The 54370-nt window shown below is 46.1% G+C and carries 54 protein-coding genes; 35 read left to right on the top strand and 19 right to left on the bottom strand.

What is annotated here, in order from left to right; all coding sequences use genetic code 11:
- Positions 1 to 98: 98 nt before the first annotated feature.
- The gene (locus A2X74_RS09540) at positions 99 to 449 is read right to left on the bottom strand and encodes a hypothetical protein (protein ID WP_293624577.1); all 351 of its coding nucleotides are present in this window, start codon (positions 447 to 449) and stop codon (positions 99 to 101) included.
- 114 nt (positions 450 to 563) lie between these two features.
- Here A2X74_RS09540 and A2X74_RS09545 point away from each other — a divergent pair, with 114 nt between their 5' ends.
- Positions 564 to 1118: a hypothetical protein gene (locus A2X74_RS09545; protein WP_293624575.1), complete on the top strand. Its 555-nt coding sequence runs from the start codon at positions 564 to 566 to the stop codon at positions 1116 to 1118.
- Here A2X74_RS09545 and trpC read toward each other — a convergent pair.
- The 5 genes from trpC to rpe are packed head-to-tail and all read right to left on the bottom strand — an operon-like array spanning position 1115 to position 5757.
- Complete coding sequence (gene trpC / locus A2X74_RS09550; RefSeq protein ID WP_293624573.1) at positions 1115 to 1918, bottom strand: indole-3-glycerol phosphate synthase TrpC; 804 nt, start codon at positions 1916 to 1918, stop codon at positions 1115 to 1117. The genes A2X74_RS09545 and trpC overlap by 4 nt on opposite strands.
- 11 nt (positions 1919 to 1929) lie before the next feature.
- Positions 1930 to 2952: an anthranilate phosphoribosyltransferase gene (trpD, locus tag A2X74_RS09555; protein ID WP_293624571.1), complete on the bottom strand. Its 1023-nt coding sequence runs from the start codon at positions 2950 to 2952 to the stop codon at positions 1930 to 1932.
- Positions 2953 to 2976: 24 nt separating this feature from the next.
- On the bottom strand, positions 2977 to 3543 hold the full coding sequence (locus tag A2X74_RS09560) for an aminodeoxychorismate/anthranilate synthase component II (RefSeq protein ID WP_293624570.1): 567 nt from the start codon (positions 3541 to 3543) through the stop codon (positions 2977 to 2979).
- On the bottom strand, positions 3527 to 5032 hold the full coding sequence (gene trpE, locus A2X74_RS09565; RefSeq protein ID WP_293624568.1) for an anthranilate synthase component I: 1506 nt from the start codon (positions 5030 to 5032) through the stop codon (positions 3527 to 3529). Before trpE ends, A2X74_RS09560 begins: the two co-directional genes overlap by 17 nt.
- Complete coding sequence (gene rpe / locus A2X74_RS09570) at positions 5032 to 5757, bottom strand: ribulose-phosphate 3-epimerase (protein WP_293624566.1); 726 nt, start codon at positions 5755 to 5757, stop codon at positions 5032 to 5034. Before rpe ends, trpE begins: the two co-directional genes overlap by 1 nt.
- Positions 5758 to 5806: 49 nt before the next feature.
- Here rpe and apaG point away from each other — a divergent pair, with 49 nt between their 5' ends.
- The 3 genes from apaG (at position 5807) to A2X74_RS09585 (ending at position 8263) form a co-directional block, all read left to right on the top strand.
- The gene (apaG, locus tag A2X74_RS09575) at positions 5807 to 6181 is read left to right on the top strand and encodes a Co2+/Mg2+ efflux protein ApaG (protein ID WP_293624564.1); all 375 of its coding nucleotides are present in this window, start codon (positions 5807 to 5809) and stop codon (positions 6179 to 6181) included.
- Between the two features lie 126 nt (positions 6182 to 6307).
- Positions 6308 to 7462: an MltA domain-containing protein gene (locus A2X74_RS09580; RefSeq protein ID WP_293624562.1), complete on the top strand. Its 1155-nt coding sequence runs from the start codon at positions 6308 to 6310 to the stop codon at positions 7460 to 7462.
- Positions 7463 to 7486: 24 nt separating this feature from the next.
- Complete coding sequence (locus tag A2X74_RS09585) at positions 7487 to 8263, top strand: enoyl-CoA hydratase (RefSeq protein ID WP_293624560.1); 777 nt, start codon at positions 7487 to 7489, stop codon at positions 8261 to 8263.
- A 21-nt stretch (positions 8264 to 8284) separates the two neighbouring features.
- Here the strand turns inward: A2X74_RS09585 and A2X74_RS09590 are convergent, their stop codons facing one another.
- From A2X74_RS09590 to bioA, 4 genes are read right to left on the bottom strand one after another with little or no spacing between them, the layout of a single operon-like run.
- On the bottom strand, positions 8285 to 9478 hold the full coding sequence (locus A2X74_RS09590) for a M20 aminoacylase family protein (protein ID WP_293624558.1): 1194 nt from the start codon (positions 9476 to 9478) through the stop codon (positions 8285 to 8287).
- A 19-nt stretch (positions 9479 to 9497) separates the two neighbouring features.
- Complete coding sequence (gene bioD / locus A2X74_RS09595) at positions 9498 to 10220, bottom strand: dethiobiotin synthase (RefSeq protein ID WP_293624556.1); 723 nt, start codon at positions 10218 to 10220, stop codon at positions 9498 to 9500.
- Positions 10217 to 11446, bottom strand: coding sequence for an 8-amino-7-oxononanoate synthase (locus tag A2X74_RS09600; RefSeq protein WP_293624554.1), 1230 nt, complete (start codon positions 11444 to 11446; stop codon positions 10217 to 10219). Before A2X74_RS09600 ends, bioD begins: the two co-directional genes overlap by 4 nt.
- The gene (bioA, locus tag A2X74_RS09605) at positions 11443 to 12789 is read right to left on the bottom strand and encodes an adenosylmethionine--8-amino-7-oxononanoate transaminase (RefSeq protein ID WP_293624552.1); all 1347 of its coding nucleotides are present in this window, start codon (positions 12787 to 12789) and stop codon (positions 11443 to 11445) included. The genes A2X74_RS09600 and bioA overlap by 4 nt, the downstream gene beginning before the upstream one ends.
- A gap of 89 nt (positions 12790 to 12878) precedes the next feature.
- On the opposite strand from bioA, the gene bioB reads away from it, so the two are divergent.
- From bioB to lpxC, 19 genes are all read left to right on the top strand, one after another.
- The gene (gene bioB / locus A2X74_RS09610; protein WP_215334232.1) at positions 12879 to 13916 is read left to right on the top strand and encodes a biotin synthase BioB; all 1038 of its coding nucleotides are present in this window, start codon (positions 12879 to 12881) and stop codon (positions 13914 to 13916) included.
- A gap of 13 nt (positions 13917 to 13929) precedes the next feature.
- A complete protein-coding gene (coq7, locus tag A2X74_RS09615) occupies positions 13930 to 14559 on the top strand; it encodes a 2-polyprenyl-3-methyl-6-methoxy-1,4-benzoquinone monooxygenase (RefSeq protein ID WP_293624545.1) in 630 nt (209 codons plus the stop codon).
- Between the two features lie 274 nt (positions 14560 to 14833).
- Positions 14834 to 15262 (top strand): division/cell wall cluster transcriptional repressor MraZ, encoded by a 429-nt coding sequence (gene mraZ, locus A2X74_RS09620; protein ID WP_041484992.1) that lies wholly within the window; start codon positions 14834 to 14836, stop codon positions 15260 to 15262.
- A gap of 12 nt (positions 15263 to 15274) precedes the next feature.
- Positions 15275 to 16225, top strand: coding sequence for a 16S rRNA (cytosine(1402)-N(4))-methyltransferase RsmH (gene rsmH / locus A2X74_RS09625; RefSeq protein ID WP_293624543.1), 951 nt, complete (start codon positions 15275 to 15277; stop codon positions 16223 to 16225).
- On the top strand, positions 16222 to 16488 hold the full coding sequence (gene ftsL / locus A2X74_RS09630) for a cell division protein FtsL (protein ID WP_293624541.1): 267 nt from the start codon (positions 16222 to 16224) through the stop codon (positions 16486 to 16488). The genes rsmH and ftsL overlap by 4 nt, the downstream gene beginning before the upstream one ends.
- A complete protein-coding gene (locus tag A2X74_RS09635; protein WP_293624539.1) occupies positions 16485 to 18257 on the top strand; it encodes a penicillin-binding protein 2 in 1773 nt (590 codons plus the stop codon). The genes ftsL and A2X74_RS09635 overlap by 4 nt, the downstream gene beginning before the upstream one ends.
- Positions 18258 to 18262: 5 nt before the next feature.
- A complete protein-coding gene (locus tag A2X74_RS09640; RefSeq protein ID WP_363925352.1) occupies positions 18263 to 19807 on the top strand; it encodes a UDP-N-acetylmuramoyl-L-alanyl-D-glutamate--2,6-diaminopimelate ligase in 1545 nt (514 codons plus the stop codon).
- The gene (murF, locus tag A2X74_RS09645) at positions 19804 to 21252 is read left to right on the top strand and encodes a UDP-N-acetylmuramoyl-tripeptide--D-alanyl-D-alanine ligase (protein ID WP_293624535.1); all 1449 of its coding nucleotides are present in this window, start codon (positions 19804 to 19806) and stop codon (positions 21250 to 21252) included. Before A2X74_RS09640 ends, murF begins: the two co-directional genes overlap by 4 nt.
- On the top strand, positions 21243 to 22412 hold the full coding sequence (gene mraY, locus A2X74_RS09650; RefSeq protein ID WP_215302422.1) for a phospho-N-acetylmuramoyl-pentapeptide-transferase: 1170 nt from the start codon (positions 21243 to 21245) through the stop codon (positions 22410 to 22412). Before murF ends, mraY begins: the two co-directional genes overlap by 10 nt.
- 10 nt (positions 22413 to 22422) lie before the next feature.
- Positions 22423 to 24042, top strand: coding sequence for a UDP-N-acetylmuramoyl-L-alanine--D-glutamate ligase (gene murD / locus A2X74_RS09655; protein ID WP_293624533.1), 1620 nt, complete (start codon positions 22423 to 22425; stop codon positions 24040 to 24042).
- Positions 24039 to 25310, top strand: a complete 1272-nt coding sequence (gene ftsW / locus A2X74_RS09660; RefSeq protein ID WP_293624531.1) for a putative lipid II flippase FtsW — start codon at positions 24039 to 24041, stop codon at positions 25308 to 25310. Before murD ends, ftsW begins: the two co-directional genes overlap by 4 nt.
- Complete coding sequence (gene murG / locus A2X74_RS09665) at positions 25307 to 26380, top strand: undecaprenyldiphospho-muramoylpentapeptide beta-N-acetylglucosaminyltransferase (protein ID WP_293624529.1); 1074 nt, start codon at positions 25307 to 25309, stop codon at positions 26378 to 26380. The genes ftsW and murG overlap by 4 nt, the downstream gene beginning before the upstream one ends.
- A complete protein-coding gene (gene murC / locus A2X74_RS09670) occupies positions 26377 to 27813 on the top strand; it encodes a UDP-N-acetylmuramate--L-alanine ligase (RefSeq protein ID WP_293624527.1) in 1437 nt (478 codons plus the stop codon). Before murG ends, murC begins: the two co-directional genes overlap by 4 nt.
- A complete protein-coding gene (locus tag A2X74_RS09675) occupies positions 27806 to 28819 on the top strand; it encodes a D-alanine--D-alanine ligase (protein WP_293624525.1) in 1014 nt (337 codons plus the stop codon). The genes murC and A2X74_RS09675 overlap by 8 nt, the downstream gene beginning before the upstream one ends.
- Positions 28816 to 29682 carry a cell division protein FtsQ/DivIB gene (locus A2X74_RS09680; RefSeq protein ID WP_293624523.1) on the top strand — a complete coding sequence of 289 codons (867 nt, stop codon included), beginning with the start codon at positions 28816 to 28818 and terminating at the stop codon, positions 29680 to 29682. The genes A2X74_RS09675 and A2X74_RS09680 overlap by 4 nt, the downstream gene beginning before the upstream one ends.
- Before the next feature lie 9 nt (positions 29683 to 29691).
- Entirely contained in the window at positions 29692 to 30921 is a 1230-nt protein-coding gene (gene ftsA / locus A2X74_RS09685; protein ID WP_015420351.1) for a cell division protein FtsA, read from the top strand.
- Positions 30922 to 30966: 45 nt separating this feature from the next.
- A complete protein-coding gene (ftsZ, locus tag A2X74_RS09690) occupies positions 30967 to 32307 on the top strand; it encodes a cell division protein FtsZ (protein WP_293624521.1) in 1341 nt (446 codons plus the stop codon).
- A 112-nt stretch (positions 32308 to 32419) separates the two neighbouring features.
- Positions 32420 to 32920, top strand: coding sequence for a peroxiredoxin (locus A2X74_RS09695; protein WP_293624519.1), 501 nt, complete (start codon positions 32420 to 32422; stop codon positions 32918 to 32920).
- A 29-nt stretch (positions 32921 to 32949) separates the two neighbouring features.
- The gene (lpxC, locus tag A2X74_RS09700) at positions 32950 to 33864 is read left to right on the top strand and encodes a UDP-3-O-acyl-N-acetylglucosamine deacetylase (protein ID WP_293624517.1); all 915 of its coding nucleotides are present in this window, start codon (positions 32950 to 32952) and stop codon (positions 33862 to 33864) included.
- A gap of 2 nt (positions 33865 to 33866) precedes the next feature.
- On the opposite strand, the gene A2X74_RS09705 is transcribed toward lpxC, so the two are convergent.
- The gene (locus A2X74_RS09705) at positions 33867 to 34370 is read right to left on the bottom strand and encodes a hypothetical protein (protein ID WP_299765516.1); all 504 of its coding nucleotides are present in this window, start codon (positions 34368 to 34370) and stop codon (positions 33867 to 33869) included.
- 54 nt (positions 34371 to 34424) lie between these two features.
- On the opposite strand from A2X74_RS09705, the gene secA reads away from it, so the two are divergent.
- The 9 genes from secA (at position 34425) to A2X74_RS09750 (ending at position 44114) form a co-directional block, all read left to right on the top strand.
- Entirely contained in the window at positions 34425 to 37190 is a 2766-nt protein-coding gene (secA, locus tag A2X74_RS09710; protein WP_293624513.1) for a preprotein translocase subunit SecA, read from the top strand.
- A 162-nt stretch (positions 37191 to 37352) separates the two neighbouring features.
- On the top strand, positions 37353 to 37829 hold the full coding sequence (locus tag A2X74_RS09715; RefSeq protein WP_293624511.1) for a 4Fe-4S dicluster domain-containing protein: 477 nt from the start codon (positions 37353 to 37355) through the stop codon (positions 37827 to 37829).
- A gap of 19 nt (positions 37830 to 37848) precedes the next feature.
- On the top strand, positions 37849 to 39696 hold the full coding sequence (locus A2X74_RS09720; protein WP_293624509.1) for an aldehyde ferredoxin oxidoreductase family protein: 1848 nt from the start codon (positions 37849 to 37851) through the stop codon (positions 39694 to 39696).
- A 10-nt stretch (positions 39697 to 39706) separates the two neighbouring features.
- Positions 39707 to 40963, top strand: coding sequence for an FAD-dependent oxidoreductase (locus tag A2X74_RS09725; RefSeq protein WP_293624507.1), 1257 nt, complete (start codon positions 39707 to 39709; stop codon positions 40961 to 40963).
- Between the two features lie 9 nt (positions 40964 to 40972).
- Positions 40973 to 41227, top strand: a complete 255-nt coding sequence (locus A2X74_RS09730; protein ID WP_293624505.1) for a MoaD/ThiS family protein — start codon at positions 40973 to 40975, stop codon at positions 41225 to 41227.
- A gap of 40 nt (positions 41228 to 41267) precedes the next feature.
- Positions 41268 to 41543: a hypothetical protein gene (locus A2X74_RS09735; protein ID WP_293624503.1), complete on the top strand. Its 276-nt coding sequence runs from the start codon at positions 41268 to 41270 to the stop codon at positions 41541 to 41543.
- 37 nt (positions 41544 to 41580) lie between these two features.
- The gene (gene argJ / locus A2X74_RS09740; protein WP_293624501.1) at positions 41581 to 42816 is read left to right on the top strand and encodes a bifunctional glutamate N-acetyltransferase/amino-acid acetyltransferase ArgJ; all 1236 of its coding nucleotides are present in this window, start codon (positions 41581 to 41583) and stop codon (positions 42814 to 42816) included.
- 11 nt (positions 42817 to 42827) lie between these two features.
- Positions 42828 to 43688: an ATP-binding protein gene (locus tag A2X74_RS09745; RefSeq protein WP_293624499.1), complete on the top strand. Its 861-nt coding sequence runs from the start codon at positions 42828 to 42830 to the stop codon at positions 43686 to 43688.
- Positions 43689 to 43697: 9 nt separating this feature from the next.
- Entirely contained in the window at positions 43698 to 44114 is a 417-nt protein-coding gene (locus A2X74_RS09750) for an NUDIX domain-containing protein (protein WP_293624497.1), read from the top strand.
- Here A2X74_RS09750 and zapD read toward each other — a convergent pair.
- From zapD to A2X74_RS09780, 6 genes are read right to left on the bottom strand one after another with little or no spacing between them, the layout of a single operon-like run.
- Positions 44111 to 44863 (bottom strand): cell division protein ZapD, encoded by a 753-nt coding sequence (zapD, locus tag A2X74_RS09755; RefSeq protein WP_293624495.1) that lies wholly within the window; start codon positions 44861 to 44863, stop codon positions 44111 to 44113. The genes A2X74_RS09750 and zapD overlap by 4 nt on opposite strands.
- Before the next feature lie 35 nt (positions 44864 to 44898).
- On the bottom strand, positions 44899 to 45498 hold the full coding sequence (gene coaE, locus A2X74_RS09760) for a dephospho-CoA kinase (RefSeq protein ID WP_293624579.1): 600 nt from the start codon (positions 45496 to 45498) through the stop codon (positions 44899 to 44901).
- Positions 45499 to 45515: 17 nt separating this feature from the next.
- On the bottom strand, positions 45516 to 46007 hold the full coding sequence (locus A2X74_RS09765) for an A24 family peptidase (protein ID WP_293624493.1): 492 nt from the start codon (positions 46005 to 46007) through the stop codon (positions 45516 to 45518).
- A gap of 8 nt (positions 46008 to 46015) precedes the next feature.
- A complete protein-coding gene (locus A2X74_RS09770) occupies positions 46016 to 47089 on the bottom strand; it encodes a type II secretion system F family protein (RefSeq protein ID WP_293624491.1) in 1074 nt (357 codons plus the stop codon).
- Positions 47080 to 48150, bottom strand: a complete 1071-nt coding sequence (locus A2X74_RS09775) for a GspE/PulE family protein (RefSeq protein ID WP_293624489.1) — start codon at positions 48148 to 48150, stop codon at positions 47080 to 47082. Before A2X74_RS09775 ends, A2X74_RS09770 begins: the two co-directional genes overlap by 10 nt.
- Positions 48147 to 49436: a CNNM domain-containing protein gene (locus tag A2X74_RS09780; RefSeq protein WP_293624487.1), complete on the bottom strand. Its 1290-nt coding sequence runs from the start codon at positions 49434 to 49436 to the stop codon at positions 48147 to 48149. Before A2X74_RS09780 ends, A2X74_RS09775 begins: the two co-directional genes overlap by 4 nt.
- 117 nt (positions 49437 to 49553) lie before the next feature.
- On the opposite strand from A2X74_RS09780, the gene A2X74_RS09785 reads away from it, so the two are divergent.
- A complete protein-coding gene (locus A2X74_RS09785; protein ID WP_293624485.1) occupies positions 49554 to 50048 on the top strand; it encodes a methylated-DNA--[protein]-cysteine S-methyltransferase in 495 nt (164 codons plus the stop codon).
- On the opposite strand, the gene A2X74_RS09790 is transcribed toward A2X74_RS09785, so the two are convergent.
- Positions 50045 to 51034 carry a squalene/phytoene synthase family protein gene (locus A2X74_RS09790; protein WP_293624483.1) on the bottom strand — a complete coding sequence of 330 codons (990 nt, stop codon included), beginning with the start codon at positions 51032 to 51034 and terminating at the stop codon, positions 50045 to 50047. The genes A2X74_RS09785 and A2X74_RS09790 overlap by 4 nt on opposite strands.
- A gap of 107 nt (positions 51035 to 51141) precedes the next feature.
- Here A2X74_RS09790 and A2X74_RS09795 point away from each other — a divergent pair, with 107 nt between their 5' ends.
- Entirely contained in the window at positions 51142 to 52557 is a 1416-nt protein-coding gene (locus A2X74_RS09795; protein ID WP_293624481.1) for a sodium:solute symporter family protein, read from the top strand.
- Positions 52558 to 52658: 101 nt separating this feature from the next.
- A complete protein-coding gene (locus A2X74_RS09800; protein WP_293624479.1) occupies positions 52659 to 53678 on the top strand; it encodes a 2-dehydropantoate 2-reductase in 1020 nt (339 codons plus the stop codon).
- A 98-nt stretch (positions 53679 to 53776) separates the two neighbouring features.
- Here A2X74_RS09800 and A2X74_RS09805 read toward each other — a convergent pair.
- Positions 53777 to 54370: IS3 family transposase (locus A2X74_RS09805; RefSeq protein ID WP_299765524.1), on the bottom strand; the 594-nt coding region annotated here is incomplete at its 5' end.

Below are 54370 nucleotides of genomic sequence, written 5' to 3' on the forward strand. Positions count from 1 at the left end.
TGTATTTGCTCATGAAGCTGACCCCTTTGAGTTGGATTGGATGTCCAACTTTTGTGGGTCAGTTCACGATAAGGGCTTTTTTATTTTCTTGGGCTTAATTAGCTTTCTTTAACAGCCTTTGCAAGGCACTTAGAAATTTCTTCATAGCGCTTGATGGCCATCTTGCTAGGAACTACCTCTTTTTTGCGCCCATCTTCATTCGCAGCCATCTTGATATAGCCCATGGCGCTGAGATTCTTGAGTCGCCCATGAAGCGTTGCTTGGGAGCCTAGCTCAGATAGGGAAATCAGGTCTCCCACCAAAATAGGCTTCTTGGCATCAAAGCTCAAAATAATTTTGTCGAGTAGACCTTCTTCAATTGAGTCGAGCTTCTTCCCAGGGTTGATGCGGTCAAGCACATCAATCAAATTAAGAAAGCGAATATAACAAGTGGATTTAGTGGTCGACATAAGCGATTGAGATTTTGAGGCTATTAGCCTTAGGGTTAGCCTTATCAGTATATACCTGCATAAATTTGATTGCTAGCATGACATAGTATTTGGTAAACAAATATGTCGGCAATCATGAAAAAAATACTCTCAGAGTGGTTTTTAGGCTTTTTAATTAGCGCGGTAACGTACACGATTTTGTTCTATATCAATGCATGGTTGACGAATAATTTGGCCTATGGCTTGGGAGTCAATTGGATTTATCTGCCTGCTGGATTACGTTTATTTCTGACGCTCATCTATGGTTTACCAGGCGCCATTGGAATTGCGCTCGCATCTTTCATGATTTGTTATTTTGGGCAATCTCCACCAGAGCTCATCACCTGCATCGGCATTGGATTGATATCCGGATTTGCACCTTATTTAGCAAGAGCTTTTGTATTAAGGAATATCAATATCTTGCCTGACTTAAGTAACCTGACCTTACAGAACTTAGTGGCCTGCATCTTGATTTTCGCAGCTCTCAGTGCAGGTCTTCATCAATGGTGGTTTGCGCTGAGAGGGCTTGATGGGGCCGGAAGCTTTAATCACTTCTTGGTGATGATGATTGGGGATGTTTTGGGAACAGTGCTGCTAATTGGCCTTATTAAATATGGCCTTGATCTACTTAAGAGCTTGAGGCCTGCTTAGTTAAATAGTTCGCTTAAAGCTGCGCCTGGATCATTTGCGCGCATGAAGGCTTCGCCAACCAAAAATGCATTGACATGGTGATCACGCATTAGCTGAACATCTGCGCGACTCATAATTCCAGACTCAGTAACCAAAGTTTTACCTGTTGGTACCACTGATAGTAAAGATAAGGTGGTTTGCAGGGTAACCTCAAAGGTTTTCAGATTGCGATTATTAATACCGAGTAGCGGTGTCTTTAATTCAAGGGCTTGCTCTAGTTCAGGTGCGTTATGTACCTCAACAAGCACATCTAGGCCCAGCTCATGTGCACAAGCTTCCAACTCTTTCATTTGATTGAGTTCAAGGCAGGCCACGATCAATAAAATCGCATCAGCACCAATCGCTCTTGCTTCGTAGACTTGGTATGGATCAATCGTAAAATCTTTACGTAATACAGGAATGCCGCATACAGCTCTTGCTGCTTGAAGGTAAGCATTAGAGCCTTGGAAATAATCTTTATCTGTGAGAACGGATAGGCAGGCGGCACCATTGTTTTCATAGGACTGAGCAATTTCAGCTGGCTGAAAATTTTCGCGCAAGATTCCTTTGCTGGGACTCGCTTTCTTAATCTCGGTAATCACACCCGCTTTACCTGCCGCAATCTTATTTTCAATAGATTGGATAAAACCGCGTGGTTTTAAAAAGGCATCACGATTATTTTCTTCGGCCCGATCACGTTGATTAGCCAAAGAGATTTTTTTTGAATCAGCAGCTACCTCAATCTTCTTTGTGGCAACAATTTTGTCGAGGATATCGCTCATGAAGATCTTAATTAGTTTTGGGTTGCAGATACAAATTGGTCCAACTTGTGACGGGCAGCGCCAGAAGCAATTGCAGCTTGGGCCATCTGAATACCGCTAGCAATGCTCGGGGCTACATCCGCTACATACAGCACTGCTCCAGCGTTGAGACAAACAATGTCGCTCGCTGGACCAGGAGTTTTATTGAGTACATCCAAAACAATGGCTTTAGATTCTTCAGCATCGGCCACCTTAAAGCTATTGGTCGGCGCAGTGTTCAAGCCAAAGTCTTGTGGATGAATCTCATATTCACGAACCTGGCCATCTTTCAGTTCACCAACCAGAGTAGGGCCTTCAAGGGAGATTTCATCTAAACCATCGCGTCCATAGACGACGAGTGCGTGGTCCATGCCCATGGCTTGTAATACACGCGCCTGGATGCCGACTAAGTCAGCATGAAATACGCCCATGAGGATGCGTTTGGCATCTGCAGGGTTCGTGAGTGGGCCCAGGATATTGAATATCGTGCGCACACCCAAATCTTTACGAATCGGTACGACGTTTTTCATTGCAGGGTGATGATTGGGTGCAAACATAAAGCCTGCCCCCACTTCTGAAATACATTTCGCTACTTGCTCTGGGGAAAGTGATAGTTTTACGCCTAGAGACTCCAGAATATCTGCGCTTCCGGATTTGCTGCTGACGCTGCGATTACCGTGTTTAGCAATTTTGGCTCCGGCGGCTGCCGCCACAAACATGGCAGCAGTAGAAATGTTGAATGTGTGAGCTCCATCGCCGCCAGTGCCCACCACATCCACTAAGTTTTTTCTATCCTCAACGATTACTGGAGTGGCAAATTCCCGCATGACTTGAGCTGCTGCAGCAATTTCACCAACAGTCTCTTTTTTGGTGCGCAGGGCAACCAGTAGTCCCGCAACCAAAGTTGGTGGCATCTCGCCACTCATGATCAGACGCATCATGGCAGTCATCTCATCATGAAAGAGCTCGCGATGTTCAATGCAACGTTGCAATGCTTGCTGTGGAGTAATGGACATGTGGTTCGACTTATTGCTATTAAGTTATTTGGCTTGGAGAAAATTCTTCAGCAGTGCATGGCCATGCTCAGAAAGAATCGATTCTGGATGAAATTGCACACCTTCTACTGCAAGTTCCTTGTGGCGTACACCCATGATTTCACCATCGGAAGAAGTGGCCGTGACTTCAAGCATTGCTGGCAGCGAACTCTTTTCAATGGCCAGAGAGTGATAACGCGTCACCTTAAATGGATTTGGTAAGTCTTTGAAAACGCCAACACCAGTGTGATGAATAGCATCTGTTTTGCCATGCATTACTTTTTGGGCGCGAATAATCTTGCCGCCGAATGCTTCACCAATCGCTTGGTGTCCAAGGCAGACTCCCAAAATCGGAATTTGTCCAGCATAGCGCTGAATCGTCGCTACAGAAATTCCTGCTTCTGCCGGACTGCAAGGCCCCGGTGAAATGCAAATGCGTGCAGGATTGATTTTGGCAATCTCATCAACAGAAATTTCATCATTACGGAAGACTTTTACTTCTTCACCTAGTTCTGCAAAATACTGAACGAGGTTATAGGTAAATGAATCGTAGTTATCAATCATGAGGAGCATCGAGTCCTCCTTGTACTAAATCAGCTGCCATTAACACTGCACGTGCCTTAGCTTCAGTTTCTTTCCACTCGGCGGTGGGGTCGGAGTCTGCCACTACACCAGCACCCGCTTGGGAGTGCAACACACCATCACGAATCACGCCAGTGCGAATGGCAATTGCCACATCCATATCGCCAGAGAAAGACAGATAGCCAACTGCGCCTCCATAGACGCCGCGTTTCACAATTTCCATCTCATCAATGATTTCCATCGCCCGAATTTTTGGGGCGCCCGATAAAGTGCCAGCAGGGAAGGTTGCGCGTAGAACATCCATATTGCTCATATTGTCTAGTAATTCACCTTCAACCGAGCTGACTATGTGTTGGACATGGGAATATTTTTCGATCGACATCGAATCTGTCACATTGACAGTGCCTGTCTTGGCAATACGACCTACATCGTTACGAGCTAAGTCAATCAACATGACATGCTCAGCAATCTCTTTTGGATCGGCAAGTAATTCTGTGGCAAGACGCTCATCTTCTTCGGGTGTTGCGCCACGAGGGCGTGTGCCCGCTAGAGGGCGAATTGTCACAATCTTCTGACCCTCGCGCTGCTCTTGACGCACCAAGATCTCTGGTGATGAGCCCACGACCTGTAAATCACCAAAGTCATAGAAGTACATATAAGGTGATGGATTCAGGGAGCGTAGTGCCCGGTAGAGGGCAAGTGGTGAATCTGTGAATGGCTTGCTAATACGCTGGCCAATGACGACCTGCATGCAATCGCCAGCTAAAATATATTCTTTGGTTTTGAGAACAGCATTTTCAAAATCAGCTGCTTTGAACTTACGGATCAACTTTGTTTTGGTGCTCGGTAATGAAGCAGGCATGCTTACAGGCTTGCTTAAGCAAGCAAGCAATTCTTTTAATCGAGCTTGGCCCTTTTCATAACTATCGGTAACGCTTGGGTCTGCATAGACGATTAAATAAATGCGACCTGCAACGTTATCAATCACTGCCAACTCTTCAGTTAGCATCAGTTGAATATCAGGCACACCTAATTCATCTGGCAACTTGTGTTTTGCTAAGCGAGATTCAATATAGCGAACCGTGTCGTAACCAAAGTAGCCTGCAAGCCCGCCACAGAAGCGTGGGAGACCAGGTTGAACCGCCACTTTGAAGCGCTTGAAATAAGCATCAACAAAGTCGAGTGGATTGTCGTGATTGGTTTCAATGACTTTGTCATTGAATAAAACTTCAGTCAGTGGTGCCGTTGGCGTCCCAACCGTTCTTAAAACAGTTTTAGCAGGAAGGCCAATGAACGAGAAGCGACCAAAGCGCTCGCCACCTAAAACAGACTCAAGTAAGTAAGTATTCTTTTGTCCAAATGCTTGAGTGAGTTTGACGTACAGTGAGAGTGGAGTCTCTAAGTCGGCTAAAACTTCTTTGACCAATGGAATGCGATTGAAACCCTGTTTTGCTAGGGCTAGAAATTCTTCGTGCTGCATTACGCTTTTCCTGACGTCGCTAGTTCTGCGCGCATCGCTTTAATCACGTCAGCATAATTTTCTTTGCCAAAGATTGCGGATCCGGCAACAAATGTATCTGCACCAGCCTTAGCTACTTCTGCAATGTTGTCGACTTTAATGCCGCCATCTACCTCTAAGCGAATGTGTCGACCAGTCTCTCGTTGATAGCGATCTAGTCGTGCACGTACTTGAGTAATCTTACTCAGGGTGCTTGGAATAAATGACTGCCCACCAAAGCCCGGATTTACAGACATCAGCAAAACGAGATCGAGTAGTTCTAGGGTGTGATCTAAGTGATGTAGTGGCGTTGCGGGATTTAACACTAGTCCTGCCTGGCATCCTTGATCACGAATTAAATTAATAGTGCGATCCACATGAGGGCTTGCCTCTGGGTGAAAACTAATGAGGTTTGCTCCTGCTTTTGCAAAATCGGGAATGAGGCGGTCAACTGGCTCAACCATCAAGTGGACGTCGATCATGGCTGGTTTGCCATCTTTTATAGCGTGTGGACGAATCGCCTCGCACACCAAGGGTCCAATAGTGAGGTTTGGAACGTAATGGTTGTCCATCACATCAAAGTGAATCCAGTCTGCTCCCGCCAAGAGAACATCTTGAACTTCTTTGCCCAGGCAGGCAAAGTCAGCCGACAAAATGGAGGGGGCGATGACAAACTGGCTATTTGAGGGTGATTTCTGGCTATCCATCCCTAGATTCTAGCTTGCAGTTGCTCTTAGGATGGAGCAGAATTCGAGCATGAATCCTCACGAAATCAGCATTACGGTCAAAACCCAGTATTTGCCCGACCAGTCTGAACCCGATAACCGCCAGTTTGCGTTCGCGTATACCGTCACCATTCGAAATACCGGCACGGCTAGTATTCAGCTCATTGCCCGCCATTGGTTCATTACTGATGGGGATAATGATGTTCAGGAAGTCCGTGGCCTGGGGGTTGTAGGGCAACAGCCGCTCCTGCGGGCGGGTGAGCAGTTTGAATACACCAGCTGGGCAACTTTACCGACGCCGGCAGGCACGATGCGCGGAGAGTACTTCTGCGTGACTGAGGAGGCTCAGTTTTTCCAGGCCCCCATCCCCGAATTTGCCCTGGTGATGCCGAGAACCTTGCACTAGGCTCTCAAAAAACACTATTTTTTGCCCTTACCAGTCCAAAGGACAATAAAGAGCAGGAGGGCTAAAGCAATGCCACCCTCCACGGCAAATAAGATCATGGGGTATTCATCGAGTAAATTGGCAATCATGATTTCTATATCCAAATTAATAAGTCGCAAGAAAACCCCGCGAATCCTTGCTTGCAGTGTATTCGTTCTCGCAATTGCTGGTTTGTTGACAGCTTGCTCTACGCCTTCAACTAGGGGGTCTGGTTACCGTTCTAGTGGCAACATCTCATCTCCTTACAGCTCTCCGATCGCTAGCTTTCAATCGGTCTCATGGCAAGACTTGCCTGGTTGGCAGGGGGATGATTTAACCCAGGCTTGGCCTGCTTGGCTCAAGAGTTGTGATGCCTTGCGTAAGCGCAATAGTGAGATTAATTGGCGTCAGGTATGTGCTCAGGCCAGCAGTATTTCAGGTCGTGATGGGCGCGCAATTCGCCAATATTTCGAGGGGAATTTTCAAGTATATGAAGTGCGTAACAGCGCTACTGGCAAAGATTCTGGCTTGATAACGGGTTATTACGAGCCTGTTATGAATGGCTCGCAGACTCGAACCGCTACTTATACCGTTCCCTTGTACGGTCTTCCAAAGGCTTGGAAGGGCTCTAAGCCAAATCCTGCACCAGCGCGTGCAGAGCTGATGAGCTCTGGAGTTCTGAAGGGTTCTGAAATTGCCTGGGTACAGGATCCTGTCGCCGCCGCATTTATGCAAATCCAAGGCTCAGGAAAAATTCGTTTAGAAGATGGGCGCGTATTGCGACTTGGTTATGCTGGCACCAACGATCAGCCCTTTAAGTCTTTTGCGCAGTGGTTGCTAGACCGTAAAGAAATTAATCGCAGTCAGGCCACTATGCAGGGCATTAGCGCATGGGCTAAACGTAACCCAGGCCAAGTAGAGGAAATGCTCAATGCTAATCCTCGCTTTGTATTCTTTAAAGAGTTGCCAGGTAATGTTAGTGCTGATCTGGGCCCTAATGGCGCATTGGGTGTGCCTTTAACAGCAGAGCGCAGCATTGCTATTGATTTGAAAGCGATGCCTTTGGGCGCCCCGGTATTTTTGAGTACGACTAGACCTTTGAGTAGTCAAACCTTACAAAAATTGGTCATGGCGCAAGATACGGGTAAAGCCATTGTGGGTGGGGTACGAGCGGATTACTATTGGGGATCAGGGGATGCTGCAGGTGAGTTAGCAGGACGCATGAAGCAAGATGGCAAGATGTGGTTATTGTTGCCGCGCTGAACAAATCATTTTTGAAAGAGATCGATGACTTACAACACCATATTGACTGAAGTGGATGGCAAGGTTGCCATCATTACCCTCAATCGCCCGCAAGTATTAAATGCTCTGAACGATGAGTTAATGGATGAGTTAGGTACAGCGCTATTGAGTTTTGATGCGGATGACAATATTGGATGCATCATTGTGACTGGTAGTGAAAAGGCATTTGCTGCTGGTGCAGATATCGCGACGATGGCGAAGTATGGATTTGCGGACGTCTATCGCGGTGACTTTATCTCTCGCAATTGGGAAGAGATTAGAAAGGTACGTAAGCCAGTGATTGCAGCGGTATCTGGCTATGCCCTTGGAGGTGGATGTGAGTTAGCGATGATGTGCGACACCATCATGGCCGCTGATAGCGCTAAGTTTGCGCAACCAGAAGTGAAGTTAGGAATCATCCCTGGCGCTGGTGGTACTCAGCGTTTGCCGCGTGCAGTTTCAAAAGCAAAAGCGATGGATTTGGCTTTAACGGGTCGCATGATGGACGCTGCTGAGGCTGAGCGCTCTGGCCTGGTTGCCCGTATTTTCCCCCAAGCGGATTTACTAAAAGAAGTCAAAGCAATTGCCAAGACAATTGCGGACATGCCATTACTGACTGCAATGATGGTGAAAGAAGCAATTAATACTGCTTATGAAACTACGCTCTCAGAGGGAATTCATTTTGAGCGCCGTTTGTTCCACTCTTGCTTTGCAACAAACGATCAAAAAGAAGGTATGGCAGCTTTTATAGAAAAGCGCCCAGCTAAATTTACAGACTCGTAAAAAATTCACTGCTAGGCTGAATTATTTTTCTAAGTAACGTTGCGCTAGCTTGACCCAGTAGCTGACGCCCACTGGGATCAGCGCATCATTGAAGTCATAGGAAGGGTTGTGAAGATGGCATGGGCCCATGCCATGGCCAACTGCGCGGTGATCGCCATCGCCATTGCCTAGGAACACATAGCAACCTGGCTTCTCCAGCAGCATGAATGCAAAGTCTTCAGCACCCATAGTCGGGTCGATTGAGGTGTTGACGCTCTGGGCTCCAACCAATTCGCTCATCACTTCACTGGCAAACTCCACTTCTTTATCATGATTAATGAGTGGGGGGTAGTTTCGTGCAAAACTAATTTCTGCTTGGCAGTCAAATGCACTTGCTACGTTATGAGAAATTTCTCGTAAACGTTGCTCAATTAAATCTAGCACCTCGATGGTGAATGTGCGAACGGTTCCGCCGATAAATGCACTATCCGGAATGACGTTGCTCGTCTCACCTGCATGAAACTGCGTAACTGATAACACCGCTGCATCCACTGGACGTTTATTGCGCGTAATGATGCTCTGTAAGGCTTGTACAACTTGAGCGCCTGTAAGCACTGGGTCAGCACTGTTATGTGGCAAAGCAGCGTGACCGCCTTTACCGCGAATAGTGATTTCAAAAGAATTGCTGGAGGCCATCATCGGGCCAGAGGTCACGCCAAAATGTCCTTCAGCAAGCCCTGGCCAGTTATGTAGACCAAAAACAGCATCACAAGGAAATTGTTTGAACAATCCATCGTTAATCATTTCTTGTGCGCCAGCACCACCTTCTTCTGCCGGCTGAAAAATGAAAATGACTGTGCCTTTGAATTCGCGATGATTGGATAGATATTGAGCGGCACCCAAGAGCATTGCTGTGTGGCCATCATGACCACAGGCATGCATCTTGCCGGGATTCTTTGAAGTATGTTCAAAGGTGTTATGTTCTTGTAATGGCAGTGCATCCATGTCGGCACGCAGACCAATCATCTTGCCTGGACCCAAGTCACCATCAAGTTTGCCGACCACGCCTGTTTTACCAAGGCCACGATAAACCGAGATTCCCCAGCTTGAAAGTGCTTCCGCTACAAGATCAGAAGTGCGGTTTTCTTCAAAGCGTAATTCTGGATGCGCATGAATATTGCGACGAATCTCTTGAATGGCTGATGCGGAGTCGATGATTTCTGGAAGTAATCGCATAACTTCATCTTATCTGAATTTACTCAGGCAGCTTTATATGCCCTGCAGCAAATTCTAAGGCCTCTATGGAGTAAGGAGCATTCTCTGGTTTCTGATGCTGTTGAGGAAGGGTAGGAATGACGCCTAAAAATGGTGCAAAAATTCGGTCTTTTAGCGTTTGAATATTTTCTTCCAGAAAGGGCATCTCCTCTGAAAGCATATTCGCTACCCAGCCAGCAATCGTTAACTGGCGAGACTGAATTGCTTCACAAGTGAGTAGGGCGTGGTTAATGCAGCCCAAACGCATGCCTACAACAAGGATGACTGGTAAATCAATTGCCTGAGCGAGATCGCCTAAATCTTCTTGTTCATTTAAAGGAACTAAAAATCCACCTGCTCCCTCAACAACAACCGCCTCAAATTTTTGATTTAGTGAATGCAAATCACCCAAGATGATGGTGGAATCTAGGTAGACATCATTTTCCTTGGCAACAAGATGGGGGGCTGCTGCTTGATCAAGAACGTAAGGACAAAGACTTTGTTCTTGAGAATTTAATCCTGAAGCTATGCGTAATGTCTCTAAATCCTCATTGAATTTTTGACCGCTAGCATTCACATAAGTTCCAGCAACGACAGGTTTAAAGCCGACTGCGCTGATACCTGTTTCTCTCAGTTTCAGAATGAGTGCGCCGGCAACTAAAGTTTTGCCAACCTCAGTATCGGTACCTGTTACAAAAAATCCAGTAGAGGCATTGATCGTCATGAATTGCTTTCTACGTGTTTTTCAATAGACTTCAATGTCTTAATCAGTGCACGTAAATCATCAGTGCTGTGATTTGCGGAAAAGGTAATACGCAATCGAGAGCTACCAACTGGGACGGTGGGTGGGCGGATTGCGGGGATCCAATAACCTGCTTCATCTAAGAGTTTGGCTGCCGCTAATGCGTTGGCATTGCTTCCTAAAATCACTGGCTGAATGGGGGTAGATGAAGGGGTTTTCTCCCACCTTGAGAAATTCATCTCCTCATTCCAAATCTGAATCAACTTATGAAGTTGTTTACGACGCGCAATGCCTTCATCTCCTTCGATCAATTCAAGGCTGCTCAGTAGGGTATGGGCAATTGCTGGTGGTGTAGCCGTGCTGTAGATATAAGGGCGTCCCTTTTGGATGAGCCACTCAATAAACGGCGCAGCTGCACAAATAAAAGCACCGCTCACACCGGCTGCTTTGCCAAGCGTGCCGACATAAATAATTCTTTCTGAATGTACGTCTGCTTGCTCCAAAATACCGTGACCTTGTTCGCCAAGCACGCCAAATCCGTGGGCATCATCCACCATCAACAAGGCATCATATTGTTCGGCGATATCGATTAGTTTTTCTACGGGTGCGATATCCCCATCCATGCTGAATACACCATCGACCACAATCAACTTGAGGGGGTAGGTATCTTGCTTTAGCGATTCTTCTAGTGAGTCGAGATTTTGGTGATCAAACAATGTCACCTTAGCTTTAGTTTGTGCGCTAGCTAAGCGAACACCATCAATCAAAGAGGCATGATTGAGTTTGGCAGAATAAATGCTGGCTTGACCTTGGTCAGCAAGCCTGGAAATTCCAGTAATGGCGTTGATGTTTGCAAGATATCCGGTGCTGAAGAATAGCGCTCTCGCATTAGGGATATGTTTACTTTCACAGGCGGCTAATTTTTTTTCAAGCAAGTCATGTGCAATGCTATGGCCGCTAATTAAATGTGATGCGCCGCTACCAACCCCGTATAGTTTTGCGCCTTCTGCAAGCGCAGAAACCAATCCAGGATGATTTGCTAGTCCCAAATAGTCATTGCTACAAAATGCTTTCAGTTCTCGCTGACCAACGCGAGCCTTGGTGTCACAGGGTGACTCGGTAGTGCGCAGTTTGCGTCTCAGCAATTGCTCATCCAAGTTGGCAATCTGCTGCTCTGCCATATTGCGAGCTTTAAAGTTTGTACTCATGCCAGCACCTGATTGAGAGCACGTTGTACTGCAACTCCCATTTGCACCGCTTCCTCAGTCGTAAGGATGTACGGTGGCATCACATAAATCGTGTTGCCAATGGGTCTAATGAGAATACCCTCCATCATGCTTGCTGAGAACATCTCTCGTGAAAACGTAGCTGAATTTTTTAGTGATTCAGGTTTGATATCAAAGGCTAGGATCATGCCTTGCTGGCGCCAATGTTCAATGCGAGGATCTACTTTTGCCCAAGCAAATGCATTGGCAAGATCTTTGCTACGTTCAAGATTTTTTTCGAGAACAGAGTCAGTTTCAAAAATCTCTAGGCACGCAAGTGCTGCAGCGCATGCCAGTGGATTGCCTGTATAGGAATGTGAGTGCAAGAAACCTTGTTGCATTTGATCGCCATAAAAGGCGCGATAAATTTTGTCGGTCGTCATGGAGAGCGAAAGCGGAAGGTAGCCGCCACTAATGCCTTTGGACAATGTTAAGAAGTCTGGCCAAATCCCCGCATGCTCGCAAGCAAAAAACTTTCCTGATCGACCGCAGCCCACTGCAATTTCATCGGCGATCAAATGAATGTTATAGCGATCACAGAGTGATCTTACTAAGCGTAAATATTCTGGAGAGTACATCGCCATCTGCCCGGCACATTGAACGAGTGGTTCCACAATGATCGCAGCAATATGCTGATGCTCTGCCTCTAGCAACTCTTCTAATATTTTTGCTGCGTGTTTGGCAACATCATCAGCACTCTCACCAGATTTTGCTTTGCGTGCATCAGGTGAAGGCACGGTGAAAACATCTTGTAAAAGTGAGCCGTATGCTTCGCGAAAGATTGCAACATCCGTTACTGCTAGGGCGCCTAAAGTTTCTCCGTGGTAACCATTTTCTAGACAGACAAATTTTTTCTTTTGAGACTGATTATTTATTCGCCAGTAGTGATGACTCATCTTTAAGGCGATCTCTACCGCTGAGGCGCCATCAGATGCAAAAAATACATGACCCAAATGACCTTGAGTTAAAGCTGACAATTTCTCGGAGAGGGCAACTACAGGCGGATGGGTGAATCCGGCGAGCATGACATGTTCAATTTTCTCCAATTGATTCGTAATGGCTTGGTTAATACGTGGATTGGAATGACCAAAAAGATTCGTCCACCATGAGCTAATGCAATCGAGTAGTGCCTTTTCCTTGTCATCAAATAACCAAGCACCCTTACCTTTTGTAATGGCAATTAATGGCAATGATTCGTGATGCTTCATCTGAGTGCAGGGATGCCATACGGCATCTAGGCTGCGATCAACCAGCGAGGTTTGATTTGGATCAGAAATAAGCTTCATGTTTGGTATTTGACCACTAGTTTTTCCTAATTTAGGCCTGTATCTGTTATGTTTATGCCTTGAATTGATCTATTTTCTGGAATTCGACCATGCAGGCCACCCAAACTACTGAAAAACCCCTCACTCAAGTCAAGTCTCAAAAGGATTTGCATAAAGAGGTCGACGCTTCGGGTGCTTGGTCTGTAGCCCAGATTGAGGCTTTATTTGCCCTTCCATTTAGTGAATTGATGTTCAAGGCGCAAGAAACCCATCGCGCTAACTTCCCTGATGGCGATGTGGAACTGGCTACGCTTTTGTCAATCAAGACCGGTGGCTGCCCTGAGGACTGTGGCTATTGCCCACAGGCAGCTCGTTATGACACCGACGTCAAAGCCAATAAGTTGATGGATCTGGATGAGGTTCTGGAGGCCGCTAAGGCTGCTAAAGCCGCTGGATCGAACCGTTTCTGCATGGGCGCTGCTTGGCGAGAGCCTAAAGACCGTGATATTGAAAAAGTCACCGCCATGATTAAGGGCGTGAAGGCTTTGGGCTTAGAAACCTGCGCCACACTGGGGATGTTGGAAGCCAATCAGGCTCAAGCGCTTCAGGAGGCCGGTTTGGACTTCTATAACCACAATTTGGATACCAGCGAGGACTTCTATCGCTCAGTCATTTCCACCCGTGGTTACCAAGACCGTTTGGACACGATTTCTAATGTACGTGCTGCAGGTATGTCAGTGTGTTGTGGCGGCATTGTGGGTATGGGTGAGTCTCGTGAACAGCGCGCCGCTTTCTTGGCTCGTTTGGCCAATTTAAGCCCATATCCAGAGTCAGTTCCAATTAATCACCTGGTTCCTGTTGCAGGCACTCCATTGGCAGATCAGAAGCCATTGGATCCTCTGGAGTTTGTCAGAACTATTGCTGTAGCCCGTATCACTATGCCGCGTGCACGCGTGCGTTTGTCAGCTGGTCGCCAAGAGCTCGGCAGGGCAGTTCAGGCCATGTGCTTCCAAGCTGGTGCGAATTCTATTTTCTATGGTGAGCAACTACTCACTACCGGCAATCCCGAGGCAGAACAAGACCGTGAACTATTGGCTGAGCTGGGTTTAAAGACCAAACAAAGCTGCAAAGCTGAGGTTCTGGTCTAGTTTTTAAAACCCCATGGCCTTGATCGATCGCTTCATTATTGAGTTTGATACAGCCTTACGCTCTGTAGTAGGGGGTGCTCATGCCCATCGTCCAACCCCGGGTTCGGATAAGCAATCTACTGCTTTATTAGATGCAAAAGATCGGGAGCATGCCGCAGGTTTAATGCGCGTCAATCATGTGGGTGAAGTCTGCGCCCAAGCCCTCTATCAATCGCAAAAATTAGTAGCTCGTAATTCTGAAATTCGGCAGATGTTGGATCACTCTGGCCAAGAGGAAATGGACCATTTAGCTTGGTGCGAAACCCGCCTCCAAGAGCTAGGTTCACACACTAGTTATCTCAACCCACTTTGGTATGCAGGATCCTTTGCAATCGGCTTGGTTGCTGGCTTAGCGGGCGATAAGTGGAGCCTGGGATTTGTTGCTGAAACTGAGAAGCAAGTAGAGAATCACCTTGAGAGTCATCTAGAAAGATTGCCTCTTGAAGATGAGCGTTCTCGAGCCATTGTTGATCAAATGCGCATAGATGAAATCGAGCATGGACAGGCCGCAATTTCAGCGGGTGGGGCGGTCTTGCCGGAGCCGATTCAAAAGCTAATGCAAGCGATGTCAAAAGTCATGACAAGCACTGCTTACAAAATCTAGTTCTAAATTAATTATTTTGCATATTTTTATTTAGAATACTGTTTATTAATACAGTATATTTATCCATTATTAGGCAAAATAGCTAAGACCTATTCTTAAGTATATTTTCCAAGCCGTTGTTTCAAGTAGCATTTTTATAGGCACCATTTTATCAAGACATGACGCTAAGTGTTTGTAATCACTAGGAAATTTCCTAAAAAATTACCCAAAAACACTTGACCCTCTTATTACGATCCTCTAAAGTGGGAGGAAGTGTGAAAAAGTGGGGTAAATGGTGTTTCAAGGTGCGTCAGCTCTCAATTTAGATGCAAAAGGCCGCATGTCTGTGCCGGCAAAGCATCGTGACGCCTTGTTAGTTCAAGGCGAGGGCCGCATAACGCTCACAAAACACCCAGATGGATGCCTTTTGTTGTTCCCACGTCCTGAGTGGGAAACCTTCCGCTCTCGTGTTGCGCAATTACCGATGGATGCCCATTGGTGGCGCCGAATCTTCCTTGGTAATGCTGCAGAAGTAGATTTGGATAGCGCTGGCAGAATTTTGGTGAGCCCAGAGCTGCGCTCAGCAGCTGGCATTGAGAAAGAAGTGATGCTGCTTGGTATGGGTAGTCATCTAGAGTTATGGGACGCCGCTACTTACGCTGCAAAAGAACAGGCTGCCATTGCACAAGGTATGCCTGAAGCCCTGAAGCAATTTAATTTTTGATGACAGGGTGCCATGAACATAACTCATCGCCCAGTATTACTGGCCGAGGCGGTGACGGCGCTGATCAGTGGTCCACGCATCAATTCTCCCGAAGCATCAACAAATCTACTTTTGATCGATGGAACATTTGGGCGTGGCGGTCACACACAAGCGCTACTCTCGCAGCTACCGCCAAGTGCGCGAATGATTTCCTTCGACAAGGATTTGGATGCGATCGCAGTAGCGGAAAAAATCAACGACTCTCGTTTGAGAATTGTCCACGACAGTTTTGCGCAGATGGATCAATACGCGGAGCCAGAATCGGTGGACGGTATTTTGTTGGATCTGGGTATCAGTTCTCCACAGGTGGACGAAGCACATCGAGGATTTTCCTTTCGCAAGGATGGCCCGCTCGATATGCGCATGAACACGGATCACGGTTTGACGGCAGCAGAATGGTTGGAGCAGGCATCACAAGAGGACATCACACGCGTGATTAAGACTTATGGTGAGGAACGCTTTGCATTTCAGATCGCTAAGGCTATTGTGGCAAAGCGAGAAGAAGGCTTGTCTCCAAAAACAACCTTGCAACTAGCAAGTTTAGTGGCCAGCGTGGTCCGCACAAGGGAAGTGGGTCAAGATCCAGCTACTCGAACTTTCCAAGCACTCCGAATTTTTATTAACCGTGAATTAGAGGATTTAGAGCTTGGATTAAAAGCGGCGCTAAGTTTATTAAAGCCAGGGGCACGTTTGGCGGTGATTAGCTTCCACTCGCTAGAAGATCGCATTGTGAAGCAGTTTCTGCAGTCCCATGCCAAAGTTGAAGTGCCACGTGGTTTGCCTGTCCGAGATCGAGATTTGCCGCAAAGTGCACTAGAGATTATTGGGCGCGTTAAACCAAGTGATGACGAGGTTCGAGAGAACCCCCGCGCTCGTTCGGCCATCATGCGCGTCGCAGAAAAACGCGCAGGAGATTTCGTTTGAATCGTGCCACGTTGACATTACTCGTTTTATTGTTAGCCTGCGCCCTGTCTTTGGTTGCAGCACAGCAGCGTGCACGTAAATTATTTATCTCTTTAGAGCGAGCACAAATTGAAGAGCGCAAACTCAATCAAGATTGGTTGCGCTTAGAGTATGAGCAACGCAATCTTTCGAAGTCTGCACGGATTCGCGATGTTGCTCGTAATCAGTTGCACATGGTCCCCATATCTCCTGAACGTACTTTGTATTTGAAGGAGACTAGATGAGGCCGGTAGGTTTTTCAACTACGCCAAATTTAGTATTGCGTCTGCCAATGTGGCGGTCTCGTCTGATGCTGTTTATGCTGTTCTTTGTGTTCATGCTGTTGCTCATTCGCGCATTTTGGATTCAGGGTCCGGGAAATGCTTTCTATGAAGCCAAAGGTGTTCGTGGTACACAACGTGAGCTAGAGCTGCCTGCATATCGCGGGAAAATATTAGACCGCAATGGTCAGGTGATTGCTACGAGTTTGGAGGCAAAGTCAGTTATAGCCTATAACGATACAGTGCCTGATGATTTGGCTGCCGAAAAAGTGAAGAAATTAGCAAGCCTATTGCAGATCAGTGAATCCGAGTTACGCAGAAAACTAAAGGAAGAGCGTAAACAGATTTTCTTGAAGCGCCAAGTAGATCCGGAAGTAGCGCAGAAAATTAGGCAATTAGAAATTCCGGGCATTGGTTTGAACAACGAATATCGCCGCTTTTATCCAGAAGGTGAAGCAATGGCGCACGTCGTTGGCTTTACTAATGTAGAAGATCGCGGCCAAGAAGGCATGGAGCTTTCTAGAGAAAAAGACTTAGCAGGACACCCAGGTGCGCGTCGCGTAGTGGTAGATCGTCTTGGTCGCGTTGTCGAAGAAATTGCGATTTTGCAGTTGCCGCAAAACGGTAGGGATTTACAGCTCTCGATTGATAGCAAGATTCAGTTTTTGGCTTATAACGCCGTCAAGAGTGCAGTCGAGCAACATCGTGCAAGTGCCGGCGGTGCAGTAGTCCTGGATACGCATACCGGGGAGATTTTGGCATTAGCAAATTACCCAAGCTATAACCCAAATGATCGTAAAAAATTAACAGGTGAGCAGTTACGTAATCGTGTTTTGACGGACACCTTTGAGCCTGGCTCAACCATGAAGCCATTGACCGTTGCAATTGCTCTAGAAAAAGGTGTCATTGCCCCGAATACCAATATGGCGATTGGCGCTAAATATTTGGTCGGACCAAAGCCAATTACAGATACCCATCCATATGGCAATTTAACTGTTTCTCAAATCATTCAAAAATCAAGCAATATTGGTACAGCCAAAATTGCGATGAATAACTTAACTGCGGAAGAGATGTGGAATTTCTATACATCTGTTGGCTTAGGTCAAGCCCCGAAGATTGGTTTTCCTGGCGCTGTTGCTGGCACAGTGCATCCTTATAAAAAATGGATGCCAACTGATCAGGCGCGAATTGCATTTGGTTATGGGATTTCAGGTTCACTCTTTCAGGTGGCTCGTGCCTACACTATCTTTGCTCGTGATGGCGAATTAGTCCCCCTTACGATTGAACGTAGTCCAGAGTTCAAGCCTGGTACACATATTATTTCCGCTAAAACTGCGATCGAAATGCGCAACATGATGGAGTCGGTAACAGAGCCTGGCGGTACTGCCATTAAGGCGCAAGCTGAAGGTTATCGTGTTGGTGGAAAAACAGGTACAGCACATAAATTAGTAGGAAAGAGTTACGCAAATAAATATCGTGCTTACTTTGCAGGTCTTGCACCAATTAGTGCGCCTCGCATTGTGGTTGCTGTCATGATCGATGAGCCAACTGGTGGCAGTCATTACGGCGGTGATGTTGCGGCTCCAGTATTTTCTACTATCGTGAGCGAAACTCTTCGTGCCTTGAATGTATTGCCTGATAGTAATCCGAAACAGATGGCACTGCAGGATAGCAATCCTGCAGAAGTTCAGAGTGCTGCAGTTAAATCAAATGCAGTGGTTATAAAAAGATGATGGCCATGGTTAATATTGAACCCCATCTCTTGATCTCTCATTTACGTGATCTCACATCAGCGGATGCAAAAGTTACTGCTGATAGTCGTCAAATTCAATCTGGCGATATATTCTTTGCATATCCTGTTGGTCATGGCAATGCCCTACGTGATGGTCGTGATTACATTGCGGCTGCCTTAGCAAATGGTGCAGCAGCAGTGGTATTTGATCCTGCCGATGGGGTTGCTAATGAGTACCTGGATCGACCAGAGTGTTTTGCAATTGAAAGCTTATCTAACTTGGCTGGAGAGCTCTGTGCTGAGTGGTATGACTACCCAAGTAAACAGCTCAATGTTATTGGCGTTACCGGTACTAATGGCAAAACTAGTATTACGCAATGGCTGGCGCAAGCTTTAGATGAGCCCAATCATCGGGCCGCCGTGCTGGGAACCTTGGGAACTGGATTTCCAGGGGCATTAATTCAGACTGGCTATACCACCCCAGATGCACCCCGCTTACAAACTCAATTAAAAGAATTACTTGATGAAGGCGCTCAGCAAGTCGCTATAGAAATTTCCTCCCATGCACTTGATCAAGATCGGGTTGCTGGCTTGGATGTATGTACGGCTGTATTTACCAATTTGACTCAAGATCACTTGGATTATCACGGCACGATGGGTGAGTACGCAGAGGCAAAAGCTAAGCTGTTTCAGCTACCTCAACTTAAAAATGCCATCATCAATTTTGATGATGCATTTGGGCGTGAATTAGCAATGAAACTGCTTGCTGTTGGCGGCCCAGCAGTATGGGGCTACGCATTAAGCGGTAATGCATTTACTGGGTTTGAAAAATTTGGTGATCGTCTGAAACGCACTCATGCACAAAATACCGTATTGACGACAGCAGGCTATGAAGCGCAATTCAACCTTGATGGCTTGGGATCAAGCGCTGTCCAGCTTGCGGTATTAGGTGAATTCAATTTAAGTAATTGCCTTGCTGTTTGGACTGCTCTGTTGTCTCAAGGCTTGAGTCCGAGCGAGGCCTCTAAGCGTATGAGCAAACTAAGCCCTGTTCCTGGTCGCATGGAATTGATTCGTTTGAATAAAATGCAAAGAACTGAAGGCCCATTAATTGTTGTGGACTATGCGCATACACCGGATGCCCTTACTAAAGCATTAACTGCATTACGCCCCATTGCAAATCAACGCGGCGGGAAAGTATGGTGTGTCTTTGGTTGCGGTGGTGATCGAGATATTAGTAAGCGCCCCCAAATGGGTCGTGCAGCGCAAGAGTTTGCTGATCATATTGTGATTACGAGTGATAACCCCCGATCTGAAGATCCAGGTTCTATTATTGCCATGATCGAAGCTGGTATGTCAGGCGACCTATCAAATATACAAGCGCTGCCTGATAGAGCTGCGGCCATCATGGCCGCGGTAAGACATGCCGATATCAAAGATATTGTTCTGGTTGCTGGCAAAGGACATGAGTCCACTCAAGAAATTAGTGGCAAAAAATTTGATTTTTCAGATCAAGAGCATATTCGTTTGGCGGCAGGGGGTAGCTTATGAGTACACCCATGACTACGCTTGCTCAAGTGCATGCCATGTTGCCAGGAAGTCAGTTAATTCATGCTGATGCAAAGTCTGCTGAAGGAATTTCTATTTCTCATATTGGCAGCGATAGCCGCCAGATTCAGTCCGGCGAATTATTTATTGCTTTGTTGGGCGATCGTTTCAATGCACATGAATTTTTGGGTGATGTGGCAACAGCAGGAGCAAGTGCAGCCCTGATTAGTGATAAAACAGCATGCCCAGAAAGCTTACCTGCGGTATGTGTCCAGGATGTTAAACAGGGTTTGGGTGAGTTGGCAAAGGCGTGGCGTGCACAGTTTTCTATTCCAGTGGCTTTAGTAACTGGATCTAATGGCAAGACTACTGTGAAAGAGATGATTGCTTCAATCTTCAAGGCAGCTGCCAGTGAAGAGCACACTCTGGTTACTAAAGGTAACTTCAATAACGATATTGGCCTCCCTTTAACTTTGCTTCGCATGAGAGCAACCGATCGCTTGGCAGTAATTGAGCTAGGCATGAATCATCCTGGGGAAACAGCTGAACTAGCTGTCATTGCTCAAGCTAATATTGCCCTGATTAACAATGCGCAACGCGAGCATCAGGAATTTATGTCGACTGTCGAAGCAGTTGCAAAAGAACATGCCACTGCCTTGAGCACACTTCCTGCGGATGGTGTTGCGGTATTTCCAGCGGACTCTGAATTTTCTGTTGTTTGGCATCAAGCCGCGGCAGGCCGCAAGGTGATTGATTTTGCTTTGTCTACAGATTCCGCTTCAACCAAAGCTGCTGTAGTTGGTAAGTTATTGGCCAGTGGGCGAATTGAGATTTCAACCGATCTTGGCAAGCTTGAGGTTCAGCTGAATACATTGGGAAACCATAATGTTCGCAATGCATTAGCGGCCAGCGCAGTCGCATTGGGGGCTGGCTTAAGTTTGGAGCAGATTAAGGCCGGCCTGGAATCTTTTGTTCCAGTAAATGGGCGCATGCAGTCAAAGCCTTTAAATGTTGGACGCACTTTGATTGATGATAGTTATAACGCCAATCCAGATTCAGTGAGAGCTGCTATTGATGCACTCAAACAGTCTGGAAATAATTCTTGGTTGGTACTGGGCGATATGGGTGAGGTAGGTGATCAAGGCCCTGCGTTTCATGAGGAAGTCGGTGCCTACGCTGCTGAGCAAGGTATCTCTAAGTTGTTTGCTATCGGCGAGCAGTGCAAATTCGCGGTGCAAGGATTTAATGAATATGAGAAGGCTTTAGCCACTAGTAGAGCTACTCATTTCACAACTTTGGATTGCTTGCTCGCAGAACTTAATTTGGCACTGGCAGGTCAAGAGTTAGACAAGCAGTTGCACTTAGATATTTTGGTTAAGGGATCTCGTTTTATGCGTATGGAGCGTGTAGTACAGGCCTTATTAGAGGAGGCTAAAGCATGCTCTTGATATTGGCGCAATGGTTGCAGGATGATTTTGGATTCTTCCGAGTCTTTAACTACATCACCTTTAGAGCGGTGATGGCAACTGTGACAGCTTTGCTAATTGGTTTAGCGGCTGGCCCGTGGGTTATTCGGAAGTTGACCGCATTAAAGATGGGTCAGGCTGTTCGTACAGATGGTCCACAAACCCATTTAGTGAAATCAGGCACCCCAACAATGGGTGGCGTATTGATTCTCTTGGGTATTTTTATCTCCTGCATGTTATGGGCTGATCTGAGTAATCGCTTTATTTGGATTGTGATGATTGTGACTTTTGGATTTGGCTTGGTGGGTTGGGTGGATGACTACCGCAAAGTAGCGCGCAAAGATCCTAAGGGCATGGCCTCAAGAGAAAAATTCTTTTGGCAAACGTTGATTGGATTATTTGCCGCTATTTATTTGGCCTTCTCTGTATCGGAAGTAAATAACTTCAAAGTATTGCAGCTGTTCTTTGATTGGCTTAAAAGTGGCTTTGCCTTAGATCTGCCAGCTAAATCAAACTTACTAATTCCCTTTATGAAGGAAGTGAGCTACCCCTTAGGTGTTATGGGGTTCATCATTTTGAGTTACTTAGTAATTGTTGGTAGTAGTAATGCTGTGAACTTAACTGATGGTCTTGATGGCCTAGTCATCATGCCGGTGATATTAGTTGGTGCCGCTCTAGGTGCTTTTGCTTATGTCATGGGTAATGCAATTTACGCAAAGTACTTGTTATTTCCTTACATTCCTGGTGCAGGTGAGCTCATGATCTTCTGTGGTGCCATGGGTGGTGCGGGATTAGCATTCCTTTGGTACAACACCCATCCTGCTCAAGTATTTATGGGTGATGTTGGCGCACTTGCTTTGGGTGGCGCACTTGGAACTATTGCAGTGATTGTTCGCCAAGAAATCGTGCTTTTTGTGATGGGCGGCATTTTCGTAGCAGAGACACTGTCAGTAATGCTTCAAGTATTTTGGTTCAAATTCACCAAGAAGCGTTTTGGAGAAGGCCGTCGTATTTTTAGGATGGCCCCACTGCATCACCATTTTGAATTAGGTGGCTGGCGCGAAACACAAGTAGTAGTTCGCTTCTGGATCATCACTATTTTATTAGTCCTCATTGGCCTCTCCAGCCTGAAATTAAGGTAAGCCAAAGAATATGCATAACTTAGATCAAGCCTTCGCTAACCCGGCGCTCATCGATGATGGGGGCTATCAGGCGCCTCAGCATTTCTTAATCCTAGGATTGGGAGAGTCTGGTTATGCCATGGCTAAGTGGTGCTTACGGAACGCCGCTAAAGTTAGCCTGGCTGATACGCGTGATCGCGAACAGTTAAATGAGCGACAAAAAGCCTGGTTAGCTGATCTTGAATTTGCAGGGCTTCAAGCAGCATTCTTTGGACCTCTGGATGACATTACTTTAAAGAATGTAGATGTTATTGGAATTAGCCCTGGTCTATCGCCACTGCAAGAGCCAATCGCTTCATTCTTGGCTAAGGCGCAAGAATCTAATATTGATATCTGGGGAGAGTTGGAGTTCTTTGCGAGAGCGATTGCTGCATTAGATCGCATGGCTCAGGTTGAAGAAACTCAATATAAGCCAGCTCTATTGGCTATCACTGGAACTAATGGAAAGACAACAACGACTGCTCTAACAGGGCAGTTGTGTGAGCGTGCTGGCAAGCGTGTTGCTGTTGCTGGCAATATCAGCCCAGCCGCTTTAGATAAGCTGATGTCTTGCTTGGATGAGTCTGATCAAGTTGCCGATATGCCAGAGATTTGGGTATTGGAACTCTCCAGCTTCCAGCTGGTATATACAAGTACTTTTAATGCAACGGCAGCTACCGTATTAAATATTACTCAAGATCATTTGGACTGGCATGGGGATATGCAGGCCTATATTGATGCAAAAGCCAATATCTTTGGACAAGACACTATCTGCATCTTGAATCGTGATGATTCGCTGGTGATGAATTTGCTCACTGATGAGCAAAAAACCAATAAATCAGTCATTACTTTTGGTGCAAGTCGTCCTGATGAGCAGGGTGCTTTTGGCATTGAACATGATTTGCGTGCCGGTGGAATTGATTGGCTGGTCTGGGCTGAGGTAGATGAGGATGTTGAGCCTCAACCTAAGCGTCGTCGTAAAGCTGCTGCTGTAGAGGACGAGCCATTAAGACTCAAGCGTTTAATACCTGCCGATGCTTTACGTATTCGTGGTCGCCACAATGCCTTAAATGCACTAGCTGCATTAGCTTTGGCACGAGCAGCTGGTTTACCGATGAATATGCTGTTGCATGGCTTACGTGATTACCATGGTGAACCGCATCGCGTTCAAAGTGTGTCAATTGTCTCTAATGTTGAGTATGTGGACGACAGCAAGGGTACCAATGTAGGGGCCACAGTAGCCGCCTTAAATGGCCTAAGTGCCAATGAGTCTGGTAAACGGATCTGGTTAATTGCTGGTGGTGAAGGTAAGGGACAAGACTTTAGCCCCTTACGTGATCCTGCACTACGTTTTGTAAAAGGTGTTTTCCTCATTGGTAAAGATGCCCCAATTATTGCTGAGGCTTTGGCTGATTCAGTGCCATTTGTCATGAGTGAGACTCTCCAAAACGCGGTGGCCGAAGCTGCAAAACAAGCTCAGTCTGGCGATATCGTTTTGCTCTCACCAGCTTGCGCCAGTTTTGACCAATTTAGTGATTACGTAGCGCGTGCTGAAGCGTTTGTGGCTGAAGTTCAGGAATTGGGAATGCAATTCGAAGGAGCGCATGCATGAGTTTGAAGGAAAAACTTTTTCCTGAGAATAAATTGGGCCTTGGTCGCTTCTGGAATTTTTCCAGAGGTGGAATAGATAATTTCCGAAGTGGCTTGAGAGATGCAGTTTCTGGTGTTGAGCAAACTCGCTCACGCATGATGGATTATGACCAGCTATTAGTTTGGGCAGTATTGTCTTTAGCTTTGATTGGTTTGGTGATGGTCTACTCTGCATCCATCACTTTGGCAGATGGCCCTAAGTATGCAAACTACAGCAGTAATTATTTCCTGATTCGCCATTGCATTTCATTAGCCATTGCGATTGGTGTTGCAATTTGGGTATTCAAAATCCCAACCCATGTTTGGGATCGTTATTCCCCAATCATTTTCGGCTTTACAGTTCTGCTATTAATTGCGGTACTGATTCCTGGTGTTGGAAAAGGGGTAAATGGTGCTAAGCGTTGGATCCCATTGGGCCTTATGAATTTCCAGCCATCTGAATTAATGAAATTTGCTGCAGTGATTTTTGCCGCAAGTTACACGGTGCAGCGCCAAGAGTATCTTCACTCATTCGTGAAGGGCATGTTGCCAATGGGTATTGCAGTTGCATTGGTTGGTGGCCTGTTAATGGCTGAGCCAGACATGGGTGCGTTCGTTGTAGTTGCATTAATTGCATTTGGAATTTTATTCTTGGGTGGCATCAACGCAAAATTATTTGGTGGACTAGTATTAGTTGGTCTATTGAGTGGCGCCATCATGATTGCGCTCTCACCATTTCGTCGTGGTCGCATGCTGGCATTTATGGACCCATGGCAAGTCGATAATGCGGCAAACAAAGGTTATCAATTAACCCACTCACTCATGGCGTTTGGTCGTGGCGAATGGTTTGGTTTAGGTTTGGGTGGCAGCGTTGAAAAATTACATTACCTTCCTGAAGCCCATACTGACTTCATCATGGCGGTCATCGGTGAAGAGCTTGGGTTTGTAGGTGTAGTTGTGATGATCTTTTTGTTTTATTGGATCGTACGCCGCGCATTCATTATTGGCCGCACTGCTTTGCAGTTAGATCGCAGTTTTGCTGGCTTGGCCGCTAAAGGTGTGGCGATCTGGATTGGCTGGCAAGCCTTTATCAATATGGGCGTGAATTTAGGATTGCTACCAACTAAAGGCTTGACTCTTCCTTTGGTTAGCTATGGTGGCTCAGGGATTTTGATGAATGCCGTTGCAGTGGCGATGCTCCTGCGCATTGATTATGAAAACCGAATTTTGATGCGGGGAGGTAAGTTATGACCAAGCCTTCCATCTTGATTATGGCTGGCGGTACTGGCGGGCATATTTTTCCGGGCCTGGCAGTCGCCAAGTATTTGCGCGTTTGTGGCTGGAATGTATCCTGGCTTGGCAATCAGAGCGGTATGGAGTATCGACTGGTAAAGGCTTGTGACTTCCCATTTGAGGCGGTTGAGTTTAGCGGCTTGCGTGGCAAGGGCATCAAAGCAAAACTGATGTTGCCATTTAATCTTGCAAGAGCCAGTCTTCAGAGCTTAAAGATCATGCGCCGCATTAAACCGAATGTAGTTTTAGGAATGGGTGGATACATTACATTTCCAGGCGGCTTGATGACCAAGTTGTTGAAGAGGCCATTGGTTCTGCATGAGGCTAATTCTGTAGCAGGAAGTGCTAATCGTGCTTTAGCCAAAATTGCTATGCGTACCTTAACTGGTTTTCCGGATACGATGGCTCAAGCTGAGTGGGTTGGCAATCCAATCCGTGAGGAATTTGAAAGTCTAGGTGCACCATCTAAACGATATGAAAAGCGCACTGGACCTTTGTCGATTCTCGTAGTTGGTGGGAGTCTGGGCGCAGCTGCTTTAAATGAAGTAATTCCATCAGCCTTGGCGCTAATGAATAAAGATGTGCGTCCATCTGTGATTCATCAGGCAGGAGAAAAGCATCTTGCAGATCTACAGCGGCGCTATGCTGACTTAGATGTTGATGCTGATATTCGTCCTTTTATTGATGACATGCCAACCGCTTACGCTCAAGCAGATCTTGTCATTTGTCGCTCGGGCGCAATGACTGTTTCAGAAATCGCTGCATGTGGCGTTGCATCCTGCTTAATCCCATTTCCATATGCGATTGATGATCACCAAACTGCAAACGCACGTTTTTTGTCGGATGCAGATGCAGCCATTCTGTTGCCACAACAAGATCTCAATCCACAGGATCTAGCGTCCATGATTCAAAACTTTAATCGCCAAGATTTACAAGTAATGGCTGAGCGTGCTCATGCTTTAGCTAAGCCTCATGCAACTCAGCGTGTGGCTGAAGTATGTGCAGACTGTGCGGGAGTGGGTATATGAAACATATCGTTCAGCAAATACATTTTGTTGGTATCGGTGGCGCAGGCATGAGCGGTATTGCCGAAGTGCTGCTGAATCTGGGTTATCAGGTATCAGGATCTGATTTGGCGGAAGGTGTCGCTACTAAGCGCTTAAAAGATTTGGGTGCAGTAATTCATATTGGGCATGATCCTAAAAATATTGGTACTGCAGAGGCGGTAGTGATTTCTACCGCAGTTGCAGGAAATAACCCTGAAGTGCTAGCTGCTCGCGCAGCTAAGGTTCCCGTTATTCAGCGTGCTGTCATGCTGGGTGAGCTCATGCGTTTAAAGCAGGGTATTGCGATTGCAGGAACTCATGGCAAAACAACGACAACCAGTTTGGTTGCCTCAGTCTTGGCTGAAGGCGGTTTAGATCCAACCTTTGTGATTGGTGGCAAGTTAAATTCTGCTGGCGCTAATGCACGATTAGGTCAGGGTGATTTTATTGTGGTCGAGGCAGATGAGTCTGATGCTTCTTTCTTGCAATTATTTCCAGCGATGGAAGTAGTTACTAATATCGATGCTGATCATATGGATACATATCAGCATGACATGGCGAGATTGAAGCAGGCTTTTGTTCAGTTTATTCAGCGCATGCCTTTTTATGGTGTGGCAGTGCTCTGTATTGATGATGCCAACGTTCGAGACATTATTCCGTTTGTATCTCAGCCAGTATTACGTTATGGCTTATCTGAAGATGCAGATATTCGTGCAAGCAATGTGCGTGCTGAGGGTACGCGTATGCACTTTACGGTGGATCGTAAAACAGTACGTCGCCATGGCAATAAACCGGGTCGCCTAGAAGTGCAATTGAATTTGCCTGGTCTGCACAATGTTCGAAATGCCTTGGCGGCAATTGGCATTGCTACTGAATTAGGTGTGGGTGATGAAGCCATAGTGAAAGCTTTATCTGAATTTAGTGGTGTTGGTCGTCGCTTCCAAAGATATGGAGAAATTCCTTTGGCATCTGGTGGAAGCTTCACCTTGATAGATGATTACGGCCACCACCCTGTTGAGATGGCAGCTACTTTATCTGCAGCACGTGGTGCTTATCCAGATCGTCGATTGGTATTGGCATTTCAACCCCATCGCTTCACAAGAACTCGTGATTGCTTTGGTGAATTTGTGCAAGTCCTCAAAAACTTTGATGCACTTGTACTTACTGAGGTGTATCCAGCTGGCGAAGCAAAGATTCCAGGTGCAGATGGTCAAAGCCTCATAAAGGCAGCTCTCTCTGTTGATAAGACTGTAAATGGCTCCTTAGATAGTGCGGCTGTAGCTTTTGCCCCAAGCGTAGGGGAAATGCCAGAAAAACTCAGTACCTTATTGCGTGATGGCGATGTCTTAATCACGATGGGCGCAGGTTCTATCTCTGGCTTACCTCATGTATTAGTGGAGGCAAAACATGTCTAAGCAAAATCAACATTTACTTTCTTGGGGTGAGCGAGTTAAGCAAGAGCTTGCAAACTTAGATGTTCAATCTCTTGGTCGGGTTGGTGTATTGCTTGGCGGTCGTTCTGGCGAGCGTGAGATTTCATTAATGTCTGGTGGTGGCGTTTTAGAGGCTTTGCTTTCTAAAGGGGTTGATGCACACCCCTTTGATCCAGGCTTACGTTGCCCAACTGAATTAGCAAATGAAAAATTTGACCGCATCTTTATTTCCTTGCATGGACGCTACGGTGAAGATGGCACTATCCAAGGATTGCTTGAGCTCTTGGGTTTGCCTTATACCGGTAGCGGCGTATTAGCCTCTGCATTGGCAATCGACAAAATTGCAACCAAGCTGGTTTGGCTTAGTAGCGGTCTTTCAACCCCAGAATTTGAAGAATTGAAAGCTGACAGCGACTGGAATGCTGTAGTGAAGCACTTAGGTTTGCCATTGATTGTTAAACCCGCACATGAAGGATCTTCACTTGGTTTAACTAAAGTGAAATCAGTCGAGGAATTGCCTGCTGCTTATAAGTTGGCTGCAGGAATGGATAAGAAGGTTATTGCTGAGACTTGTATTGTTGGTGATGAGTTGACTTGCCCATTGGTTGGATTTGGTGCTGATGCTGAAGCTTTGCCCGTGATCAAAATTATTCCACCAGAAGCTAACTACGATTTTCATAATAAGTATTTTTCTGATGAGACTAAGTACTTGTGCCCAACGGACTTAGCACCGGAGGTAAATCAAGCAGTTCAAGAACTAGCATTAGCTGCTTATCGCGCTCTCGGCTGCAAGACTTGGGGTCGTGCTGATGTGATGCTGGATAAGCAGACTGGAAAACCCTATCTTTTAGAAATGAATACTTCTCCAGGGATGACCTCGCATTCTTTGGTGCCTATGGCGGCAAAAGCGGCTGGTGTTGAGTATGCAGAACTGGTTCTCTGGGTTATTGCTCAGACACTCAATAGTAAAGGGGCTGCGCAATCATGAGTCGGATGAGCGCCTTCTTAAACGGCTTCGGTGAAGTGTTTGCTTCACTGGCATCTCCGCTTTGGAATCATGCAGAACGCATGCAAAAGCTGAGCCGTTTCTTAATGCGCTGTTTCGCAGTCATGGTTTGTGTTGGAATTTTGGTGTGGTTAAGTCAGCGCCCAGTCTTTGCCTTGCGCCAAGTGGTGATAGAGCCGGTGGCTGGAGAAACCCTCAAACATATTAATAAGCCTGTGGTGAAGCAACAGGTTTTGGAAACTGTCCAAGGTAATTTTTTCAGCGTGAGACTAGAAGATGTCAAGCGTGGCTTCGAGTCCATGCCATGGGTTCGTCATGCCAATGTTCGCAGAGTCTGGCCTAACGGATTGATTGTGAGTATTGAAGAGCAAAAACCATTTGGTACTTGGGGTGGGGCTGATAGTCATACCTTAATGAATACTCATGGCGAGCTTTTTGCTGGCCGTGTTTCTGATGTGGGGGATGGCATTACTTTGATTGATTTCTCGGGGCCAGAAGATGCAAGCAAAGAAGTCATGCGCTTGTACGAAAAAGCGAACGCCTGGTTTAAGCCCTGGAGTGCAGAAGTAAAAAGCTTAACCCTCTCTGAGCGCTATGCCTGGCATGTGAAGTTATCCAATGGAATGAAGGTGGAGTTCGGTAGGGATGAAGAGAACTCCGATAAAACATTAACCGAGGATCGTGTAGCGCGCCTATTTAAGTATTGGCCACAAGTTCAAGAGAGGTGGGCTAATCGCGTAGATGCAATTGATTTGCGTTATGCAAATGGTTTTGCAGTACATCTTGCTTCGGCAAGTTTGAAAAAGAATGAAGCAGACGGTAAGAAAAGCGAGCAGAAGCAATGAGGAATGAGAATGAGTAAAGACAACCGTGATTTATTGGTCGGATTAGATATTGGAACTTCCAAGGTAGTTGCTTTGGTTGCTGAATTGGGGGTTGATGGCCAATTTAATGTGGTTGGTGTCGGCCAAACTGCGTCCAAAGGTCTGAAGAAGGGTGTAGTTGTCAACATTGAGGCTACTGTCCAATCCATCCAAAAAGCGCTTGAAGAGGCTGAGGTCATGGCTGATCGCCAGATCGTGCAAGTGTTTACCGGTATTGCTGGAAATCATATTGTCAGCTTTAACTCTAGCGGTATGGTGGCTATTCGCGACAAAGAAGTTAGTGCTGGTGATGTCGAGCGTGTTTTAGAAACTGCTAAAGCAATCAATATTCCAACAGATCAGCAAATCCTTCATATTCTTGTCCAAGAATTCATTATTGATGGACAGGAAGATGTTCGCGAACCAATCGGAATGAGCGGACTTCGTCTTGAAGTAAAGGTCCATATTGTTACTGGCGCTGTTAGTGCTGCACAAAATATTGTGAAGTGTGTCCGTCGTTGTGGTTTAGAGGTCAATGATTTAATTTTGCAACCTCTCGCATCAAGCTTGGCTGTGCTCACAGAAGATGAAAAAGAGTTGGGCGTTGTCTTGGTCGATATTGGTGGCGGCACAACTGATATCGCAATCTATTGCCAAGGTTCCATTCGCCATACTGCGGTGATTCCGATTGCGGGCGATCAAATTACCAATGACATTGCAATGGCCTTGCGGACCCCGACGATTGATGCGGAAGATTTAAAAATTCAGTACGGCATCGCTCGTCAAGATATGGCAGACCCGACCACCATGATTGATGTGCCTGGTGTAGGTGATCGCGAGCCGCGACCAATGTCTAAGCAAGCCTTAGCTGCAGTGATCGAGCCACGTGTTGAAGAGTTGTTCACTTTAGTGCGAGGTGTGGTGCGTGATTCTGGTTACGAAGATATGGTGTCTTCAGGGATCGTGCTCACTGGTGGAACTTCTTTAATGCCAGGCATGGTGGAGCTTGCTGAGCAAGTCTTCTTACGTCCTGCACGTATCGGTACGCCTGAATATCGTGGGCACTTACACGAAGTCTTACGTAGCCCAAGATTTGCTACCAGCATCGGTTTATTAATGGAAGGCCAGGCTCAGTTGTTGCGTGGTCGTCGAGTATCTCAGTCAGGCGCATTGCAAAGTGTGATTTCGCGCATGAAGGAATGGTTCGCAGGAAATTTTTAAGTTTTTCGTCGTCGTCAATGTAGTACTTATTACCTAGGAGGGTATATGGAATTTGAAATGTTAGATCAAGAAACAGCCGGCAAAACCATTATTAAAGTGGTTGGAGTTGGTGGTGCAGGTGGTAATGCAGTTCAGCACATGATTCGTCGCGGTGTTAATGGCGTAGAGTTTATTTGCATGAACACCGATGCTGGCGCTTTACAGCGTTCTGAGGCATCTGTGAATTTGCAACTAGGCTCTAGCGGACTCGGTGCTGGCGCAAAACCTGAAATTGGAGCGGCTTCTGCTGAAGAGGCACGTGCACGTATTGCAGATACATTGCAAGGTGCGCATATGGTATTCATCACAGCTGGTATGGGTGGTGGAACAGGTACTGGTGCAGCCCCAATCGTTGCTCAGGTTGCCAAAGAGATGGGTATCTTGACTGTTGGAGTAATTAGCAAGCCATTTGATTTTGAAGGCGTCAAGCGTCTTAAGGTTGCCGAGAATGGTGCAGCTGAACTCGAGTCATATGTAGATTCATTGATCGTGGTTCTCAATGAGAAACTATTTGAAGTGATGGGTGAAGATGCTGAGTTTGATAAGGCATTTGCATGCGCCGATGATGTATTGCATAACGCTGTTTCAGGTATTGCAGAAATCATTAACGTTCAAGGTTTGATCAACGTCGACTTTGAGGATGTGAAAACAGTGATGGGCGAGCAAGGCAAGGCGATGATGGGAACGGCAACCGTTTCTGGCATGGATCGTGCACGTTTAGCCGCTGAAGCTGCTGTTGCTTCACCACTGCTTGAAGGTGTGGATCTGTCTGGTGCGCGCGGCGTATTGGTCAACATTACTGCTAGTCGTTCACTTAAATTGTCTGAGACTCGTGAAGTGATGGCGGCGATTCGCGGTTACGCAGCGGATGATGCCACTGTGATCTTCGGTACCGTATACGACGAAAGCTTGGGTGATGCTTTACGCGTTACTGTTGTGGCTACTGGTTTGAATAACCCACAAGCGCGTCAAAGCCATCAACCAGAAGTGGTTTGGAGACAAGCTACAGGTACACATGATGCGATGCCAACCATGGCTGACTTAAACAGCTTTGCTCCAGCAAGCGCATCAGCGGCAATGAGTAAAGTAGGCTTGGACTCAGCTCTGAACACTAGTGCTGGTTTGGCAATGACAGGTGCCGGTAGTGCGCCTGTCATGGCTGCTCAGCCAGCCACTAGCGGTGTTGATTACAGTCAATATGATCTGCCACGGGTATTCCGTAGTTCACGTGAGGCTACACCAGCCCCTACATTAGGTGCTGATAGCTCTCCACAGGCAAAAACCATGCTTGATAAAGGGGCTGATTACTATGAAATCCCAGCTTTTTTACGTAAGCAAGCAGATTAATTAACTGCTTAATACAATAGGTACTTGCAGAATGCCAGCGCGGCGCCCCTCCGGACGACGAATCCCGCGCTTGCATTGGCATGTTAAATAACAATTACTTATTGGAGATGTCATGATTGCTGTCGGACAAAAATTACCAAACGCTACTCTTTATGAGTTTTTAGATGAAGCGAGTGAAGGTTGCGCTATTGGGCCAAATGCATTTGAAGTTGAGAAATTAACTGCTGGAAAAAAGATTGTGATCTTTGCACTACCTGGTGCATTTACACCTACCTGCTCAGCAAAGCATGTTCCTAGCTATGTTGAGCACTTTGATGCAATCAAAGCAAAAGGTGTTGATGAAATTTGGTGTATCTCGGTAAACGACCCATTTGTCATGGGTGCTTGGGGCCGTGATCAAAAGGTTGGAAAAAAGATTCGCATGTTGGGTGATGGTAGTGCTGAGTTCACTAAGAAACTTGGGCTCGAGTTGGATTTGACTGCGCGCGGCTTGGGCCTTCGTTCTGATCGCTATGCCATGATTGTTGAAAATGGTGTAGTAACAACTTTGGATCGTGAAGCGCCTGGTAAGTTTGAAGTGAGTGATGCTGCTTCCATTTTGAAGAAGCTTTAAGAGAAATATTCCTGAATTTAGATATAGCCATGATGAAGCAACGCACAATCGCCACCCCAATTAAAACCGTGGGGATTGGCTTGCACTCTGGGCGTAAGGTGACCTTATCTATTAAGCCTGCACCGGTAAATTCAGGAATTCTATTTGTACGTGTAGACACCCCAGAGCAATCAGTCGTACCGGCTACTGCTCTGGCGGTTTGCGATACTCGCCTGGCTTCAGTAATTCAAAAAGATGGAGTACGTGTATCCACGGTGGAGCATTTGCTTTCAGCATGTGCAGGCCTGGGACTTGATAATTTATTGATCGAGCTTGATGGCGAAGAAGTTCCCATCATGGATGGTAGTGCAGCCTCCTTTCTGTTCTTAATGGAATCAGCTGGCATTGCTGAGCAAGAGGCACCAAGACAGTTCGTGGTGATAAAAAAACCTATAGAGGTCAAAGAGGGCGACAAGCTTGCGCGCCTAGAGCCTTTTTTTGGGTTTAAATTGGATTTCACAATTGACTTTAAGCATCCAGCAGTCGATAAGACGGGTCAGCGTTTTATAGTCGACTTTGCTGAACACGCGTATCGAAGTGAGATTGGTCGTGCTAGAACTTTTGGCTTTGCTCATGAAGTTGAAGCATTGCGAGGAATGGGATTAGCGCGTGGTGGAAGTTTGGATAATGCGATTGTGCTTGATGAGCATCGCATTCTGAATAACGAAGAATTGCGTTACGAAGACGAGTTTGTTCGTCACAAAATTCTGGATGCCATTGGCGATCTATATTTAGTCGGACATCCGATCGTGGGCTCTTATGTTGCTGAAAAATCAGGACATGCCTTAAATAACGCGCTTTTGCGTAAGCTTTTGGAAGATCCAAGCGCTTATGAAATTAGTAGTTTTGCCGAAAATAAGGCTCCGTCAGCCTATTCAAAAGAGAGTCAGCCCCTCTTTTTCTAGGTTTATTGAGGTTTGCTTCGAAGAAGGCGTTCGACCGCCTTGCGCAGATCAGAATCTGGCGCCAATTTATCTAGTAGTGATTCCCAAGAAGCTCTCGCTACAGAGTTAAACCCTCTTGGCTTCTGGCTTGCTTGATGCCCCTCGCGAGGTTTAATTTCCCAGGTCGGTGGCGCAGGCTTAAGACGCACTTTGATATTGCTGCAAACCACCCCTTTTTTAGCTAACTCATTGATTAAACTGGGTAATATTTGCTGAAGACGGGTGGCAACACTTGCTCCGTTGACCAGCAAAAACAGTTCATTCTGGCCGCCAGAACGCCATCCAGGCTCAATTTTGGGTGCCAAGTTATCCAAATCCATTTCAAGCAGAGCAGCCTTGAGAGCAACTTTGAGTTTGGCTAGATCTTCAGTTTTGGCCAAAATGCTACCTAAGCCCTCAGAGTCACGCAAATACTCCAGCCACTCATGGGCGGCTTTAGTGCGGACGGGTTTAGGGGCAAAGTTCATATAAAAAGAGGGTGCGGGTGATAAACTCAAGGTCTTAATTTACTTCAATATCCCATGGTAATCGGTCTTCTTAAAACCCTGGTCGGCAGTCGAAACGACCGCCTCTTGAAACAGTATCGCAAAGTGGTTGCCAAGGTTGGCGCTTTCGAGCCTAGCCTGCAAGCTTTGGATGATGCCGCATTGCAAGCAAAAACTGCTGAGTTCAAGTCGCGTTTAGCTGCGGGCGAGTCATTGGATGATATTGCACCAGAGGCTTTTGCAGTAGTTCGTGAGGCTAGCTCACGAGTGATGAAGATGCGCCATTTTGATGCGCAGATGATGGGCGGACTTGCATTACATCAAGGCAAGATTGCTGAAATGGGAACGGGTGAAGGTAAGACCTTAACCGCTACGCTCCCTGTGTATTTAAATGCCTTAACCGGTAAAGGTGTTCACGTTATCACGGTAAATGATTACTTGGCTCAGCGAGATGCCGAGTGGATGGCAACGCTCTACAATTTCTTGGGCATGAAGGTGGGTGTCAATCTGTCACAGATGGATCACACCACTAAGCAAGAAGCTTATGCCGCTGATATCACCTACGGTACCAATAATGAGTTTGGCTTTGATTACCTTCGTGACAATATGGTGCAAGATTTGGGTCAACGTGTTCAGCGTGGCCTAGCTTATGCGATTGTGGACGAGGTTGACTCGATTCTGATTGATGAGGCACGTACCCCATTAATCATTTCTGGTCAGGCTGAAGATCATACTGATTTGTACATCAAGATTAATGCATTACCAGCTTACTTAGAGCGTCAAATTGGCGAAGAAAAAGCCGACGGTACTGGTGTTGAAAAGCCAGGCGATTATTGGGTAGATGAAAAGTCCCAGCAAGTTTATTTAACAGAGCGTGGTCATGACAAAGCAGAAGCAGTCTTAGTTGACCTGGGTGCTTTAAATGATGGCGATTCTTTGTACTCCCCGCAAAATATTACTTTGATGCATCACGTGTACGCAGCATTGCGCGCACACTCTTTGTATCACCGTGACCAACATTATGTTGTTCAGAATAAAGAAGTCATCATTGTTGATGAGTTCACTGGTCGCTTAATGCAGGGTCGTCGTTGGTCTGATGGTTTACATCAAGCAGTTGAGGCCAAAGAGGGCGTTCCGATTCAGAATGAGAATCAAACTCTAGCCACCATTACTTTCCAGAATTACTTCCGCATGTACGGCAAGTTGGCTGGTATGACTGGTACTGCTGACACAGAAGCATATGAGTTCAAGGAAATTTATAACCTTGAGACAGTAGTTATTCCGCCAAACCGCATCAGTCAAAGAAAAGATCGTCAAGACCAGATCTTTAAGACTTCGCGTGAGCGCTATGATGCGGTGATCAAAGATATTGAGGATTGTTATGAGCGTGGCCAACCTGTATTAGTTGGAACGACTTCAATCGAAAACTCAGAGTTAATCGCAGGCCTACTGACTCAGCGTAAGTTGCCGCATCAAGTTCTTAACGCGAAGCAACATGCTCGGGAAGCGGAGATCATTGCTCAAGCCGGTAGACCAAAGATGATCACCATTGCCACCAATATGGCTGGTCGTGGAACAGATATCGTTTTAGGTGGAAACGTTGGCAAGCAATCTTCTTTGATTGAAGCGGATGCCGCGCTTTCAGATGCAGAAAAATCCGCCAAGATTAAGATTCTGCAAGATGAATGGCAAAGTTTGCATGATCAAGTTTTAGCTGCGGGTGGTTTACACATTATTGGTACAGAGCGTCACGAGAGTCGACGTATTGATAATCAGCTGCGCGGTCGTGCTGGTCGTCAAGGTGACTCAGGCTCTTCTCGTTTTTACCTTTCTTTAGATGATGCACTTCTGCGTATTTTTGCTGGAGAACGTCTGCGTGCAGTAATGGATCGTCTCAAAATGCCGGATGGCGAACCTATTGAAGCTGGTATGGTGACTCGTTCAATTGAGTCTGCTCAGCGTAAGGTTGAAGGCCGCAACTTTGATATTCGTAAACAGTTGTTGGAGTATGACGACGTTGCTAATGATCAGCGTAAAGAAACTTATCGCCTCAGAAATGAAGTGTTGGAAAGCGATGATGTTGGCGATCTGATTGCCAATTTGCGTGAAGATGTGTTGCGTGGTGTTTGTGCGCTATATGTTCCTTTAGAATCCATGGAAGAGCAGTGGGACTTAGTTGGCCTGGAAAATGTATTGGCTAGCGATTGGGGTTTAACTGTCGACCTGAAAAATTGGGTTGAAAATGCGGAATCTATGGACGATGAGCAAATCGTTGATCGCGTTCTCGAGGCAGCAAAAGAGACATACGATGCAAAAGTAGAACTTTCTGGACGTCCATCTTTTGCTGGATTTGAGCGCTCTGTTTTGCTCTACAGCTTAGATACCCATTGGCGCGAGCATTTAGCTGCCTTGGATCATTTGCGTCAAGGCATCCATTTACGTGGCTATGCTCAAAAAGATCCGAAACAAGAATATCGCCGCGAAGCATTCGAGCTGTATGGTGAGTTGCTTAACGTTATTAAGAATGACGTTGTAAAAAACATCATGACAGTCCAAATTCGTAGTGCAAGCGAGTTAGATGAAGCCTCCGAGTCAATGAATGAGGACTTGGCCAAACTCTCAGATGTGCAGTATCAGCATGCCGATGCAGAGCTTGAGGTGGCTGGATCAACTGGCGATCTTGGTGCGGCAATTGAAATAGCTCCAGCACCAATTCGCACAGGTCCTAAGATCGGTCGCAATGACCCTTGTACTTGTGGCAGTGGTAAGAAGTACAAAAATTGCTGCGGTGCACTCGCATAAACAACTGGTAAATTTATTATCGAATTTAAATGGGGGCCTTGGCCTCCATTTCTATTTTCTGTCTGCCATCTAGGGCTTTCCCTAGCTATCTAGATGTGTAAGGATCGCTGAAGATGTTCACTTATATGCAAGAAATTGCAGTTATGAGCCAAAGGAACCAGTATGCAAAAGTCCCTGCACATCAATGCAGATAAATGCACAAGCTGTCTTCAATGTGAGATGGCTTGCAGTTATGAGCACTATGGAGTGTTTAATACCTCTAAGTCACGAATTAAAGTATTTGAGTTTCACGATACAGGGAAGAAGGTTCCCTATACCTGTACTCAGTGTGCGGAGGCTTGGTGTCTTCAGGCTTGCCCTGTGGATGCAATTAGCTTGGATATCCTCACTGGCGCGAAGGTCGTTTCAGATGACACGTGTGTAGGTTGCAAGGTTTGTACGATTTCTTGCCCTTTTGGAACAATTAATTATGTTCAAGACACTGGTAAGGTGCAGAAGTGCGACTTGTGCGGTGGCGACCCAGCTTGTGCAACCGCTTGCCCAACTCAGGCGATTACCTATGTGGATGCCGATTGGACTGGTTTAGACAAAATGCGCGAGTGGGCAGACAGACTCGGCAATCAAAGTAGCTCCAACTAAAAAGCATAGGAAAACGATCATGTCATGGGCTGGAAAATTACTACGCGTTAATTTAACTTCAGGCACTTGTGTCTCGGAGTCAATCAATATGCAGTGGGCTAAAGAATATTTAGGTTCGCGGGGATTGGCATCAAAGTATTTGGTCGAAGAGTTGGATCCAAAGGTAGACCCACTTTCTACTGAAAATAAAATGATTTGGGCTACAGGTCCTCTTACTGGAACAATGGCATCGACTGGTGGTCGATACACTGTAGTGACTAAAGGCCCACTGACGGGTGCTATTGCCTGCTCCAACTCCGGCGGCTACTGGGGCGCAGAGCTAAAAATGGCTGGGTGGGATATGGTGATTGTCGAAGGCAAATCCCCTAAGCCGGTTTATTTATATATTGAGAACGATAAAGCAGAGTTGATCGACGCCTCTGATTTGTGGGGCAAAACTGTTTGGGAAACAGAGCCTGCAATTAAGACTAAACATCAAGATCCCCAAATTCGAGTTTCTTGTATTGGACGTGCCGGTGAAAATGAAGTTCTATATGCAGCAATCGTTAATGATTTGCATCGTGCCGCCGGTCGTTCTGGCGTCGGTGCGGTGATGGGAAGTAAAAATTTAAAAGCTGTTGCTGTTCGGGGTACAAAAGGTGTTGGTAATATAAAAAATCCTAAAGCCTTTATGGAGGCGACGCGAGCAGGTAAAGCAGTGTTAGCGGGTAATGGTGTCACCGGGGAAGGTTTGCCAACTTATGGCACCCAAGTATTGATGAATGTGATCAATGAAGTTGGTGCATTGCCAACCCGCAATCACCAAGATGTTCAGTTTGATGGCGCTAAGGATATTTCTGCTGAGGCGATGGCTACCCCACGTGCATCAGATGGGAAGGCACATCTAGTAACTAATCAAGCTTGCTTTGCATGCACTATCGCCTGTGGCCGCATCTCAAAAATCGATGACACACATTTTTCAATTGAAAATAAGCCTCAGTATATGAACGCCTCGGGTGGCTTAGAGTATGAGGCAGCCTGGGCTCTGGGTGCTGCAAATGGCGTAAATGATTTAGAGGCATTGCAGTTTGCCAACATGTTGTGTAATGAGGATGGATTTGATCCTATTTCTTTTGGCGCAACCGTGGGTGCCGTCATGGAAATGTATGAAATGGGCGTCCTAACAAAAGAGCAGCTTGGTATTGAGGCTCCCTTTGGTTCTGCTAAAGCACTGTGTTACTTCGCAGAAATCACTGCAAATGGTGTTGGTTTTGGGAAAGAGCTTGGACTTGGTTCTGCACGTTTGACCAAAAAATACGGTCAGCCCGACCTCTCTATGAGCGTCAAGGGTCAAGAATTTCCTGCATATGATGGGCGCGTGATTCAGGGTATTGGCTTGGCGTATGCAACTTCAAACCGTGGCGCATGTCACTTACGCGGCTACACGATTGCCTCTGAGGTTTTAGGTATTCCGGTGAAGACTGAGCCAGCTGATACACAAGGCAAGCCAGAGCTAGTAAAGGCATTTCAAGATGCAACTGCTGCATTTGACTCAGCAGGGATTTGTATTTTTACGAGCTTTGCTTGGACTCTTGCAGATGTGGCACCACAACTGCAGGCCGCATGTGGAGACGAGTTTACGGTAGAGAACTTAACTACGATTGGTGAGCGAATTTGGAATATGGAGCGTGACTTTAATAATCGCGCAGGCTTCACCAGCAAGGACGATAAATTACCGAAGCGCTTGATGACAGAAGCTGCAAAAACTGGTCCAGGCAAGGGTACTGTGAGTGGTTTAGATAAGATGCTACCCGAGTACTATAAGATTCGTGGCTGGGATCCTGAGGGTCGTCCGAGTGCAGAAACGCTTAAGCGTCTTGGTCTTTAAGATCTTTTAGATGAAGCACGTTATTTTAGGGAATGGTCCTGCGGGAGTAATTGCCGCAGAGACCATACGCAAGCGCTCACCCTCTGATCAAATTGTCATGATTGGTTCTGAAGATGTGCCACCTTATTCGCGGATGGCAATCCCTTATTTATTAATGGGGAACATTCAAGAGTCAGGGACTTATTTACGCAAAGATCCTCACCATTTTGATAGGTTAAAGATTGAGCAGTTACATGGTCGTGTAGATGCCGTGGATTGCAAAACCAAGGAGCTAGTCCTTCGAGGGGGAGCCCGGATTACTTTCGACAAGCTGCTGATTGCAGCTGGCTCCGTACCCGTACAGCCGCCTATTCCAGGCATTCAATTGCCTGGAGTACATTCTTGCTGGACCATGGAGGATGCCAGGACTATTGCATCAATTGCCAAGCCTGGTGCTCGGGTACTACAGATGGGTGCGGGTTTTATTGGCTGCATTATTTTGGAGGCTTTAGCTAGTCGAGATGTAAAGCTGGCGGTAGTAGAGATGGGCGACCGTATGGTGCCTAGGATGATGACAGAACTTGCGGGCGGCATGATTAAGGAGTGGGTTCAGTCTAAAGGTGTTGATGTGTTCACTGGTACACGAGTGGAGGAAATTTCCTCATCTGGATCCGTATTGAGCGTTAAGCTTTCGAATGGCAAAGTCCTAGAGGTGGATCTTATTATTTCGGCAACCGGAGTAAAGCCAAATATTGGGTGCCTTCAAAATTCAGGACTCGAGATTCATACTGGCGTTCTAGTAAATGAGCGTATGCAAACATCTCATCCCGATATTTATGCTGCAGGTGATGTTGCTGAGGGGATTGATTTTTCAACCGGGAATCGAATTGTGAATGCAATTCAGCCCAATGCAGCCGATCAAGCGCGAATTGCAGGTATTGCGATGACTGGTGGAGATGCCCAAAGTCTTGGGGCATTGCAAATCAATGTGCTAGATACGCTAGGATTGATTTCGTCCTCATTTGGTTTATGGTCTGGCGCAAAAGACGGTGATCATGTAGAGATTGTTGATCGAGAGCATTTCAAGTATCTCCGTTTGGAGTTCTTGGGCGATATTTTGATTGGAGCTACTTGCGTAGGGGCGACCGATCACATTGGGGTATTGCGAGGCCTCATTCAATCCAAGACTCGACTAGGTGAATGGAAGTCACATTTATTGCGTGACCCAGCACAAGCAATGGAAGCTTACTTAGCAAAAGGGCAAGCACAATCCACCTGGATGAATTAAGCTTTAAGTATGCAAGTTACCTTAAAGTTGTTTGCCGGTCTGGCAAGTTACCTACCGCCCTCCAAGAAAAATGGAGTAGAGGCGGATATCGTCGTTCCTGAAGGAAGCACTATTGGGGACATGATTGAGTTGTACAAAATTCCTAGTAAGTCAGTACACCTGGTAATGGTGAATGGAGTTTACGTAAATCCAGATCAGCGTATTTCTTATGTTCTTAAGGAAAATGACGCCCTAGCCATTTGCCCTCCAGTTGCAGGTGGTTAGTTCTTTGTCGGGCAGCGCTGTTTTTGAGGTCAAGCGTGAGATGGGGTGTACTCCAGACGATCTAGTCCGTTGGCTGCCAGAAGCCTTAAGCGATCTATACCAGCAAACCTCCCTTGTCATTGATGATCGCGAGCTTCTTCTTAGCCCCCATTCTCGGATTAGGATGTGTGGGACCACTTTAAAGAGTCGCAAAATTGCACTTTTAAGTATTCCAGTGCTAGAGCTGGCCATTACGTTTGATACATTGTTTTCTGCTGAGCAAATTCAGACCATCTTAGATCGCTTTGATCTTTATACTCGGAGAGGTGGCGGATAGCCCTCTCCTATTAATACCCCTTGTTTTAGAAGCTTATATGACAGTTAACTTACCACTCCCCCAAAAAGACCAACTAAAGCCTGTGAAGGGTTTTCAGATGGGTATCGCCGAAGCTGGAATCAAAAAGGCCAATCGCAAAGATCTATTGGTGATGACTTTGGTGCCTGGCTCTCAAGTTGCCGGTGCTTTTACTTTAAATCGATTTTGTGCTGCGCCAGTTCAGGTTTGTAAAGAGCATTTAGCTTCGGATGGAGCAAAGGGTGAGATTCGTGCTTTGGTAGTCAATACCGGAAATGCAAATGCGGGAACTGGTGAGCGGGGTATGAAGGATGCTTTATCCACTTGTACCGAATTAGCAAGGGAACTGAAGCTCAACCCAGAGCAAATTCTGCCGTTTTCAACCGGCGTGATTCTGGAGCCACTACCGATCGATAGATTGATTTCTGGCTTGCCTAAAGCAGTTGCTAACCTAGGCGAAGACCATTGGCTTGATGCTGCAGAAGCCATCATGACTACTGATACTCAACCTAAAGCTGCGTCCATGACAGTGGATACTCCATCTGGACTTGTGACCATTACCGGTATTTGCAAGGGTGCCGGCATGATCCATCCTAATATGGCAACGATGTTGGGGTTCATTGCAACTGATGCTGGTTTTGCTCAAGGCTTGCTTAATCAACTGACGCGTGAGATTGCTGATCTTTCATTTAACGCGATCACGATTGATGGCGATACCTCAACCAATGATTCTTTCATCATCATGGCAACTGGTCAGTCCTCGGCGCAGATTCAATCTGTTGCTGAACCTAGTTATGCCTTAGTTAGAGCCGCATTAATCGATCTCGCCCGTAAGCTTGCTCAAATGATTGTGAGGGATGGTGAAGGAGCAACTAAATTTATTACGATTGATGTGCAGGGTGGTAAGACGGAGGTGGAGTGCCGCTTAGTAGCCGAGGCGGTGGCCCATTCACCATTAGTAAAGACGGCTTTCTTTGCTAGCGACCCCAACCTAGGCCGCATTCTTGCGGCGATTGGTTATGCTGGAATCACTGACCTTGACGTTAACCAAGTGCAAATGTGGCTTGGCGATGTTTGGGTTGCTAAGAATGGCGGCCGACATCCTGATTACCAAGAGGCTGACGGCCAGAGGGTGATGCAGGCTCCAGAAATTACTGTCAAGATTGACTTGGGTCGTGGATCGGCGCAGCAGACGATGTGGACTTGTGATTTATCACATGACTATGTTTCCATTAACGCTGACTACCGCTCATAGGAATTCATGAAATGAATGAAAAATTAGAGCAACTCCTCAACCACCTGGAAACATTTTTACCAAAGCAGTTAACGGAAGAGCAGTGGAAATCTTCAACCGCTTTTAGGTGGCGTCGTCGCGATAGTATCTTTGGAAGCATTGGTTTTTTGCAGCCAGTCAAGCATGTTTCAGATATCACCTTTGAGGATCTAAAAAATATTGATCGTCAACGTGATGCGATTCGTGACAACACCAAAAACTTTATTCAGGGCAAGCCTGCTAATAATATTTTGTTAACGGGTGCACGTGGCACAGGAAAGTCCTCACTCATTAAAGCAAGCTTGCATGAGTTTGCTGGCCAGGGCTTGCGTTTGGTCGAAGTTGAAAAAGAGCATTTAGCGGACTTAGCTGACATTACGGATTTATTAGCTGACCGCCCAGAGCGCTTCATTATTTTTTGCGATGATCTCTCATTTGAAGATGGGGAATCGGGTTATAAGGCTATGAAGTCTGCTTTGGATGGCTCTGTATCAGCACAAGTCGACAATATTTTGATTTATGCTACATCTAACCGACGTCACCTCTTGCCTGAATATATGAAGGACAACGAAGGTTACGTTCATGGGGACGATGGAGAAATTCATCCGGGTGAAGTGGTTGAGGAAAAGATTTCTCTATCAGAGCGTTTTGGTTTATGGCTTTCTTTTTACCCACCAAAGCAAGATGAGTATCTAGAAATTGTTGCTCATTGGTTACGCCATTTTGGCTTGAGTGATACCCAGATTGAGGGCGCTCGATCTGAAGCATTGGTGTGGGCATTAGAGAGAGGTTCGCGTTCTGGTCGTGTGGCTTGGCAGTTTGCTAAGCACTGGGCCGGCTCGCACACCGCTTAAAGTATTTTGATGAGTGACTCTAACCGCCCTGTGACTGAAGTCGCTGCCGGGATTCTATTGGATGCAGAAGGGCGCTATCTTCTGGGTCAGCGCCCAGAGGGTAAGCCTTACGCTGGTTACTGGGAAGTACCAGGTGGAAAAATTGAAGCTGGCGAATCGGTATTCGCAGCACTCAAGCGTGAATTACAAGAAGAGCTCGGTATTGATATTGAATCTAGCGAAGAGCTAGTTGTCTTGGAACATGACTATCCACATGCGTATGTTCGTTTGCATGTCAGCATTATTCGAAAATGGAGCGGAACGCCTACGGGGTGTGAGGGTCAAGCGCTATCTTGGCAATTACTCAGTGGTGTGCTTCCGACGGTAGAGCCTTTATTGCCGGCTGCTTGGCCCATGCTGGAAAAGCTAAAACTACTAAAGATTTAGAGCTGGCAGAGGGTGAGTCTAAAAGGTACATCCTCATTCAAGATCTGCGGTTTTCTATCTTGATCAATCTTCAGAAAGCGAATCGATAAAAGATATTTGTTGGCGCTGATTTCTGAAAAGAGGCTATCATCTTCTACAGCGATACGCATCAATTGATAGACCTTACCAGAAGGTGCTTGTTGATATGCACCTTGATGCGCAACAACATCTTTCGCCTCTCCTGACTGACGGAGCAGTCTCAAGAAAATTTGGCAAGCCTCATGCCATGGCAAAAGTGGAGCAACATATTTTTCCAATAACTCCCTGCGTTGAGTCGAGGGAGTATTTTTCCAGGCATGATAGCTTGGCAAATCAATCGGACTTGTTCCACCAGGAATATTTAATCGAGTGCGAATAGCATTTAGCCACTCACTCTCAGTAATTGCAGAATTTGGTTTACCCATCGATTGATTAATATTTAATGCGGCTTTATCAATCTCAGATAGCGTTTGTGTCAATGCCTCTTGATCTACCTTTTGGGAAGACTTTAAACCGTTCAATGCATATTTTTGACGCTCAAATTCTTTTAGCAACAAGGATTTGATGTCACCTCGTGATCCAATATCACCCAAGTCAAACAACATCGCAATTGCATTGTGATGTAGCTCTGGATCATCTGAGCGGAGGAAATGATTGAAGCGGGCGAACAAGTACTCCAGCCGAAGCATGCTTCGAACTAATTCATTGAAGGGGTATTCGTAGACAATCACAAGCCTATATTCTATGACGAACTTAGGCGTTCTTCTTAAATTTTGAGCAATTGTTGGTGCAGACTCAGAACCTCTGATTTGAGCTCATCCAGACTGCCCTGATTTTTAAGAACGGTGTTAGCTGCTGCTAGACGGACATTGCGACTCGTTTGCGCATTGAGAATATTCTCCACATCGAGGCGGGTCATATTGCTGCGGTGCATCACTCTTTGGATTTGAGTCTCTTCTGGGCAATCAACCACAATGAGGTAGTCAATCAGCTTTACCCAAGATCCAGACTCAATGAGCAGCGGGACTACAAAAACAAGGTATGGAACTCCAGATTTAGCCAATCCAAAGGCTTGCTTGGCTGTTTCTTGCTGAATCAAGGGGTGGGTTATTTTCTCCAAAGCTTGACGAGCATTGGAATCTGCAAAAACTAGGGTCCGCATTTTGACTCGATCAAGAGCCCCCTGGGGGTCTATGAAGTCATCCCCAAATTCTTTGGCAATCAATGGAATAGCTTTTCCGCCTGGCGCGGTGATTTGATGGGAAATCAAGTCTGTATCAATCACCCCGGCCCCGAGCTCGCCAAGTAAGTTACTAACTGCCGTCTTGCCAGAACCAATGCCGCCAGTTAAGCCAATTAAAGGAATTTCACCCTTCAAGGCTTTTAGATCAGCTTGGGCAGAATCAAAGTTGGAATGAGTTGGGGCCATAACAGCTCAATAATGCCAGCAATCACTAAAAAGGGGCCAAAAGGAAATGCTTGCTGCAGTTGATGGCCGCGTAATTGGAGCCAGATGATGCCGCCTACTATTCCCGTGACAGAGGCAATCAGGAGGATGCTGGGTAGAGCGCCCCAGCCCAACCAGGCACCTAGCGCCGCTAAGAGTTTGGCATCACCCATGCCAATGCCATTGCGGTTTTTAAGGAGGCGATAAGCGGTATTTAATATCCAAAGTGATGCATATCCTAGGAGCGCCCCGATCAATGCAGCGCTTGGGGTGGTCAGGTGCAGGTCTGCAATTGAGTTAAAAGCAATGCCCAAAAAAATCAAGGGGAATGTGATTGCATTCGGCAGACGAAGGGTCCGCCAATCAATATAGGCTAAGTAAAGCAACGCCAGTACTAGTAGGGATTTGACTATCCAGATGCTTGCCATGAGATCCACTAAATAATTTGCCCTAAATTAAAGATGGGTAGATATAGGATTATGACCAAGCCACCAATAATGGCACCAACAAAAAGAATGAGCGCTGGTTCTAAGCTTTGGCTGAGTGTATTGAGTTGGCTACTCAGCTGAGTTCCTAATGAAGTGGCACGCTTATTTAGCATCTCGGCTAATGCACCACTTTCAGCCCCGATATGAAGTAGCAGCAATGTCTCTAGATCTAGAAGTCGTGATTTAGGGTCTGCTCTTTTGAGTGATTCTCCCAAGGGCCAGCCACGAGTGAGGTGTTTAAATATCTCAGCACTAAAGTCATGACTTACCCAGTGATTTGAAGATTGCGCGGTGATTCTCAGGGCATCTGGAAGCGCTAAACCAGTTTCTAGTAAATGTCCTAAGGTTCGACACCAATGACTGAGTGTTGCCAGTCTAAATAGATTGCCAAAAAATGGTGTGCGTAATAAGAGGGTGTCACAATATTTTTGGAGGGTGCTTGATTTGAGCCAGGAGTAGATAAAGCCTGCGGTTATTACGAGCGCGCTGAGTAATATTTCCAGAAAGTAATTTTGGACCCCTGTGGAAATAGAAATCAGAATTTTGGTTGGCGTAGGTAGCTCAGCCTGAAAGTTTGCAAAAACCTCCTTAAATACAGGTACAACCCAAATCATCATCACCAGCACCAATAGAAAGGAGGTGGTGAGTGTAATTACAGGGTAAGTCAGTGACTGCTGAACTTTTCTTCTCAACTCAATCTGGGCTTCTAGTTGCTGTGAAATTGTCCTGAGTGCCAAGCTGAGATCACCCGTCCTCTCGCTGACCCTAACTAGGTTAAAAAACTCTGGAGAAAATTTGCCATCTTGTGCGCTTAAGCAAAAAGAAAAGCTATTGCCTTTCTGAAGTAGGGTGCGGATATTTTCTAGCCAAATTTGCCATGATTTTGGCGCAGACTGAATTAATAACTGAATAGCATTGAGTAGGGGAAGTCCAGCCTGAAGGAGGGCAAGCATCTGTTGTGCAAAATGCAGTTGTTCAGATTGGCTGAGTTTTCTGGTTAAACCCATTTGTACTAATGCCAAGTCCCAAGCTCCGTATCTAGGGATGCCTTATCTATTAAGCCAGACTTCAGTAGTTGCGTTCCTGCTGAGTAGATATCCAGAGCTTGGGCTGATGCAAATAACTGCTCGCTTCCCAAAACTTCATGAACGCCAATGCGGCCGAAATAGCCAGAGCCTTTGCATAGATTGCAAGGCATTTTGCTTTGCATCGAATTGCACTCTTTGCAGAGTTTTCGAATTAACCTTTGAGAGCTGACACAACGAAGACAGGATTCAATAGACTCTTCATCTATGCCTAGGCTTTTGAGTCTTGCTAAAGCACCAATAGCATTGCGCGTATGGAGCGTGCTTAAAACTAAATGACCTGTTTGGGCTGCCTGGATGGCAAGTTGTGCGCTTGCCGAATCACGTATTTCACCAATCATGATGACATCTGGATCTTGGCGTAGAAGGGCGCGAATAATGGTTGGAAAGTCTAAGCCTGCTTTTGGGTGATAGGCCACCTGATTTACTCCTGGAAGCCGAATTTCAATAGGATCTTCAACAGAGCAAATATTGCGTTGCACTTGGTTTAGTGTGCTCAAGCAGCTATATAAAGTACGTGTCTTGCCACTCCCTGTGGGCCCCGTTACCAGAATTAGTCCATTGGTTTGACCAATAGCATCGCGGACTATTTCAAGCTGCTTTGGCAGTAAGCCAATCTCATCTAGTGATAACTCCCCTAGGCAGTTGGGCAAAATCCTGACCACTGCTTTTTCACCATGCAGGGTGGGAAGAATAGAGACTCGGCAATCAATATTGGGATGGCTAAAGTCATAGCCAATCACAAGACGCCCATCTTGAGGTAAACGCTTTTCTGCAATATCGAGGCGTGCCAATATTTTGATACGCGTGATTAATCGCTCATGCAAATCAATGGGGTATTGGTTTTGTAGGGTGAGGCGACCATCTATTCTCGTGCGTATGATGGTTTCTTGAGATCTCGCCTCAATATGAATATCCGTTGCCCGATTATTTAATGCATCAACAGCGATGTCATGCCAGGTCCGGATAATGTGAGAGTCATGCAGTAGCTCGCTCAATCTTGGTTCGGTTGGCTGAGGGGTTGGTATAGCTTGACTGTTTTTACCCCATGCTCATCAAACTGAACAATTTCCATCACTACGCCCGCAATCCGAATGCTGACGTCGTAATCAGGGATCGCCTCAAGTTTTTCTAGGATCAAACCATTTAGAGTACGCGGTCCATCGAGCGGTAGATCTAGCTTCAGAAGGCGGTTTAAATCTCGTAATGATGCGCTACCGCTAGCAAGATAAGTCCCATCAGCTAACCAATGAGGGTCATTGGAAAGATTCGAGAATGAAGTGGTGAACTCACCGATGAGTTCTTCAACAATGTCTTCAAAAGTGACGAGGCCAAGTACTTCACCATACTCATTAACCACTAAACTCAAGCGCTGCTGGTTATCTTGGAAAAATTGCATCTGCTGAAGAACAGGCGTGCCACTGGGGATGAAGTAGGGTTCATTTAACAAGGATCTGAAGTCTTCATGGTGAAGCTCTGCATTCCCTAGTAATGAGAGTGCTTTTTTAACTGAGAGAATGCCAACGATGCGTTCAGAGTCGCCATCACAAACTGGGAGCTTGTTGTGATAGCAAGTTTCCAATTGCTCAATCACTTCACCAATTGGTCTTGAGAGATCTAATATCTCAATCTTAGACCGCGGTGTCATCACATCATCAACCAAGATATTTTCAAGGTTAAAAAGATTGAGCAGGATATTGCGATGGTGAGCCGAAACAAAACGATTGGATTCGAGTACTAGGCTACGTAACTCCTCTTTGCTCATGACCCTATTTTCAGCTGAAGTTTGAAGGCCAAAAACCTTCATTAATCCAGATACAAAACTATTGATAAACCAGAGCAATGGCTTGAGTATGAAAGTAAGGGGCAGAATGAACCAGCCAACATTGCTGGCAATTTTTTCTGGGAAGGCTGCGCCAATCACTTTTGGGGTGATCTCACTAAAAATAATGATGAGTAGTGCAACGACTAGGGTAGCTATCGATAGCACTAGGCCGCTATCACCAAAAATATGAAGAGCAATGCCGGTAACTAAGATTGGGAGAATGGTATTGATGAGGTTGTTGGAAATCAACAGCACTGAAAGCAGGGAATCAATACGCTTCAATAATCTTTCAGCTAAAGCAGCTCCAGCATTGCCGCCGTTGGCCATAGCGCGTAGGCGATGACGATTGGAAGAAAGCATACTGGTTTCGGCCATGGAAAATAAGCCGGAAAGTGCAAGCAGGAAGATAACTAATGCGACTTGACCAATAAAAGGCCAATCATCAAAAAAAGTGTCCATCAGTGATGTCCGCAAAGAATAAGGAATGTCCAATATAGCAAAGTGCTACTTCACTAGCTATATCCTTATTGGAATCCTGCATGAATTTATTCTTCAATGTGTGTCAGAATCTTCATCATGCCCATCTCTACCTCAGCCGAGTATTGCGTGATATCTGCCCCTTTTGGGTGTCTGGGCGTGCAAACAGAGTTGGTAGACGGTAGTTTGATGATCTCCAAAATCGATTACCTAGCTCCGGGTACCGCGTTAATTTCCCCGAGAAATGCTTTAGCCAAAACATTCTCCAGACAGAGTGCCCAGTATTTCAAGGACGCTTCATCACTATTTGATATTCCCCTAAAGCCCACTGGAACAGTGCATCAGCAAAAAGTGTGGAATGCTACTCTCGGTATTGAGGTAGGAAAGACCAGTACCTACGGTGAGATTGCGAAAAAGATTAAAAGTGGACCTCGTGCAGTTGGGACTGCCTGTGGTGCAAATCCCTATCCTTTGGTTACTCCTTGCCACAGGGTAGTTTCTGCACAGGGTCTTGGGGGTTTTATGAAGGAAGATGCCCCGGGTTTCTATCGCCAGATCAAAATTTGGCTCTTAAAGCACGAGGGTGTGCTTTAAGGATTCTTTGAAGATAGTTTTCTGAGATGACTGGATGCAGCATAAAAGAATGCTTTCATCAGGAATGTATTTTTAGCGGCCAGCTTAGTAAAAGCATAAAAAATCCAAACTGAATTTCTAGATAACTTCACTTCAGATTTATTGCTAAATTCTTTTCTGTCGGCAATTTTCTCAAGCGTCATTACCGCAAGACCGAAAGCAAGAAAGCAGAAGCGTCTCAAACCCACTTCATTTTCTGGAATCAGAAGAATGTAACGCATAGATTCTTGCAGCTTTTCGTAGGCAATATTGAGTAGCATGGTTTGACTCATGCCTACTGGTTTCCAGGAAACGCCACGTGCACGATCTTCTGGTGAGTCCTTCAAAATATTAGTCATTTGTAAAGCTTGACCAAAGGCGATAGCCAGTTGCTCATGCCCTTTGATTTGTCTTGCAAATCCAGAAGAGTAGTTGCTAAAGATGGTTGTCAGTAACTCTCCCACAACACCAGCCACCACATAGCAGTACTCTTCAAATTCTGCGAGATCTTTTAGCCCTTCTTGCGTTTGTCGGCCATGGAAATGGGACATGCCATCGGACATGATTGAAACGCAACGGCTAATCGCTGCCTGATCTGTATCGGGAAAAGTGTGCAGAATTCTAAGGACGGTTGGCGTGTGAGCGATTAAATCGAGCTCATCGACATTGGGGTAGCCTTTTAATGCTTCTAGACAGGGCCTTACAAAAGCCTCCACCGGAATAGTTCCCAGAACTGCCTCTAAAAATAGCTTAGATAGACCCTGCTTTTCTGCTGGATTAAGTTCGGCTGCATCCTCAATCGTGTCAACAATCCGACACAGTAGATAGGTATTCCCGACCACCACCTCAATTGCTGGGGGAAGAAGGGGAATGGTGAGTGCAAAAGTGCGCGATACGGAACCCAAAATCGCCTTTTGATAGGCTAGATCGCTATTAGGGTTCTCAGTCGGGTGTATGGCGGAATTCACCCATGAATTATGTCAGACCAGCTCACTCAAATTTGACCCTTATTGATTAAATCCCATAAGTGACAAGGCCATATAATTTGTCCAAATTCTGAAGGAGTTATTGGGCGATGCTGATTTGGTTTGTCATCATCTATTGGGTAGTATCTGTAGGTATCGGCCTTTGGGCTGCGCTACGGGTCAAAAACACGGCTGACTTTGCTGCAGCAGGCCATAGCCTTCCTCTGCCTATCGTCACCGCTACAGTCTTCGCCACCTGGTTTGGCTCCGAAGCGGTGTTAGGTATCCCAGCTACCTTCCTCAAGGAAGGGTTAGGCGGGATTGTTTCTGATCCTTTCGGATCTTCCCTGTGCCTGATCTTAGTCGGACTCTTTTTTGCTCGTCATCTCTACAACCGCCGCATGCTTACCATTGGTGATTTCTTTCGAGAGAAATATGGCCGTACTGTAGAGGTTTTGGTGACGCTCTGTATTGTGGTTTCCTATTTAGGGTGGGTGGCCGCACAGATTAAAGCCTTGGGACTGGTTTTTAATGTTGTGTCTGAAGGCGGTATCACGCAAACAGCCGGCATGTTAATTGGCGCTGGTAGCGTTCTGATTTATACGCTCTTTGGGGGCATGTGGTCGGTGGCAATTACCGACTTCATTCAGATGATCATCATTGTGGTGGGCATGCTTTATATCGGTGGCGAGATAACAGCCCAAACTGGTGGTGTTGGTGTAGTTTTTGAGCATGCAGTTGCTGCCGGCCAGTTTTCCAATTTCTGGCCCGATATGAATCTCGCTTCTATCCTTGGATTTACAGCCGCTTTATGCACGATGATGTTGGGCTCTATTCCACAGCAGGATGTGTTTCAGAGGATCACATCCTCTAAGAATGTGAACATTGCAGTGCAAGCTGCTTTGTTAGGAGGGGTTCTGTACTTTGTCTTCGCGTTTGTTCCGCTGTATTTGGCTTACTCTGCAACCATCATTAGTCCAGATCTAGTGAAGCAGTATTTATATACAGATCCACAAATGATCTTGCCAAAACTGATTTTGAACCATGCCCCACTGATCGCGCAGGTGATGTTTTTTGGTGCCTTACTATCAGCTATCAAGAGTTGCGCCAGCGCTACATTGCTCGCGCCATCCGTTACATTTGCTGAAAATATTGTAAGAGGCTTTTTTAAGCATTTGTCTGATCAAGACTTATTGAAGGTCATGCGAATTACCGTGCTTTGCTTCACAGCGGTGGTTACTTTTTTTGCCATCAACTCTAATTTATCGATTTTTAAGATGGTTGAAAATGCCTATAAGGTAACTTTGGTTGCAGCTTTTGTACCACTCGCTTTTGGGGTGTATTGGTCCAGAGCAAATTCTTTGGGTGGCTTATTAGCTGTCATTTGTGGTTTGGTTATATGGATCAGTTGTGAGGTTCTTGCCCCTGAGGCTATTCTCCCCCCTCAGTTAGCAGGCCTTTTGGCTAGTATTGCCGGCATGCTTTTGGGTGGATTGGTGCCTAGGGCTAGATTGATTGCAAGTTGACCCAAATTGCTTAAATATTAGGCAGAATATTTTGTTGCACCGCAAAATGTTCGCCTCTAAAATGACACTAATTCAAAATTTCTTATCTTTATGGAGTTCTTATGAAAATCTGTGTGATCGGTGGAGGGGGCGCGATTGGCGGTTACCTTGCTGTCATGTTGGCGCGAGCCGGTAATGACGTTACTGTGGTTGCGCGCGGTGCAACATTGGCTGCAATCAAAGAGCGTGGCCTAGCATTAATTATGGATGATCAACCTGAGCCTTTAGTGGCGCAGGTAAAAGCAGTTGAAAAAATTCGCGATGCTGAGACTCCAGATGTGGTGATTTTGGCTGTGAAGGCGCACCAAGTTGAGCCGATCATTGATGATCTTGCCGCAATCATGGGTCCAGAAACGATTTTGATTCCGATGCAAAACGGAATTCCTTGGTGGTACTTCCAGAAGTTGGGTGGAGACTATCAGGATCACTCTGTTGAAACAGTCGATGCTGGTGGTGTTGCGAAGAATGCAATCAACCCAAATAACATTATTGGTTGCGTAGTGTATCCAGCAACCTTTACTCAAGCCCCTGGCGTGATTCGTCACGTTGAAGGCAATCGCTTCCCATTGGGTGAGTTAGATGGCAAGCAGACCGAGCGTATTCAGAAGATGTCTGAAATGATGTCTGCGGCTGGATTTAAGTCACCAATCCTGGAAGACATTCGCTCTGAGATTTGGTTGAAGTTGTGGGGCAATATGACTTTTAATCCAATTAGCTCTCTGACTCATGGAACCTTGGAAGGTATTTGCCAATATCCACTCACTAAAGAGTTGGCTCGCAACATGATGGCCGAAGCACAAACGATTGCCGAGAAGTTGGGTGTCACTTTCCGTGTCGACATTGAACGTCGTATTGCTGGCGCTGAAAAAGTCGGAAAACATAAAACATCCATGTTGCAAGACTTAGAAGCAGGCCGTAGCTTAGAGATTGACGCCTTGTTGGGCTCAGTAATTGAGCTTGGCAAGATTACCGAGACACCTACACCTTGCCTCAATACCGTCTTTGCATTAACAAAGTACCTTGATGAAAACGTTCAAGCTTCTAAAGGTAGCTTGGCATTGCCATCTGTTTCTGGTTACTAAGCCTCTGCAGAAATAGGTAGATTCAACACCTAAAGTAATTGAGTATTAAAAAACCCTCACCACTAAATGAACTGACCCACAAAAGTTGGACAGTTTAGTTAGGTTACCAGAAGGGATTGAGTTCGGTATTGCACTGGGCTCAATCCCTTTAGTTTTTGTTTAATTCGATCATGGTTGTAGTAGTGGATATATTCCTCTAGTCCCGCTTTAAATGACTGCACGCTCTCAAACTTCTCTTGGTAGAAGAACTCTGTCTTCATCATCCCAAACCAGTTTTCCATGACAGCGTTATCTAAGCAATTGCCTTTTCTAGACATGCTTTGAGTAATACCCTTTTGCTTAAGCATCTGTTGGTAGGGTGCGATTCGATAATGCCAACCTTGGTCTGAGTGCAGCATAGGCTTGTCTTTGGATTGGAGTCTCTTAAAGGCTTTTTGAAGCATTTGCATCACCATATTCATTTGGGGGCGGTCGGCGATCTCGTACGAGATGATCTCTTGGTTATATAGATCTAATACGGGTGAGAGATACACCTTGTGACCTAAGACATTGAACTGCGTGACATCGGTTACCCACTTTTGATTGGGTTTAGCTGCACTGAACTTACGCTCCAGTAAATTGGGCGCTGCCTTGCCTTCAGGACCCTTATAGGATTGATAGCGCTTGGGTCTCACGGTCGATTTAAGGTGAAG

The sequence above is a fragment of the Polynucleobacter sp. GWA2_45_21 genome (genome assembly GCF_001830325.1).
GTDB lineage: Bacteria > Pseudomonadota > Gammaproteobacteria > Burkholderiales > Burkholderiaceae > Polynucleobacter.

Coding starts and splice junctions, on each gene's coding strand:
- ftsA (WP_015420351.1), top strand. CDS start 29,692: ATGAGTAAAGACAACCGTGATTTATTGGTCGGATTAGATATTGGAACT.
- A2X74_RS09785 (WP_293624485.1), top strand. CDS start 49,554: ATGCCCATCTCTACCTCAGCCGAGTATTGCGTGATATCTGCCCCTTTT.
- trpE (WP_293624568.1), bottom strand. CDS start 5,032: ATGCAGCACGAAGAATTTCTAGCCCTAGCAAAACAGGGTTTCAATCGC.
- mraY (WP_215302422.1), top strand. CDS start 21,243: ATGCTCTTGATATTGGCGCAATGGTTGCAGGATGATTTTGGATTCTTC.
- murC (WP_293624527.1), top strand. CDS start 26,377: ATGAAACATATCGTTCAGCAAATACATTTTGTTGGTATCGGTGGCGCA.
- A2X74_RS09560 (WP_293624570.1), bottom strand. CDS start 3,543: ATGCTCCTCATGATTGATAACTACGATTCATTTACCTATAACCTCGTT.
- A2X74_RS09725 (WP_293624507.1), top strand. CDS start 39,707: ATGAAGCACGTTATTTTAGGGAATGGTCCTGCGGGAGTAATTGCCGCA.
- A2X74_RS09765 (WP_293624493.1), bottom strand. CDS start 46,007: ATGGCAAGCATCTGGATAGTCAAATCCCTACTAGTACTGGCGTTGCTT.
- A2X74_RS09585 (WP_293624560.1), top strand. CDS start 7,487: ATGACTTACAACACCATATTGACTGAAGTGGATGGCAAGGTTGCCATC.
- murG (WP_293624529.1), top strand. CDS start 25,307: ATGACCAAGCCTTCCATCTTGATTATGGCTGGCGGTACTGGCGGGCAT.
- A2X74_RS09695 (WP_293624519.1), top strand. CDS start 32,420: ATGATTGCTGTCGGACAAAAATTACCAAACGCTACTCTTTATGAGTTT.
- bioB (WP_215334232.1), top strand. CDS start 12,879: ATGCAGGCCACCCAAACTACTGAAAAACCCCTCACTCAAGTCAAGTCT.
- A2X74_RS09715 (WP_293624511.1), top strand. CDS start 37,353: ATGCAAAAGTCCCTGCACATCAATGCAGATAAATGCACAAGCTGTCTT.
- A2X74_RS09735 (WP_293624503.1), top strand. CDS start 41,268: ATGGGGTGTACTCCAGACGATCTAGTCCGTTGGCTGCCAGAAGCCTTA.
- bioD (WP_293624556.1), bottom strand. CDS start 10,220: ATGACGATCAATGCCTCTACTGGATTTTTTGTAACAGGTACCGATACT.
- A2X74_RS09780 (WP_293624487.1), bottom strand. CDS start 49,436: ATGGACACTTTTTTTGATGATTGGCCTTTTATTGGTCAAGTCGCATTA.
- lpxC (WP_293624517.1), top strand. CDS start 32,950: ATGATGAAGCAACGCACAATCGCCACCCCAATTAAAACCGTGGGGATT.
- A2X74_RS09580 (WP_293624562.1), top strand. CDS start 6,308: ATGATTTCTATATCCAAATTAATAAGTCGCAAGAAAACCCCGCGAATC.
- trpC (WP_293624573.1), bottom strand. CDS start 1,918: ATGAGCGATATCCTCGACAAAATTGTTGCCACAAAGAAGATTGAGGTA.
- A2X74_RS09590 (WP_293624558.1), bottom strand. CDS start 9,478: ATGCGATTACTTCCAGAAATCATCGACTCCGCATCAGCCATTCAAGAG.
- A2X74_RS09675 (WP_293624525.1), top strand. CDS start 27,806: ATGTCTAAGCAAAATCAACATTTACTTTCTTGGGGTGAGCGAGTTAAG.
- A2X74_RS09600 (WP_293624554.1), bottom strand. CDS start 11,446: ATGAGTACAAACTTTAAAGCTCGCAATATGGCAGAGCAGCAGATTGCC.
- secA (WP_293624513.1), top strand. CDS start 34,425: ATGGTAATCGGTCTTCTTAAAACCCTGGTCGGCAGTCGAAACGACCGC.
- A2X74_RS09540 (WP_293624577.1), bottom strand. CDS start 449: ATGTCGACCACTAAATCCACTTGTTATATTCGCTTTCTTAATTTGATT.
- rsmH (WP_293624543.1), top strand. CDS start 15,275: ATGAACATAACTCATCGCCCAGTATTACTGGCCGAGGCGGTGACGGCG.
- argJ (WP_293624501.1), top strand. CDS start 41,581: ATGACAGTTAACTTACCACTCCCCCAAAAAGACCAACTAAAGCCTGTG.
- trpD (WP_293624571.1), bottom strand. CDS start 2,952: ATGTCCATTACTCCACAGCAAGCATTGCAACGTTGCATTGAACATCGC.
- A2X74_RS09720 (WP_293624509.1), top strand. CDS start 37,849: ATGTCATGGGCTGGAAAATTACTACGCGTTAATTTAACTTCAGGCACT.
- A2X74_RS09730 (WP_293624505.1), top strand. CDS start 40,973: ATGCAAGTTACCTTAAAGTTGTTTGCCGGTCTGGCAAGTTACCTACCG.
- murF (WP_293624535.1), top strand. CDS start 19,804: ATGAGTACACCCATGACTACGCTTGCTCAAGTGCATGCCATGTTGCCA.
- A2X74_RS09545 (WP_293624575.1), top strand. CDS start 564: ATGAAAAAAATACTCTCAGAGTGGTTTTTAGGCTTTTTAATTAGCGCG.
- murD (WP_293624533.1), top strand. CDS start 22,423: ATGCATAACTTAGATCAAGCCTTCGCTAACCCGGCGCTCATCGATGAT.
- bioA (WP_293624552.1), bottom strand. CDS start 12,789: ATGAAGCTTATTTCTGATCCAAATCAAACCTCGCTGGTTGATCGCAGC.
- A2X74_RS09635 (WP_293624539.1), top strand. CDS start 16,485: ATGAGGCCGGTAGGTTTTTCAACTACGCCAAATTTAGTATTGCGTCTG.
- rpe (WP_293624566.1), bottom strand. CDS start 5,757: ATGGATAGCCAGAAATCACCCTCAAATAGCCAGTTTGTCATCGCCCCC.
- ftsW (WP_293624531.1), top strand. CDS start 24,039: ATGAGTTTGAAGGAAAAACTTTTTCCTGAGAATAAATTGGGCCTTGGT.
- ftsZ (WP_293624521.1), top strand. CDS start 30,967: ATGGAATTTGAAATGTTAGATCAAGAAACAGCCGGCAAAACCATTATT.
- A2X74_RS09705 (WP_299765516.1), bottom strand. CDS start 34,370: ATGAACTTTGCCCCTAAACCCGTCCGCACTAAAGCCGCCCATGAGTGG.
- A2X74_RS09745 (WP_293624499.1), top strand. CDS start 42,828: ATGAATGAAAAATTAGAGCAACTCCTCAACCACCTGGAAACATTTTTA.
- A2X74_RS09750 (WP_293624497.1), top strand. CDS start 43,698: ATGAGTGACTCTAACCGCCCTGTGACTGAAGTCGCTGCCGGGATTCTA.
- A2X74_RS09795 (WP_293624481.1), top strand. CDS start 51,142: ATGCTGATTTGGTTTGTCATCATCTATTGGGTAGTATCTGTAGGTATC.
- A2X74_RS09800 (WP_293624479.1), top strand. CDS start 52,659: ATGAAAATCTGTGTGATCGGTGGAGGGGGCGCGATTGGCGGTTACCTT.
- A2X74_RS09640 (WP_363925352.1), top strand. CDS start 18,263: ATGGTTAATATTGAACCCCATCTCTTGATCTCTCATTTACGTGATCTC.
- coq7 (WP_293624545.1), top strand. CDS start 13,930: ATGGCCTTGATCGATCGCTTCATTATTGAGTTTGATACAGCCTTACGC.
- A2X74_RS09680 (WP_293624523.1), top strand. CDS start 28,816: ATGAGTCGGATGAGCGCCTTCTTAAACGGCTTCGGTGAAGTGTTTGCT.
- apaG (WP_293624564.1), top strand. CDS start 5,807: ATGAATCCTCACGAAATCAGCATTACGGTCAAAACCCAGTATTTGCCC.